The organism is Sphingopyxis sp. NFH-91 (genome assembly GCF_021401285.1).
In the GTDB taxonomy this organism is placed as follows: Bacteria; Pseudomonadota; Alphaproteobacteria; order Sphingomonadales; family Sphingomonadaceae; genus Sphingopyxis; species Sphingopyxis terrae_A.
Genome location: NZ_JACBGA010000006.1, coordinates 226,644 through 283,884 on the forward strand (window position 1 = coordinate 226,644; position 57,241 = coordinate 283,884).

Consider the following 57,241-nt stretch of genomic DNA (forward strand, 5'->3'; position numbering starts at 1 on the left):
ATGTTGGCGAAGGTCGGATTGCGCTGATGCTTGTCGGCGATGATGAAGCCGCGCGGATTGGTCAGTCCTTCGATGCCGAAGACGGCATCGACGCCGCGAAAGGCGGGCAGCAGCATCGAATAGCCGAAGGGCAGGTCGTGCTTGGCCTTGACGCTGCCGTCCTCGGCGACTTCCTCGACATGCGCCATGCCGGCCTCGAAGCTGGTGACGCGCGCATTGGTGATCCATTTGATGTGACGGTTGCGCAGCTCGCTTTCGAGCAGGCTCTTGGTATCGCCGACGCCATCGAGGCCGAGATGGCCGATATAGGGTTCGGCGGTGACGAAGGTCATCGGCACCCGGTCGCGCAGCTTGCGGCGCTTGAGTTCGGTGTCGAGGATCAGCGCGAATTCATAGGCCGGCCCATAACAGGAGGCGCCCTGTGCGGCGCCGACGACGATCGGCCCCGGATTTTCGCAGAAGCGGTCGAAGGCATCGGCCGCGGCGGCGGCATGATCGGTGGCGCATACCGATACGGTGTTCGCCTCCGGCCCGAAGCCCTCGATCTCGTCGAAGGCGAGTTTCGGCCCGGTTGCGATGACCAGATAATCATAATCGATGAAGGCGCCGTCGTTCAGTTCGACCCGATTTTCCTTGGGGTGGACGCGCTTCGCGCCGACCGCGGTGAAATCGATGCCCTTGCGCTTCATGACGGGGGGCAGGTGAACGCAGATCGCTTCGGGTTCGCGCCAGCGGACCGCGACCCAGGGGTTGGAGGGGACGAACCAGTAATTTTCCTGGTCGGAAATCACCATCACCTCGGCCTTGCCCTTGGAAGCCTCCCGTATTTCGTAAGCGGCAATGGTGCCCCCGAGTCCGGCGCCCAGAACGACGATCCGCGGTAACGACATGCTTTCTCTCCTTGTTCCGGCGCTGGCTGGCTCCGGCTTTTTCAAATGGTTCGGTGTGCGGCCAGTTCGGTGAGTCGGACCCGATTGCTGTCGTCATAATATTAGATATTGCGAATATTACAACTAAGTAATATTATCAGTGTCGAAATCTGGCCGCGCCGGTTAGCGTGCCGGTCAACCGAGGAGTTTCGTCATGCTGAGCCTATTCCGCAAACCGCGCCATAAGGAGATTCCCGCACAGCAGCTTGCGGCTTTGCTTGACCAAAAGCGTGCGATTCTGGTCGATGTCCGCGAATCGGACGAATTCGCGAGCGGCCATGTCGCAGGCGCGCTGTCGATGCCGCTGTCGCGCTTTCAGGCAAGCGCGCTTCCGGCGGGCGACAAGCCGGTCATCCTGACCTGCGCCGCGGGTCGCCGTTCGGCGATGGCGCTCGACAAGGCGGCGGCGGGGCGGCCCGACATCGACACCCATCTTGCGGGCGGCATGGGCGCCTGGCGCGCGGCCGGACTGCCGGTCGTGACGGGGAGTTGACGATGCGCCCATCATCCCTGCTCACCTCTGCGCTGCTCAGCGCCGCCCTGTTTGCGGCATCGCTGTCGCTCGCCGGCTGTGGCGGCGAGACGACTGCGCCCGCCGAAAAGAGCGCGGCCGTGACGGGCGAAAGGCTGGCGTTGCAGCCGGTGACGATCACCGACTGGAAGGATGTTGGCGCGCTGGTAACGAGCGTCGACATGGCCGACGCCCGCGCGCGCATTCCCGGCATCCTCGACAGCCTGAGTGTTCGCGAAGGCGACATGGTGCGCAAGGGACAGGTGATCGGCCGCGTCGTCGACAGCCGCCTCGGCTATGAAGGCGCGGCCTATGGCGCGCAGGCGGCGGCGGCACAGGCGCAGGCTGCACAGGCCGATGCCGAGTTGGAGCGCGTGCGCTACCTCCATGCCAATGGCGTCTATGCGCAGGCGCGGCTCGATCAGGCCGAGGCGCAGGCGCGTGCGGCGCGGGCACAGGTTTCGGCGGCGCGGGCGCAGCAATCGGCGGTCGGTGCGGTCGCCGGGCAGGGCGCGGTGGTCGCCCCCTCGGCAGGGCGCGTGCTGATCGCGCAGGTTCCGGCGGGTTCGGCGGTCGCGCCCGGCACGTCGATCGCGACGATCACCTCGGGACCGATGGTCCTGCGCCTCGAACTGCCCGAAACCTTGGCCGACAAGGTTCATGTCGGAAGCGCGGTGCTGGCGACGGGGCTTTCGGACGACAAGGGCGCGGCGCCGCCGCGCGCCAGCGTCGGCCGCGTCTATCCCGCGGTCAGCGGCGGGCAGATGTCGGCCGACGTTCCGATCCCCGGACTTGCCAGCACGATGGTCGGTCGCCGCGTCACGGCGCGCGTTGCGGTCGGCGAGCGGCAGGCGCTCGTCGTTCCGCGCCGCTTCGTCGAAACCAGCTATGGCATCGACTATGTGACGATCATCGTCGGCAAGGATGCGACGTCGCGGTTGCCGGTCCAGATCGCGCCGACCGACGATCCGGCGCGGGTCGAGATATTGTCGGGCGCGGGAAAGGGCGACACGCTGATCGCGGTGGCGCGCGGGGCGGCAGGCAAATGAGCCTGGGCCTGTCGGGGCGGCTGACGCGCGCGACGATCCGCAGTCCGCTGACGCCGCTGATGCTGCTCGCCGCCATAATGGTCGGGCTGCTCGCGATCATGACGATCCCGCGCGAGGAGGAGCCACAGATCAGCGTGCCGATGGTCGACCTGATGGTCGCCGCGCCCGGCCTGTCCGCGAGCGATGCCGTGGAACTGATCGGCAAGCCGCTGGAGACGATCGTCAAGAGCGTCGACGGCGTCGAACATGTCTATACCCAGGCCGAAGACGACGGGGTGATGGTCACCGCGCGCTTTCTGGTCGGGTCCGATCCCGACGACGCCGCCATCCGCATCAACGAGCGGCTGTCGGCGAATATGGACAAGCTGCCGCAGGGCATCCTGCCGCCGCAGGTGACGGTGCGCGGGATCAGCGACGTGCCGATCGTGGTGCTGACGCTGTCGCCGAAGGCCGGCGCGCGCGGCGACTGGAACGAGCAGGCGCTGCGGTCGCTCGCCGCCCGGTTGCGGACCGAGGTTGCGAAGGTCGACAATGTCGGCCTGACCTTCATCACCGGCGGGCAGGAGGAACAACTTCGCGTCGTTCCCGATCCGGCGAGACTCGCCGCGCATGGCGTCTCGCTCGGCGCGCTGATGGACGCGGTGGGACAGGCAAACCGCAGCTTCCCGCTCGGAACGGTCCGCGAAGGCGGCGCGGCGACCGCCGTCGTTGCCGGACAGACGGTCCGCAGCGCCGAGCAATTGGCGACGATCACGGTGCGCGCCGCCAACGGCAATCCCGTCTATCTGCGCGATGTCGCGACGGTCACGCAGGGGCCGGGTGAGGATCAGGCGCGCGCATGGCGCTGGGCCAGGGGCGCGGGCGATCGCTGGTCGATGGCGCCCGCGGTCAGCCTAGCGATCGCGAAGCGTTCGGGCGCCAATGCCGTCAATGTTTCGGACGCTGTGGTCGCGCGGGTCGAGGCGCTGCGCGGCAGCCTGATTCCGCCGGGCGTCGAGGTCGCGGTGACGCGCAATTATGGCGAAAGCGCCAATGAAAAGGCGAACGAGCTGATCTTCCACCTCGGACTCGCGACGGTGTCGATCGTCATTCTGATCGGCTTCGCGATCGGCTGGCGCGAGGCGGGGGTGACGGCGGTGGTCATCCCGACCACGATCCTGCTCACCATGTTCGCATCGAACATCATGGGCTTCACGATCAACCGCGTCAGCCTGTTCGCGCTGATCTTTTCGATCGGCATCCTGGTGGATGACGCGATCGTGATGATCGAGAATATCGCGCGCCACTGGGCGATGGCCGACGGGCGCAGCCGGATCGACGCGACGGTCGATGCGGTCGCCGAGGTCGGCAATCCGACGATCATCGCGACGCTGACCGTCGTCGCGGCGCTGCTTCCCATGCTGTTCGTATCGGGACTGATGGGCCCCTATATGGCGCCGATCCCGATCAACGCTTCGGCGGCGATGCTCTTCTCCTTCTTCGTCGCGGTGATCATCGCGCCGTGGCTGATGGTGCGCTTTGCGCGCGATACGCTCGCGCAGGGCGCGCACGACCATGCGGGCGGGGGCAAGCTCGGCGCGCTCTATGGCCGCGTCGCTATCCGCGTGATCCGCGATCGCAAGAGCGCGCGCAATTTCCTGATTGCCGTCGGCGCCGCGACGCTCGTCGCCTGCTCGATGTTCTATTTCAAGGCGGTGACGGTGAAGCTGCTGCCCTTCGACAACAAGTCGGAGGTGCAGCTTGTCCTCGACATGCCCGAGGGCACGTCGCTCGAGACGACGGGGCGCACCCTCGATGCCGCCGCGGCGGTGGTGCGGCAGATTCCCGAGGCGCGATCGATGGAGGCCTATGCCGGCACCTCGGCGCCGTTCAATTTCAACGGCCTCGTGCGGCACTATTTCCTGCGCAATCGGCCCGAGATGGGCGATTTGATGGTGACGCTGGCGCCCAAGGGCGAGCGCGACCGGTCGAGCCACGCCATTGCGCTCGATCTGCGCCAGCGGCTGAAGAAAGCGCTGCCGCTGCCCGCCGGTGGGTCGATCAAGGTCGTCGAAACCCCGCCGGGACCGCCGGTGCTCGCGACGCTGCTCGCCGAAATATATGGTCCCGACGAAGCGACGCGGCGCAAGACCGCCGCGCAGGTCGAGGCGCTGTTCCGCACCGTCCCCTATGTCGTGGATGTCGACAACAGCTTCGGCGTCCCGCGCCCGCGGCTGCGGCTGATACCCGATCGGGCGCGGATGGACGCCTATGGCATTTCGGAGCGCCAGCTTTTCGACAGTATCGGCGCGCTGCTGGGCGGGCAGACCGTCGGCTATGCGCCGCGCGGCGACGGGCGCGATCCACTGCCGATCCGCATCGCGCTCGATCAGTCGCAGCGCAGCTGGAGCGCCGACCTTGCCGCGACGCCGGTTGCGACGATGGGACCGGGCGGGCGGCTCGTCCAGCTCGGCGAGATCGTCGATGCGCGCGAGGAGGCGGGATCACCCGCGCTGTTCCGCCGTAACGGCCGCGCCGCCGATATGGTCACCGCCGAACTGGCGGGGGAATATGAAGCGCCCATCTATGGCATCTTCGCGGTCGACGATGCGATCGAGGCGTTCGACTGGAAGGCGCACGGGATGGAAAAGCCGGTGGTCCGCTTCAACGGGCAGCCCGACGATGAACAGGTGCCGACCCTGTTGTGGGACGGCGAGTGGGAGATCACCTGGGTGACCTTCCGCGACATGGGCGCGGCCTTCATGGTTGCGCTGCTGGGCATCTATGTCCTGGTCGTCGGGCAGTTCCGCAATTTCAAGATTCCGCTCGTGATCCTGACGCCGATCCCGCTGACGCTCGTCGGTATCGTGCTGGGGCATATGCTGTTCGGCGCGCCCTTTACTGCGACGTCGATGATCGGCTTCATCGCGCTGGCCGGGATTATCGTGCGCAATTCGATCCTGCTGGTCGACTTCATCAACCATGCGAAGGGCGAGGACAAACCGCTGCGCGATACGCTGCTCGAAGCGGGGATGATCCGCTTCAAGCCGATCGTGCTGACGGCGGCGGCGGCGATGATCGGGGCGGCGACGATCCTGACCGACCCTATCTTTCAGGGACTTGCGATTTCGCTGCTCTTCGGACTCGCCTCCTCGACACTGCTCACCGTGCTCGTTATTCCCGCGATTTACATCGTCCTGCGCGACGATGGCCGTGAAGGAACCCTCTCCCCATGACCAAGCCGACCGACCTTTCGATCCTGAAACGCGATGCGCGCGAGATGGCCGACTATTTGAAGCTGCTCGCGCATCCCGAGCGGCTGCTGATGCTGTGCCAGATGGACGAGCGCGAAGTGTCGGTCGGCGAACTCACCGAACTCAGCGGGCTGTCGCAATCGGCGGTGTCGCAGCATCTGGCGCGCTTTCGTGACCAGGGCATCGTGTCGGCGCGCGGCGAGGCACAGACGCGCTATTACAGCCTGTCCGACGCCAAGATGCAGCGCATCATCGCGGCGCTGTGCGAGGCATGTCACGGGCACGAAGCGGCTTAACACTTGACCCGGAGCCGCCGCCGCGCTTGGAGCGCCGACGTGTTCCGGATACGCAAAACCCGTCTGCTGATCGCCGCCGCGCGGCAACGCCGGCGGCTGCGCGAGAGCGAAGCCGCGTTCATCCTGCTCGCCGCGCTGGCGGGGCTGGCGGCGGGGGTGCTGACCAACATCCAGCAATTTCTGGCGCATGGCATCCAGCAGCTTCTTTACGGCGTCACGATCAACCGGCTGAGCGCGCTCGGCGAGATCCATCATCCATGGAAGCTGGTCGCGCTGCCCATCGGCGGCCTTCTGCTCGTCCTGCTCGCGCGCGGCCTGCGCAACCGCAAGCGCATGCCCGTCGACGTGGTCGAGGCGAACGCACTGCACGGCGGACGCATTCCCTTTGCCGACAATCTGGTGATCGCGTCGCAGACGATTATCTCGAACGGCGCGGGCGCGTCGGTGGGGCTTGAGGCCGCCTATGCGCAGATGGGCGGCGGCTTCGCCTCGCAGCTCGGCCAGTGGTTCGCACTGCGCCGCAACGATCTGCGCACGCTGGTCGGCGCCGGGGCGGGCGGGGCGATCGGCGCGGCCTTCGGCGCCCCGCTGACCGGCGCCTTCTATGCGTTCGAGATCGTCATCGGCAACTATACCCCCGCCGCGATCGCCCCGGTGATGGTCGCGGCGCTGTCGGCCGTGTTCGTCAGCCGCGCGCTCGGCGTCGATCCCTATCTGATCGCGACGACCGTCGACCGCGCTTTTTCGACCGCCGACTATCTTGCCTATGCGTTGCTCGGGCTGGTTGCCGCGCTGTTCGGCATCCTCATCATGCGGCTCGTCACCTTCGCCGAAATTCGCGTTCAGGGATGGCAACGGATCGCAGGCTGGCGGCCACTCATCGGCGGCTTACTGCTGATCCCCTTGGCGCTGGTGTCGCCGCAGACGCTGTCGGCGGGGCATGGCGCGCTGCACCTCGATCTGGTGTTGCGCCCGGCGCTGTCCTTCCTCGCCATCGTGCTGCTGCTCAAGATCGCGGCGTCGGTCGTGTCGCTCAGCTTCGGTTTTCGCGGCGGACTGTTCTTTGCCTCGCTGTTCCTGGGGTCGCTGATCGGACAGATCTTCGCGGGGCTCGTCAACATGAGCCCGCTCGGCATCGCACTCGATCCCAACGACGCGGCGCTGGTCGGCATGGCGGCGCTCAGCGTCTCGGTCGTCGGCGGGCCGATGACGCTCGCGGTGCTGATGCTCGAGACGACGCATGATTTCGCGCTGATGGGCGTGGTGCTGACCGCGACGCTGGTGTCGAGCGCGCTGACGCGCGAATGGTTCGGCTACAGCTTCTCGACCTGGCGCCTGCATTTGCGCGGCTCGAAGATCCGCAGTCCGCGCGACATCGGCCGGTTGCTGACGCTCACCGCCGGACGGATCATGCGCACCGACTGGACCGCCGTCCCCGCCGCCATGACCGTCGCCGATTTCCGCCTGCGCGTGCCGCTCGGTTCGACGGCCAAGGCGGTGCTGACCGATGGCGAGGGCCGCTATGGCGGGATCGTCGTCACAGCGGCGGCCTATCATCCCGACATTGCGGGCGATGCACCGATCGCCAGCCTTGCGACGCTCACCGACGACACGCTGCACCCCGCAATCGGGGTCGAGGCGATGATCGCAGCCTTCGATGCCGCCTCGGCCGATGAACTGGCGGTGGTCGACGATGGCGGAAAGGTGATCGGCGTCGTTACCGAAAAACATGCACGGCGCCGCTATTTCGAAGCGCTCGAAGAGGCGCAGCGCGATCTGTTCGGCGAAAGCTGAAAAATTTGCGCCGGCGGATGGGGCCGCCGGCGCACCTCCCTAAGGGGGGAGGGAGAGGATAACGGAGTATCGTGCTTCGCCTTGCCGCTGTGGGCGTAATTGGCCGGCGGCGCGCCTGCGCTGCGCCGAAACGCGATTATCGCGCGACAAAGGTTGCGGGAGATAGCGCGGCAGGCCGGGGCGCCGCGCCTGTGTTAGCGGGTGGCGCTCGCCGCCATCACCTGCCGCCCGTCGCTCGCGAAGGCACCAAGAACGATATCGTCGCCGTCGCCGCGCAGCGCCAGATGCAAACCCTCGCCGCAGATCGCCGGGGACGTGCCGCGGAAATCGAAGCGGGTGAGGGCGTTGTCGCCAAAGTGCCGCGCCGCGAGGTCGAGGAGCAGCGTTGCGGTGAGCGGGCCGTGGACGACGAGGCCGCGATAGCCCTCTTCTTCGGTCGCATAAGGTAGGTCGTAGTGGATGCGGTGGCTGTTGAAGGTCAGCGCCGAGTAGCGGAACAGCAGCGCCTCCGACGGAACGAGCACGCGGTTTGCGTCCCAGCCCGTCGGATCGAAGCGGCCCTCGCCCGGCGGCGGCGGGGCTGGTGGGGCGCCGGCGGGCGCGGGTTCGCGGAAAACGATGGTCTGCGTCTCGCGCATCGCGAGTTCGCCGTCGCCATGCGTTTCGTGCGCGACTTGGGCAAAGACGAGCGCGCCGCTGCCGCCCTGCTTTTCGGTGATCGCGGCGACGCGCGAGCTGCGCATTACCGTCTGGCCGGGGCGCAGGGGATTGAGGAATTCGATCTTGCTTGAGGCCCACATGCGGCGCGGGAGGGGGATGGGGGGCAGGAAGCTGTCGTCGCTATCCTCGCGCACGGGGTGGCCGTCGGCGCCGAGGATCGCGGTCGGTGCATCGGGGAGGCAGAGGCACCAGTGATAGGCTTGCGGGACGCTATCGTCGGCGGGCGCGGAGCGGTCGAGCGTCGCGAGCCAGCGCTTCACCGCGCCGGCATCGACATGATCGTGGCGGATATCCTCGCGGCCGATCCAGGCGCTCCAATCCTTCATCAATTGCGTCCTCCGGTCAGCCCGCGCGCGATCACCTGGGCCTGTATTTCCGCCGCGCCCTCGAAGATGTTGAGGATGCGGGCATCGCAGAGCACCCGGCTGATCTCATATTCGAGGGCATAGCCGTTGCCGCCGTGGATTTGCAGCGCGGCGTCGGCGTTCGCCCAGGCGGCGCGCGCGCCGAGCAGCTTTGCCATACCGGCTTCGATGTCACAGCGTTTGCCGCTATCCTTCGCGCGCGCAGCGGCGTAGCTGAGTTCGCGCGCCATGACGAAATCGACGAGGCTCATTGCGAGCTTGTCCGACACGCGCGGGAAATGGAGGATCGCCTTGCCGAACTGCTTGCGGGTGCGCGCATAGTCGAGCCCGAGTTCGAGCGCGCGGCGCGCGACGCCGACCGCGCGCGCGGCGGTCTGGATGCGCGCGCCTTCGAAGGTGCGCATGAGCTGCTTGAAGCCTTGTCCCTCCTCGCCGCCGAGCAGCGCATCGGCGGGCGCGGTCATGGCGTCGAATTGCAGCGCATATTCGCGCATCCCGCGATAGCCGAGCACTTCGATCTCGCTGCCGGTCATGCCGGGGGCGGGGAAGGGATCGGCCTCGGTCCCGCGCGGCTTGGGGACGAGCAGCATCGACAGGCCGGCATAGCCCTTTGCGTCGGGCAGGGTGCGCGCGAGCAGCGTCATCAGGTCCGATCGCGCGGCGTGGGTGATCCAGTTCTTGGCGCCGTCGATGACCCAATGGTCGCCCTCGCGCCGCGCCCTGGTCTGCAACGAGCCGAGGTCCGAGCCGACGTCGGGTTCGGTGAACACCGCGGTGGGCAGGATTTCGCCGCTGGCGATCCGCGGCAGCCATTCGGCCTTCTGCGCATCGGTGCCGCCATGAACGATCAACTCGCCCGCGATCTCGGACCGGGTGCCGAGCGAACCGGTACCGATCCAGCCGCGCGATAGTTCCTCGGTAACGATGCACATGACGAGCTTGCCGAGGCCGAGGCCGCCAAATTCCTCGGGAATACAGACGCCAAAGGTGCCTAGCTCAGCCATCGCCTGAACCGTCGCATCGGGGATCAGCTCATTGGCGAGGTGCCAACCATGCGCGTGCGGGATGATCGCGGTGTCGGTGAAGCGGCGATACTGGTCGCGGATCGCGTCGAGGTCGGCGTCGTGGAGCGTCTCGCTTGGCCATTGATTTTCGGCTAGCGCGGCGGCGACCTCGGCGCGGGTGGCGGCATGGTCAGCGTCGAGCAGGTTCGCGCAGGCGTCGGCGAGTGCGCGCGCCGCAGCGCCGAGGCCGAGATCGGCGGGGCGGAAAATCTCGTTCTGGCCCATCGGCAGGCCGCCGGTGAGCTGGCCGATGCTTTCGGCGAAGGCGAGGGTAGCGATCTGCGCGTCGAGCGGGTTCGCGTCATTGCCCGCGCCAAGCCAATCGAGCGTCGCTTCGAGCGCTGCGACCGTGGTCGCGACCCATGCGAAGCCGTGCGCCGCGCGCTGCTCGCTGTCGATGGGGTTGGCGGCCAGCCGATCTGCGAGCGCGGCTTGCGCCGCACCGCGATACGCCTGCGCGGCAATCAGCGCGGCGTTCAGATTGGCAAGCATCACCAAAAATCCGTTCGCCCTGAGCCTGTCGAAGGGTTGTTCTTCTCTTCAACGCGGCGATGGAAGGACGGTGCTTCGACAAGCTCAGCACGAACGGCTTTTTGCGGAGAGGCCGCTCCAAAGTTCATTGGTCGGATATCCTTCAAGCCGCGCGCTCGAAGATCGCGGCGATACCTTGGCCGCCGCCGATGCACATGGTTTCAAGGCCGTAGCGGCCATTCCTGCGAACGAGTTCGCGCGTCAGATTGGCGAGGATGCGGCCGCCGGTCGCGCCGATCGGATGGCCGAGCGAGATGCCCGAGCCGTTGACGTTGAGGATTTCGTTCCGGCTGTCGTCGTCGGACCAGCCCCAGCCCTTGAGCACCGCGAGCACCTGCGGCGCGAAGGCTTCGTTGAGTTCGACAAGGTCGATGTCGCCCCAGCCAAGGCCATTGCGCGCGAAGAGGCGTTCGACCGCGGGGACGGGGCCGATGCCCATGCGGCTGGGGTCGCAGCCCGCCGCAGCCGAGCTGTGATACCAGGCGATGGGGGTCAGCCCGAGTTCGTCGAGCTTGTCCTCGGCGACCACGAGGCACGCGGCGGCGGCGTCATTCTGTTGGCTCGCATTGCCCGCGGTGACGACGCCGCCTTCGAGTGCGCGCAATTTGCCCAATGTTTCCATCGTCGCGTCGGCGCGGTACCCTTCGTCGTGCGCGAAGACGACCGGGTCGCCCTTTTTCTGCGGGACCGAGACGGGGACGAGTTCGTCATCGAACAGACTGTTCGCCCAGGCGGCGGCGGCGCGCTGGTGGCTGCGCACGGCATAGGCGTCGCAGGCCTCGCGGCTGATGTCATAATCCTTGGCGAGATTTTCGGCGGTTTCGATCATCCCGGTGATGACGCCGAAGCGTTCGACGGGCTGCGACATCAGCCGCCCGCGCGTCAGCCGGTCGTGGAGCGTGAGGTTCCCCGCGCGCACGCCCTTGCGGATATCGGTCGAATAATGCTCGACGTTCGACATCGATTCGACGCCGCCCGCGACGACGACGTCGGACATGCCGGTCTGGACCATCATTGCGGCGTTGACGACCGCCTGCAGTCCCGAGCCGCAGCGGCGGTCGAGCTGGTAGCCCGGCACGTCGAGCGGCAGCCCTGCTGCGAGCCACGACCAGTGGCCGATCGCCGGCGCTTCGCCATTGCCATAGCCCTGCGAAAAGACGACGTCATCGACCCGCGCGGGGTCGATCCCGGTGCGCTCCATGAGCGCCTTCAGGATGACCGCGCCGAGGGCGCCGGCGGTCATGGAGGAGAGCGATCCGCCGAACTTGCCGACAGCGGTGCGGATCGGGGCGACGATGGCGGCGCGGCGAAGGGTCATTTTCTAATCTCCAAACATAAATTGCGTGTGCCCCCGCGAAGGCGGGGGTCCATCACCTGCCCTCTCAGCCCTCAGCAACCGCTGGCCGGCATCGCAAGGATCGGATGATGGGCCCCCGCCTTCGCGGGGGCACAGGAAGGGGAAGTGGGGCAATTCAGCCGACACCGACAATCCCCGTATCGATCAGGCGGGCGATTTCGCCCGAGGATAGGGACAAGCAGGCGGCGAGCACTTCCTCGCTATGTTGGCCGTTGAGCGGCGCAGGGCGCGGGGGTTCGCGCTCCGCCTGCGGTATGGTGGCGAAGGCGCCGGCGGCGGGGTAGGCGAAGCCGCTGGGGTTCTGCGCCGCGCCAAAGATCGGGTTGTTCGCGACGAGCGCCGGGTCCTGAACCGCGTCGAGCATCGTGCGATAGGGCGAATGGACGATCCCGCCCGCGTCAAAGGCGACGGCGAGATCGGCATGGTCGCGGCTCGCGATCGCCTGTTCGAACAGCGGGTAGAGCGCATCGCGGTGGTCGAAGCGGAGGCCATCGTCCTTGGCGAAGGACACGCCGCGCGATGCTTCGATGCTCGCGATGGCGTCGCCGAGATTGAGCGCCGCAATCAGGTTCGCCCATTGGCGCGGGGTGACGACGACGATCATCGTCCGCTGGCCGTCGCGCGTCACGAAGTCGCGTCCGAAGAGGCCGTAGACCGCGTTGCCGAGCCGCGGGCGGTTCTCGCCCGAATAGAGGACTTCGGCGACACCGCCGAGGTTAGCGACGGTGCCGATCGCGACGTCCGACAGGGGGATGCGGACCTCGCCGCCTTCGCCGCTGACGCTGCGCCGCTGGATCGCGGCGAGCAGCGCGAAGGCAGCATAGGCACCGGTGAGCAGGTCCCAGGCGGGCAGCACATGGTTGACCGGCTCGGGGCCCGCGCCGGTCAGCATCGGATAGCCGACGCTGTTGTTTACCGTATAATCGAGCGCGGGCGAGCCGTCGGCCCAGCCCATCACGCGCACGGTGATGAGGTCCGGGCGGCCTTCGGCGAGCGTGTCGTGCGACAGGAAGCCGCCCGCCGGAAAGTTGGTGATGAACTGGCCGGTCGCGCGGACCAGTTGCTGCAGCAACTCGCGCCCCTCTGGCCGGGACAGATCGAGCGCCACCGACTTTTTCGCCCGGTTGAGGTTTTCCCAATAGAGCGAATTATTCTCTGCGGTCACCGGCCAGCGGCGGAAATCGGGGCCGCCACCGATCTGGTCGACACGGATCACCTCGGCGCCGAACTGCGCGCAATAAAGCCCGGCAGTGGGCGAGGCGACGAAGGAGGAGGCTTCGATCACCGAGAGGCCGGAGAGGAGGTTATACATGGCCAACCCCGTTGCCGTGCCCCTGCGAAGGCAGGGGCCCATCATCTGTCCTCGCGATGTTCAACGACCGGTGGCGAGAGCGCGAACGCATCGGTGATGGGCCCCTGCCTTCGCAGGGGCACGGTGCAGGATAGGGGACGCGGCGCTCCACCCTCAATTCGCCGCCGCAAACTCGCGCAGCATATGCTTGGCGATCTGGAGCTGCAGGATCTGCGTCGTGCCTTCGTAGATGCGATAGATGCGCGCATCGCGGAAGAAACGCTCGGCGTCATATTCGGCGAGATAGCCGGCGCCGCCATAGACCTGGACGCAGGCGTCGACGACGCGGCCGCACATTTCGGAGGCGAAGACCTTGAATGCCGCCGCCTTGCGCAGGACATTCTCGCCCGCGTCGGCGCGGCGGTTGACATCCTCCATCATGCATTCGGCGGCATAGATATCGATCTCGCTCTGCGCGAGCATCTGCTGGATCAGCTGGAAATTGGCGATCGGTTCGCCGAACGCCTTGCGTTCGGTCGCATAGCGTACCGCGCTGTCGAGCGCGCGGCGGGCATAGGCGGTCGCCGCGGCGCCGACCGACATGCGGCCGTTGTCGAGGCTCATCATCGCATAGGCAAAGCCTTTGCCGAGCTCGCCGCCGAGCAGCGCTTCGCCCCCGACGCGGACATCGTCCATCACGATATCGGCGATGTGGCTGCCCGCCTGGCCCATCTTCTTGTCCGACTTGCCGATCGATACACCGGGGGCGTCCATCGGCACGACGAAGGCCGAGACATGGGCATTCTTCGGCAGATTTTCCTTGCTCGTCCGCGCCATGATCAGGCCGACCTTGGCGAAGGGCGAGTTGGTGATGTAGCGTTTGGTGCCGTTCAAGACCCAGCCATTGTCGGTCTGCGTCGCGGTGGTCTGGAGCCCCGCCGAGTCCGAGCCCGATCCGGGTTCGGTGAGGCCGAAGCAGGCGATCTCGCCCGATGCGACGCGCGGCAGCCATTCGGCCTTCTGCGCCTCGGTCCCGCCATTCTTCAGCGCCGAGGCGAACATGCCGATGTTGATCGAGATGATCGATCGGAAGGCCGGCATCGCATAGCTGATCGTGTGGATCGTGCGGATATACTGGCTGACGTTCATCCCCGCGCCGCCAAATTCCTCCGGGATCGTCAGTCCGAAGAGGCCCATGTCGCGCATCTCGGACAGGATATCGTCGGGGATCGCGTCGCTCTCGATGATCTCCTTCTCGGCGGGGAGAAGGCGATCGCGGACATAGCGTTCTAGCTGTTCGATGAACTGTTCGAAGACGTCCGCGTCCATGCCGGGGTTGCTCATCTTGAAGTCCTCAGATCGGGTCGTAAGGGAAAACATGCGCCGACACCTCGTCGGCGCGCGCGAAGGCGGGGCGGAAGGCGGGGATCAGCTCGTCGGCGATTGCCTCGGCGGTCCAGCCTTCGAGCTTGGCCATCGAGCGCACGGGGCGCGGCTTCGAGAAGAGCAATATCTCGTTCTTGCGCACGCTGAAGATCTGGTTCGTCACATCCTTCGACAGGTCGGAGGCGAGATAGGCGACGAGCGGTGCGATCTTGTCGGGCGACATTTCCTGCAACCGCTTGACGCGCTCTTGCTCCGCCGGGGTCGTCGCCGGGATCGAACTGGTCATGCGGCTCCACGCGAAGGGCGCGATGCAGTTCGAGCGCACCCCGACGCGCGCCATGTCGAGCGCGATCGACTGCGACAGCGCGACGACGCCGAGCTTGGCGGCGGAATAATTGGCTTGGCCGATGTTACCGATCAGCCCGCTGGTCGAGGTGAAGTGGATGAAGCTGCCCGACTGCTGCTCGCGAAACCAGGGCGTCGCGGCTTTCGAGACGTTGAAGACGCCGGTCAGATTGACCTCGATGACGCTCTTCCAATCCTCGTAGCTCATCTTGTGCCAGATGGTATCGCGCAGGATGCCGGCGTTGTTCACGACGGCATCGATGCGGCCGAACTTTGCGACCGCATCCTCGATGATGCCGGCGGCTTCCTTGGGATCGGCGACATTGCCGAAATTGGCGGCAGCCTTGCCGCCCGCGGCGACAATGTCGTTCGCGGTGGTCTCCGCCGGGGCAGCGTCGCCGCCATCGCCCGCCTGCGCGACGCCGGGGTCGTTGACGATCACCGCTGCGCCTTGCGCGGCGCAGTGGAGCGCCAGTTCGCGCCCGATGCCGCGTCCCGCGCCGGTAATCGCGACCACTTTGCCGTCCAGACAACCGCTCATGCCACTCTCCCGTCGAATCAATCGATAGCGCGATAGAGCGGGCAATGCATTATTTCAACATTGGGAATTGTTCTTTCATATATATGAAAATATAGAAGAGCCATGACCGGCCCCGTGCGTTCCGTTTCTCTGGCTTTCGCGATTCTGCGCCTGCTCGCCGACGCGGGACCGCTGACGCTGTCGGACATCGGCCGTAGCCTCGGCCTCAGTCCGTCGAGCTGCCTCAACCTTCTCAAGACGCTGGCGGGTGAAGGCGCTATCGAGCGCGCCGAGCCGGGCAAGCGGTACCGGCTGACGGCGGCCTGGCAGGCGGCTGCGCTGCTGCGCGAGAATGGCGGCGCCGCTGCGCTTGCCGAACGCGCCCGCCCGCTGATGCTTCGCTTTGCGCAGCGCAGCGAGGCGGCGGTCGGCCTGTGGGCGGCGGTGTCGCGCGACCGGATGCAATTGCTCGCGCATGCCGAAAGCGATGCCGGAATGCGGCTGCGCCTTGCCGACGAACAGCGCCAGCCGCTCGGCGGGGGCGCGGCCGGCCGAGCGCTCGCGGCGGCGCAGGGCGTCGATGCCCGTGAACTTGCGCGTCGTTTTGCGCCGGTGCGCTGGCAGGCGGCGCTCGATTTCGAGACCTATGCCGCGCAGGTGCGTGAGGCGGCGGCGAAGGGCTTTGCGGTCGACGAGGGCTTCGCGCATCGCGGCGTCGTGACCGTCGCGGCGGGGCTGGCCGAGCCACGCCCCGGCTTTTGCCTGTCGGCGTCGATCGTCGCGGGATCGCGCAGCGCGGCAGAGATCGAAGCGCTTGGGGATGCGCTGCGGCAATTGCGCGATGCGCTCGGCGCGGGCGGGGTCGCCGACGCAGGGCGATAAGCTCTGGAATTCATGCAATGGCGGGACCATAGTGCGCGTCCAATCGCTCGGGATACGACCATGGCCGAAGGCAAGCCCCGCTACACCCCCTACAAGCAGCCCGCGGGCGGATGGGGCGCCGCCGCGGCCACCGCAAAAGTGCTGCTGGAACAAAGCGTCGTTACCAAGGGATCGCGCGCGCTGCTGTCGATGAACCAACCGGGCGGTTTCAAATGTCCGAGCTGCGCCTTTCCCGATGCCAGTTGTACCAAGAAGCTGGAATTCTGCGAGAATGGCGCCAAGGCGCTCGCGCATGAGGCGACGAAATTCCGGGTCACGCGCGACTTCTTCGCGGCGCACAGCGTCACCGAGCTGATGGCGCAGTCGGACTATTGGCTCGAGATGCAGGGGCGGCTCACCGAGCCGATGCGCTATGACGCCGCGACCGACCATTATGTGCCGGTGAGCTGGGAGGACGCCTTTGCGCTGATCGGCCGACACCTGCGCGCGCTCGACGATCCCGACCAAGCCGAATTCTATACCTCCGGCCGCACTCCGAACGAGGCGGCGTTCCTTTATTCGATCTTCGTGCGCGAGTTCGGCACCAACAATTTTCCCGATTGTTCGAACATGTGCCATGAACCGACGAGCCGCGGCCTGCCGCCCGCGATCGGGGTGGGCAAAGGGACGGTGATCCTCGACGATTTCGAGCATGCCGAGGCCATCTTCGTGATCGGGCAGAACCCCGGCACCAACGCGCCGCGCATGATGACCTGCCTCGTCGAAGCGCGGCGGCGCGGGGTTCCGATTGTCGCGGTCAATCCGATGCCCGAACGCGCGCTGATCCGCTTCACCGAGCCGCAGGACATCGCGCAGATGGCAACCTTCGGCTCGACGCCGATCGCCAGCGAATTCGTGCATGTGAAGATCGGCGGCGATCTTGCGCTGATCAAGGGCATGATGCGCGCGATGTTCGAGCGCGAAGCCGCGGGCGAAACGATCTTCGACCATGATTTCATCGCCGAGCATACCGAAGGCTTCGAGGAACTGCGCGACGATATCATGGCGCAGGACTGGGGCGAGATGGTCGCGGTGTCGGGCATTTCGGAAGAGCAGATTCGCCGATGCGCCGAAGTCTATATCCGCTCCAACGCCACGATCATCTGTTACGGCATGGGGCTGACCCAGCATCAACTGGGATCGCGGCTGCTCCAGCAAGTTGCGGCGCTGCTGCTGCTCAAGGGCAATTACGGCAAGCCCGGCGCCGGCATCTCCCCGATCCGCGGCCATTCGAACGTGCAGGGCGATCGCACCGTCGGCATCGACGAAAAGCCGACCGAGGCTTATCTCGATCGCGTGCGCGATGTCTTCGGCTTCGAGCCGCCGCGCGCACACGGCCATCACACCGTCGAATCGGTCGAGGCGATGATGGCGGGCACCGCGAAGGTCTTCATCGGGCTGGGCGGCAATTTCGTGCGCGCGGTGCCCGATACCGACCGCGCCTATGACGCGATGCGCAAGCTGGACCTGACCGTCGGCATCGCGACCAAGCTCAACCGCGGGCATCTGGTGCATGGCAAGGATGCGCTCATCCTGCCGGTCATCGCGCGATCCGAACGCATCGAAACCGCGGCGGGCGAGCAATTCGTCACGATCGAGGATTCGATGTCGAACGTCACCGCCTCGGGCGGGGTGCTCGATCCGGCGAGCGAACATCTGTTGCCGGAGGTCGAGATCGTCTGCCGCATGGCAATGGCGGCCTTGCCCGACAGCAAGGTCGATTGGGCGAGCTATATCGACGATTATGCCCGCATCCGCGACCGGATCGCCGATGTCTATCCTGCCGTCTACGCCGATTTCGGCGAGCGCATCAAAGCGCCCAAAGGCTTTCATCTCGACATCGCGCCGCGGCGGCGCGCGTGGCTGACCCCGAACGGGAAAGCCAACTTCCTGCCGCTGCCCGGACTGCACGTCGATGCGCCGGTCGAGGATCCCGGCATGCTGCGGCTGGCGACGGTGCGATCGCACGATCAGTTCAACACGACAATCTACAGCTATAATGATCGCTATCGCGGCGTGTACAACGACCGGATGGTGGTGTTCATGAATGCCGAGGACATGGCGGCGCGCGGCTTGGCCGAAGGCGCGAAGATCACGCTGGAAACGATCAGCACCGACGGCATCGTGCGGCGGGTCGAGGGGCTGACCGCGATCGACTATCCGATGCCGGCAGGTTCGATCGCGGGCTATTATCCCGAACTCAACCCGCTGCTGCCGCTCGCCTATTATGACCCGATCAGCGGCTGTCCGGCGGCAAAGTCGATCCCGGTGCGGGTCGTCGGCGCCTAAGCGAAACGATCGAGATCGGACGGTCGGTTGATGTTCGGCAGTTCGACATCGCTCTCGACCGCACGCGCACCGATGCGGCGGGCGAAGCTGCGCACCGACCGGTCGTCCTCTTCGCTGAGAAGCGCGTCGAGCAGCGTCAGCGCCTGCACCGGCCACAGACCGATAACCGGCTGCGCGGCGACAAACGCCGGCGGCGGGGCAAGCAGGTCGCGCAGATTCGCGGGTAGCCGCAAGCAGTCGACCGGCACCGTCAGCACCGCATCGAAGCCTTCGTTTGCGGCATAAGAAAGCGCCCCGGCGATGCCGCCGAGCGGGCCGAGGCCGGGCTGCGGCCGGTCGGGTATCGCGGCGACGCGCCCGTTTTCGCGCCCGACGATGACGATCCGGTCGCATTGCGGCTTCAGCGCCGCGACGGCATGATCGAGGAGCGTCGTGCCGCCCGAGAGCGCCTGCGCCTTGTCCGAGCCGAAGCGGCGCGACTGCCCGCCGGCGAGCACCGCGCCGAGCAGCCTCATGCGCTCATGCCCTGGGCGTCGGAGATGATAAGGGCATTGTCGGCGCGCGCCAGCGAGACGAGCGTCAGCCCGGCCGATGCGGCGCGCTCGGCGGCCAGGCTGGTGGGCGCCGAGATGGTGACGAGCATCGGGCAACCCGCGCGCACCGTCTTTTCGACCAGTTCATAGCTGCAGCGCGCCGACAGCAGGATGAAGCCGCCCGCCGGATCGGTAGCGCCGCGCGCGAGCGCACCGACAAGCTTGTCGAGCGCATTGTGCCGGCCGACATCTTCGCGAACGAGCAGAATGTCGCCATCGGGGTCGCAGAAAGCGGCGGCGTGAGCGGCGCCGGTCGCACGCCCGAGCGGTTGCCGCTCGGGGAGCGCCGCAAGCGCGCGCGCGATCGCCGCGCGCGGCACGGTGACGCGCGCGGTCACGGGGGGCAGCGGGCGCAGCACCGCGTCGATATTTTCGAGGCCGCACAGGCCGCAACTGCTCTCGCTCACGCGCGTCCGGGCGCGGTCGAGCGCGCGCGCGGCGCAAGCGGGGGAAAGCCAGAGTCGCAGCGCTTGGCCGCCGGGAACCGGCTGCGCGTCGATCCGGTCGATCTGCGCTGCCGTATCGACGAACCCCTCGGCCAGTGCGAATCCGACGCCGAAATCTTCGAGATCGGCGGGCGTCGCCATCATCACGGCATAGGCGAGCCCCTGAATCTCGATCGAGACCGGCATTTCGACCGCGATCATGCGCTCGATGTCGGCATCGCCCGCCACCCCCAGACCCATCCGGCGCACCGGGCGCGGAAGGAAAGGCGGGGTATCGGCCATCAATAGGACCGCGGCATGCCGAGGACATGCTCGGCGAGGAAGGAGAGGATGAGGTTCGTCGAGATCGGCGCGACCTGATAGAGGCGCGTCTCGCGGAACTTGCGCTCGACGTCATATTCCTCGGCAAAGCCGAAGCCGCCGTGGGTCTGGATGCAGACATTGCCGGCTTCGACCGACGCGTCGGCGGCGAGCATCTTTGCCATATTGGCCTCCGCGCCGTTGGGCTGTGCGGCTTCATAGAGCCGGGCGGCTTCGTGAACCATCAATTCGGCGGCGCGCATATTGGCATAGGCACGGGCGATCGGGAAGGAGATGCCCTGGTTCTGGCCGATCGCGCGGCCGAAAACATGGCGTTCGTTCGCATAGTCGGCGGACTTCCGGATGAACCATTTGGCGTCGCCGACACATTCGGCGGCGATCAACGTCCGTTCGGCGTTCATGCCCGAGAGGATGTAACGGAAGCCTTTTCCTTCCTCGCCCAACAGGTTGGCGACCGGAATGCGCATATTGTCGAAGAAGACCTCGGTCGTCGCATGATTCATCATCGTGCGGATCGGGCGGATGGTGAGCGACCCGTCGGCCAGCGCCTTTTTCATGTCGACGATGAAGGTCGAGAGGCCTTCGGTCTTTTTCGCCGCCTGATCCTTGGGGGTCGTGCGCGCGAGGAGCAGCATCAGGTCGCTATGCTCGGCGCGGCTGGTCCAGATTTTCTGGCCGTTCACGACATAATCGTCGCCATCGCGCACCGCGACGGTGCGCAGCGCGGTCGTGTCGGTGCCGCTCGTCGGCTCGGTGACGCCGAAGGCTTGCAGGCGCAACTCGCCGGTTGCAATTCTGGGCAGATAGGCTTGCTTCTGTTCTTCCGACCCGTGGCGCAGGATCGACCCCATGATGTACATCTGCGCATGGCAGGCGCCGCCATTGCAGCCTTCGGCTTGGATCGTCTCGAGGATCGCCGCCGCCGACGACAGGCCGAGCCCCGATCCGCCATATTCTTCGGGGATCAGCACCGAGAGATAGCCCGCGTCGGTCAGAGCCTTGACGAAGGCGGTGGGATATTCGCGCCTTACGTCGAGTTCGCGCCAATATTCGGCCGGAAACTCGGCGCACAGCCGCCGCACGCCCTCACGAATCTCGGGAAAATGCTCGCTGTCATAGGGGCTGAGCTGCATCGTCGCTGGTCCAATCCTCTCTTTGCTTCGCGCCGCTTATGCCGAAGCGCCGCGCCGCCGCAACCATCAAGCGTGAGAGGGAGGGCGGCCGATCACTCGGCCTCGGTGCTCAACCCCAGCGCCGGGATGCCTATCGACCGGCGTCCGCCGAAATCCGACCGCACCACCACCGCGCCCTGCCGCTCCATATATTCGACGAGGCGGCGGACCCGGCCCGGCGAGCGCGTGCCATAAGCCGCGCCGAGCGCATCGTCGTCGGGGCAGGGCGATCCCTCCATCGCGGCGCGCCCGATCAGCAGGAAGGGCGCGAGCATGTCGTCGGGCAGGCGCGCCGCCGCGTCGAGCAGGTCGTGCCATTGCGGCTCGGCGGGATCGAAGATGCCCGCCTTCGCGAGCGCGAAGCGGCGCCGGAACTGCGCAAGGTCGAGCGGCACCTGCCGCAGCTTCTGCATCCGGCAGCGCACCGAAAAATCCTGATAGAGAAAGGATTCGGCATGAAAGCCGCACGCCGGGTCGGCGAGCATGTCGCGCAGCGCCGCGATGACCACGGGTTCGGGATCGATCGCCGGTGGCGGCTCCGACGGCGGGCCGTCGTCGATGGGCGATGTGGCGTCTTCGGCGGGGACGACGAAGCGCTCCATCAACTCCTGGGCCGCGACCGGGCGTGGGGCCGGGGCGGGGTGCGGCACGGGTTGGGCGTCGAGATTGGCGAAGAGCATCGTCTGCATATCGGCCGGCTCGGCACTTGGCAGCGGCAACAGGCTGTGCGTGCCTGCGCGCGTCGCGGTGCGGGTCGAGCCGATACGGATCGATACCGGCCGCCGCGTGATCGCGGGACCAAGGCCGAGAAAGCAGCCGCGGTCGAGGTCGCGTATCTGCTCGGCCTGGCGGCGCTCCATGCCGAGCAGGTCGGCGGCGCGCGCCATGTCGATGTCGAGGAAGGTGCGCCCCATCAGGAAATTGCTCGCCTCCGCGGCAACATTCTTGGCGAGCTTTGCGAGCCGCTGCGTCGCGATGGCGCCGGCGAGGCCGCGCTTGCGGCCGCGGCACATCAAATTGGTCATCGCCGACAGCGAGGCGCGCCGGACCGCGTCGGATACTTCGCCCGCCGCGCTCGGCGCGAACATCTGGGCTTCGTCGACGACGACGAGCGCCGGGAACCAGTGTGCGCGCGGCGCATCGAACAAGGCGTTCAGGAAGACCGCGACGCAGCTCATCTGCGCCTCGATCTCCAGCGTGTCGAGGCTGAGGACGACCGAGGCGCGGTGTTCGCGGATGCGCGCGCCCATCGCCGCGATTTCGGCCTCGCTATAATCGCCTGCGTTGACGACGATGTGCGAATATTGGTCGGCGAGGGTGACGAAATCGCCCTCGGGATCGATCACGATCTGCTGGACGAGTCCGGCGCTTTCTTCGAGGAGGCGGCGGAGCAGGTGCGATTTGCCCGATCCCGAATTGCCCTGGACCAACAGGCGCGTCGCCAGCAATTCCTGGACATTGACATGAACGGGCCGCTGCGCGCCGTCGATTCCGATTTCGATGCTGTTGTCCACTGCGCAGCCCCTAACGAGGCGCCCGCGCCGTGACAACCGGGCTCGGCGTCCGGCGACGGCGCGCGCCGCGTCAGCGGATGATCGTCCCGCCTTTCATCACATGATCGACCCGTTCGAGGGCGCGAATATCGGTCAGCGGATCGGCCTTCACCGCGATCAGGTCGCCATAGCGGCCCGGTGCCACCGCGCCGACATCGCTACGGCCCATTTCTTCCGAAGCGCGGCCGGTCGCAGCCTGGATCGCCTGCATCGGCGTCATGCCATAACGGACCATATAGGCGAATTGACGCGCGTTGAGCCCGTGCGGATAGACCCCCGCGTCGGTCGCGAAGCCGATCTTGATTCCCAATTCGACGGCCCGCCTGAACGCCGCGCGCTGCGTGTCGGTGGTTTCGCGATTCTTGCGCAAATATTCCTCGGGCCAACCCTCTTTCGTCCCGATGTCGTTGATGTAATCGCCGTTGTAGATGTCCATCGCGAGCCAGGTGCCGTGCGCCTTCGCCATCTGCAGCGCCTCTTCATCGGCGAGGCTTGCATGCTCGATGCTGTCGACCCCGGCACGGATCGCATTCTTGATCCCTTCGGCGCCATGCGCGTGAGCCGTGACGCGCTTGCCGCGTGCGTGGGCGACCGTCACGACGGCGCGAAGCTGATCCTCGGTGAGTTCGGGCGCACCGGGTTCGGTGCCGATCGCCAGCACCGCGCCGGTCGCAATGGTCTTGATGAAATCGGCGCCATGATCGAGCAGAAAGGCGGTCTTGTCCGCCGCCTCTTCGGGCGTCGCGGCGACTCCCAGCCGCATATCGGGCGGGAGCTGGTCATTGGGGACGACGCCGTTGAGTTCGCCGCCGCCGCCGGGGATGGTGATATAGGCGCCCGCGACCCACATGCGCGGCCCCGGTACATCGCCGCGGTCGATCGCATTGCGGAGCGCGACGTCGGTCAGCCCGCGATAGGTGCCGACGTCGCGCACGCTGGTGAAGCCGGCGTCGAGCGTCACGCGTGCGTTGCGCGCGCCGACGAGCGCGGTTTCGGCGGGCGAGGCCTTCATCGGTGCGGCAAGATCGGCGCTTTGCCCCAGATCGGCGAGGTGCGTGTGCAGGTCGATCAGCCCCGGCAGCACCGTATAGGCCGACCAGTCGACGACCTGCGCGCCGTCGGGCGCCTTGCCGCACGGCGCGACCGCGACGATATGCTCGTCGGCGATGGTGATGCACTGGCCGGTGCGAACGGTGTCGGTAAGTCCGTCGATCAGGCGCCCGGCCTTTACATAGACGCTTGCCGCCGAAGCGGGCGCGGATGCCGCCGCCAGCGCGGCGATCAGCGCGAAGCGTTGAAGGTGTCGCACTGTCGCGGATCTCCGGTTTCCAGGCCGCGGCGCAGCCAGCTCATGCGCTGTTCGCTCGTGCCGTGGGTGAAACTTTCGGGAACGGGACGCTGCCCGGCCGAGCGCATCAGCGTATCGTCGCCGATCGCGTTGGCGGCGCGCATCGCTTCTTCCATATCGCCGGGTTCCATCACCGGCTGACCGTCCTTCGTCCGCGCGCGATTGGCCCAGACGCCGGCGTAGCAGTCGGCCTGCAGCTCCATGCGAACCTGCAGTGCATTGCCCTCGGCCTGCGACGATCGCGCCTGCATCTGGCGAACCTTGTCCGAAATGCCGGTCAGCGTCTGGATGTGGTGGCCGACTTCGTGCGCGACGACATAGGCCTGCGCTGCATCGCCGGCGGCGCCGAAGCGGCTCGCCAGTTCGTTGAAGAAAGCGGTGTCGAGGTAGACCCCTTGATCGGCGGGGCAGTAGAACGGGCCCATCGCGGCCTGTGCAGCGCCGCAGCCCGACCGGTTTTCGTCGGTGAAGAAATTGAGCGTCGGCTTGCGATAGCCGTCGACAAGCTGCCCCCAGACCTGATGCGTCGAGCCGAAGACGTTGCAGGCGAATTTCTCCGCCGCCGTGTCGCAGGCAACCCCCTGCGGTGCGCCGCGGCTTTGTGCCATCGGGTCGGCGCTTCCACCGCCGGTGCTGAGCAGGCTGGCGCCGGGACCGAGAAAGACGAAGGCGAGCACGCCGAGCAGCAGGATGGTCCCGCAGCCCATCTTGCGCCCGAGCAGCATCGGCAGCAGGCCGACGAGCAATCCGCCCATGCCGCCGCCCCCGCCGCCGAATCCGCCCCCGCCGCGACCGAGATCGCGAATGTCGTCGCCGGGATCATAATCGTCGAGGCGCATGCCTGTCTCCGCCGTCAAAGCCTTGTCGTAAAACGGTTGTGGCAGCAGCACCCCGCAATTGGAAGGGGATTCGCGCTGCACAGCACCCTTGCATTGTTCGCTGTTGCGGCGCACAAAAGACGCGGGTGCCGACCCAAAAGAGGATCGTTTCCGAGTCCATGCCTCGCCGCGCTGCCCGAGCCGCCCTGCCACTTCCCGACCTTGTGGTGCTTGTCCTGCAGGGGGGCGGTGCGCTTGGCGCCTTTCAGGCCGGCGTTTACGAAGCGCTGATCGATCTGGGGATCGAACTCGATTGGGTCGCGGGCATTTCGATCGGCGCGATCAACGCCGCCATCATCGCGGGCAATCCGCGCGACGAGGCGGTCGGAAAGATGCGCGCCTTTTGGGAGGGCGTGTCGTCGGCGCTGCCCTTGCTGCCGGTGGTCGACAATGATGCGGTGCGGGAGTGGGTGCATCTGGGCGCGGCCGCGCAGGTGGCGAGCTTCGGGGTGCCGGGATTTTTCGTTCCGCGCATCCCGCCGCCGCTTTTCGCCGAACGGCAAACGCCTGCCGCGGTCAGCTATTATGACACGACGCCGCTGATCGCGACGCTCGACCGGCTGATCGACTGGGATCGGCTCAACACGGGCAATGTCCGGCTTTCGGTCGGCGCGGTCGCGATCGAGACGGGCAATTTCCGCTATTTCGATACCCGCACCGACCGGATCGACGCGCGGCACATCATGGCGTCGGGCGCCTTGCCGCCGGGACTGCCGCCGATCGAGATCGACGGGCATTGGTATTGGGATGGCGGGCTGGTGTCGAACACGCCGCTCGAGCATGTGGTCGAGGCGGCGCACGAGGATATGCTCGTCTTTCAGGTCGATCTTTTCCCGGCGCGCGGCGATCGTCCGCACGATCTGGAAGAGGCATGGTCGCGCGAAAAGGATATCCGCTATTCGAGCCGTACCCGGCGCATTTCCGACGGGCTGGTACGGCGGCGCAAGGAGCATGCGTTGATCGACCGGATGCTGGCGAAGCTGCCGCCCGAGGCGCGCGATCTGCCCGAGGTCAAGGCAGTGCAGAAGATGGTCGATTGCAAGGCGCTGAACGTCGTGCAGCTCATTCATCAACCGCCCGCCTGGCAGACCGGTGCGCGCGATTTCGAATTCTCGCGCTCGACGATGGAGGCCAATTGGGCGCTCGGCCGCGCCGCGGTCGAAGCGGCGATGAAGGACGGGCATCTTCTTGCCGAAAGCATCGCCGAAGGGCGATCGGACAGTTTCGCGGTGCAGGCCGACCTGCTGCGGCCCAAGGCCGGCTGACCGCCATCATTATCTCCCCCCGAAGAAAGGACTATTTATGCGACTGCAAGGCAAGACGGCTCTCGTCACCGGATCGACGTCGGGCATCGGCCTCGGCATTGCCAAGGCGCTCGCCGCCGAGGGCGCGAACATCATTATCAACGGCTTCGGCGAAGAGGCGGCGATCGAAGCCGAACGCACGGCGCTGCAGGTGCTGAACGGCGGCAAGGCCGCCTATGATGGTGCCGACCTGACCAAGCCCGACGAGATCGAAGCGATGTTCAAGCGCGCCGACAAGGACATGGGCGGCGTCGACATCCTCGTGAACAATGCGGGCATGCAATATGTCGCGCCGGTCGAGGATTTCCCGGTCGAAAAATGGGACATGATCATCGCGCTCAACCTGACCGCGGCCTTTCACACCATTCGCCACGCGGTTCCGGGGATGCGCAAGAAGGGATGGGGTCGGATCATCGGTACCGCATCGGCGCACTCGCTCGTCGCCTCGCCGTTCAAATCGGCCTATGTCACCGCAAAGCACGGCCTTGCGGGCCTGACCAAGACGGTTGCGCTGGAAGTTGCCGAAGCCGGCATCACCGTCAATTGCATCAGCCCGGGCTATGTCTGGACGCCGCTCGTCGAGAACCAGATCCCCGATACGATGAAGGCGCGGCATATGACACGCGAGCAGGTCATCAACGACGTGCTGCTCGCCGGTCAGCCGACCAAGCAGTTCGTTACGGTCGAACAGGTGGCCGCGATCGCCGCCTTCCTGACCCGCGACGAGGCCGCGAACATCACCGGCGCCAATCTGAGCGTCGATGGCGGCTGGACCGCCGCCTGAGGGCGCTTGCGCGCGTCCCGCCCTTGAGCATTCGTCCGTCGCCTCCTAAGGGTTAACCAAAGCCGATCAGGAGAGACGGAGAATGCGGGGTCGCACTACGCTTGTTTCCACCCTGGCGCTGGGGTTGACCCTTGGCGCCTGCCAGACCGTGCCCGCCGTGCCGCCTTCGGCGGCCGACGCCCCTGCGTCCGCAGGAACGTGGCGCGCGACGGCGACCGATCAGGACAAGGAACGCATACGCAGCTGGTACAAGAGCTGGCAGGCGGCGCTGACCGATGCGCGCGCGAAAGGCTATGGCGCCGATATCGAGCGCGAGGGCGTTTTGCTCGAGCCGATGGCGGCGCTGCCCAATCCGCACATTCCTGCTGGCGATTACCGGTGCCGGACGATCAAGCTCGGTACGCAGGGGCGCAGCACGCTCGCCTATATCGCTTATGACTGGTTCCGGTGCCGCATCGCCGACGAGCAGGGCATCGCGAGCTTCGTCAAGCTGACCGGATCGCAGCGTCCCGTGGGCCTGATCTTTCCCGACAGCCTGAACCGGCAGGTCCTTCTGGGCACGCTGCAGCTTGGCGACGAACGGCTGGCCATCGATTATGGTACCGACCGCATGCGCGATATGGCGGGGCTGGTCGAACGGATTGGCGACAATCGCTGGCGGCTGGTGCTGCCGGCGCCGGCCTATGAATCCTTGCTCGACGTGATCGAGTTGGTTCCCGCAAACTGACGGAACAATTTGACGCGCGAGATTGACGGATAAAGGGGGATTTATGCGGATTTTGTGGACGGGCGTTGCAGCACTGGCGCTGACGATGCCGGCGGCGGCGCAATCGCTGGGCGATCAGGTGCAGCAGCAGATGCCCTCGCTGATGACGATCTACAAGGATCTGCACGCCAACCCCGAACTCAGCTTCATGGAGGTGCGCTCGGCCGGCATTCTGGCCGCCGAAGCGCGCAGGCTCGGCTTCGATGTCACCGAAAAAGTTGGCGGAACCGGCGTCGTCGCCGTGATGAAGAACGGCCCCGGTCCGGTGGTGCTGGTGCGCGCGGACATGGACGGATTGCCGGTGACCGAACAGACGGGCCTGCCCGGTGCGTCAAAGGTTCGCGTGACCACCAAGGAAGGCGTCGAAACCGGCGTGATGCATGCGTGCGGCCACGATACGCACATGACGTCGTGGATCGGCACCGCGCGGCTGATGGCGGCGAACAAGGATAAATGGTCGGGAACGCTGGTGATGATCGGCCAGCCCGCCGAGGAACGCGGCGCGGGCGCGCGGATGATGCTCGAAGATGGGCTCTATACCCGCTTTCCCAAGCCGCAATATGCGCTCGCCTTCCACGACGCGGCGCAGTTTCCGGCCGGAGCGATCGGCTATACGCCGGGCTATGCGCTCGCCAATGTCGATAGCGTCGACATATTGGTGAAGGGGGTCGGCGGTCATGGCGCCTATCCGCAGGCAACCAAGGATCCGATCGTGCTGGCGAGCCGGATCGTCACCGCGCTGCAAACGCTCGTGTCGCGTGAAATCAGCCCGCTCGACAGCGCCGTCGTCACCGTGGGCAGTTTCCATGCCGGCGCGAAGCATAATATCATCCCCGACGAGGCGCGGCTGCAGTTGACGGTTCGCAGCTATACCGATGAGGTGCGCAACCATCTGCTCGACGGCATTGCGCGCGTGGCCAAGGGCGAAGCGATCGCCGCAGGCCTCCCCGACGACAAATTGCCGGTGGTCAGCGTCGAAAAGGACGAATTCACGCCCTCGACCTTCAACACCCCCGATTTTACCGAGGATATGGCAGCGTTCCTGACGACGCGCTTTGGCGACAAGCGCGTCATCAAGATGCCGCCGGTCATGGGCGGCGAGGATTTCGGCCGCTTCTCGCGCGACGACAAGGACATCAAGAGCCTGATCATCTGGGTCGGCGGCGTGCCGCAGGCCGAACTCGATGCGGCGAAGAAGGAAGGGCGGACCCTGCCCAGCCTTCACTCGCCCTTCTGGGCGCCCGACGCGCCCGCCGTCATCTCGACCGCGACCGAGGCGCTGACGTCGATGGCGATGAAGCTGATGCCGAAGGGGTAATCGGCGGATTGGGGCCGACGCGCTGACCTGATACTGGCGCTCGGCCCTGCGCGCGCTCGCTCTGGCCCCGGCGCCATTTCCCAAATAAATTGGGATGGACCTGTTGGTGGCCCTGTGGTGAGCAAAAGCCATGTCTGCGCATGACCCATTTTCCGGCTTGTCCGCACGCCTGACCGACCGGGAAATGGAAGTTTTGCGCCTGCTGGTCGCGGGACATACCGTCAAGACCATCGCGGCGCGTCTGGGGCATTCGGAGACCTCGATCAACGAGCGCCTGCGCTCCGCCCGCCGCAAGACGGGGGTCGGCAGCAGCCGCGAATTGGCGCGCCTTCTCGACCTCCAAAAAACTTGTGACGAAAATATCGATCTTCCGAAACGGCGCCCCGATGTGGAGCCGTTGGCACACACCGCAACCATCGGGGTTCGCGGTTCGAAAGGATTGATCGCCATGCTCTTTGCAATATCCCTGGCCGCCGCCGGATTGATGTTTGCGGCCGCCCCGTCCGATGACCAGCCGGGGTCCTCGAACGCCACCTATGATGCGGCATCGCGTTCCTTGCCGCTGGTCGGAAGCTGGTCGCTGGACGCATCGCAGTTGCCCGAAAAAGAACGGCCCCGGCGGGTGACGATCAGCTTCCGGCCAGCGCAGGACGGCAAGTGGACGACGCGCGTCGAAATCGTCGCGCCCGACGGCTCGGTCAAATATTCGGAATCGACCGCCGCGCTCGATGGCGTCGCCGTGCCGATCACCGGCAACATGGATTTTATCGACACCGTCGCCCTGCGTCAGCCGGCACCGGACACATTGGTGATGACTTTGGGAAAGACAGGCACCCGGGTGTCGACGCGGGTCTATACCGTCGCCAAGGATCTGAGATCGATGACCGAAACGATTATTTGGTCCAGCGACAATAGTCAGAAGCTGGAGACCACGCATTTCAATCGCGTCGAGTGATCGACGCGTAGCGTCCCGCCGCCGGCGGGGGTCCTCTCAAATGTCCCCGGGAGGACTTGCAAGCGGCGGGGCGCTATCCTACATTTGAAAAGTGCGGGCCGGGCCCCTCTGGCGTCGGCGGGATATTTCCCGCCACGTGATGTCGGACCGCATCGGGTGACACCGATGCCTTGGCGGCCCATCCTCCCCCCTACCAAAGGGCCCGGCATCGGCGTCACCTGCTTTTGAGCAATCTCAATCAGGAGGCGCCTTATGTCCATGAATACCCACATTTATCGATTGACCGTGCTGCACCGCAAGCTCGACGACGCCGTGCGTCGCGAGCGCGGACGGCGTGGCGGCGATCCGTTTCGCCTGTTGCGGCTGAAGAAGCTGAAGCTGGCGGTCAAGGATCGCCTTGCCATGCTCGCGCGGCGCCCGGCCTTCGGGCGCTAATCATCGATAATCCATGATATGGGCGCGTCGCTTGCGAGCGGCGCGTCCCTTCTTTTGGGACGGACGCATATGGAATTTCTGTTTTCCGACTGGCTCGGCACGCCGGTCTGGTTCTGGGCCGCCTTCATCGGCCTTGTCGTCGCGCTGACCGCATTCGACCTTGGCATCCTGCACAAGGAGAACAAGGAGATGGGGATCGGCGAGAGCCTGAAGCTCTCGGCGCTCTATATCGGCATCGCGCTGGCCTTCGGCGCCTGGATCTGGGCGGAGAAGGGCGGCGAGGCCGGCCTGCAATATTATACGGGCTTCTTCATCGAGAAGGCGCTGTCGATCGACAATATCTTCGTTATCTCGCTGATCTTCGCGACTTTTGCCATCCCCGCGCGCTATCAGTATCGCGCGCTGCTGTGGGGCATCGTCGCGGTGATCGTGCTGCGCGGGATCATGATCGCGGGCGGCGCGGCGCTGGTTACCGAATATGAATGGCTGCTCTATGTCTTCGCCGCCTTTCTGGTCTTCACCGGCGTCAAGATGCTGTTCGCGAGCGACAAGCCGATGGACGTTGCGGGCAATCCGGTCGTCAAATGGCTGTCACGGCACATTCCGATCACGCCGGACCTGCACGGCGAAAAATTCTTCGTCCGCACGATCGACAAGAAGAGCGGCAAGCTTGCGCTCGCCGCGACGCCGCTGTTCCTGGCGCTGGTGGTCATCAATCTGGCCGACCTCGTGTTCGCGGTCGATAGTGTGCCGGCGATCTTTGCGATCACGACCGACACCTTCATCGTCTATACGTCGAACATCATGGCGATCCTCGGTCTGCGCGCGCTCTATTTCGCGCTCGCCGCGATGGTGCATCGTTTCCACTATCTGAAATATGCGCTGGCGCTGGTGCTCGTCTTCATCGGGTCGAAGATCTTCGTCGCCGACTTCCTGCTCGGCGGGGCCAAATTCCCGCCGCTGATCAGCCTGGGCGTCACGGTCGCGTTGATCGCGGGCGGCGTGCTCTGGTCGCTCGTCAAGACGAAGGACGGCGACGCATCGGCATCCACATAGGAAGCGTGCGGGCCGTCTTTATCTCCCGACAGGGGTGGAGGCGGCCCGAACTGCAGCCTGCATGGGAACTCCGGCAGAATATGCCGGAGCAGCCAGCGGACCGGATCAGATCGACAGGACGAGCGTGTCTTCATCCTTCGGCGCCACGGGCTCAAAGGCCGGGAGCGGGTCGAAGCCCTCGTCGACCAGCTCGGTCTGCGCCAGTCCATCGAGCTTGAAATGGCCGAGCCGGCGTTCGTCGTCGGAACGCCAATTCTTGTCGAGGTTGAGCGCGCTGACGAACAGCGCGCCGTGGCGTTCGAACATCAGATGCGGCGCGAGGCGCATCACATTGCCATTGTAGCGCGCGGTCACGGTTCGCTTGCGCGCGATGGCTTCCATCAGTTTCAGTCGGGTATCGTTCATGGGGAGATGCCGTTTGTGGGGAGAGGGGTTTTTGTATTTCCCCCATAATGCACGCAAATCGGCGGGATACAAGGCCAATGGGGTAAGTCACCGTATCCAGACAAAAATGCCCGCCGGACATCGATCGACGTCCGGCGGGCAGGCTTTCCTCCCCAGGAAAGCTCGGAAGGCGCGGGGGGCAACGAAAACCCCCGCGCCAAACTGGGTCAGGCGGCGAACTGGTTCATCGTATTGTCCTTGCCCGCGGCCTTCAGAGCCGCTTCGCCGGCGAAATATTCCTTGTGGTCATCGCCGATGTCGCTGCCCGACATGTTCTGATGCTTCACGCAGGCGATGCCCTGGCGGATTTCCTTGCGCTGGACGCCCTTGACGTAGCCGAGCATCGCCTCGTCGCCGAAATATTCCTTGGCGAGATTGTCGGTGCTGAGCGCCGCGGTGTGATAGGTCGGCAGCGTGATGAGGTGGTGGAAGATGCCCGCCCGCTTCGCCGCGTCGCGCTGGAAGGTGCGGATGCGGTTGTCAGCTTCGATCGACAGCTCCGTCTCGTCATAATCGGCGCTCATCAGCTTGGCGCGATCATAGGCGCTGACGTCCTTGCCCTCGGCCTGCCAGCTGTCGAACACCTGCTGGCGGAAGTTGAGCGTCCAGTTGAAGCTCGGCGAATTATTATAGGCGAGCTTCGCATTGGGCACGACTTCGCGGATGCGATCGACCATGCCGGCGATCTGTTCGATGTGCGGCTTTTCGGTTTCGATCCACAGCAGGTCGGCGCCGTTCTGGAGGCTGGCGATGCAGTCCATAACGCAGCGATCCTCGCCGGTTCCGGGGCGGAACTGATAAAGGTTCGAGGGCAGGCGCTTCGGGCGCATCAGCTTGCCGTCGCGGTTGATCAGGACGTCGCCGGGGTTGCCCGCGCCTTCGACCTCTTCGCAGTCGAGGAAGCTGTTATACCGGTCGCCAAGGTCGCCAGGTTCCTTCGAGAAGGCGATCTGCTTGGTCAGGCCCGCGCCGAGGCTGTCGGTGCGCGTCACGATGATCCCGTCCTCGACGCCAAGTTCCAGGAAGGCATAGCGGCAGGCGCGGATCTTCGCGATAAAGTCTTCGTGCGGCACGGTGACCTTGCCGTCCTGGTGACCGCACTGCTTTTCGTCCGAAACCTGATTTTCGATCTGCAGCGCGCAGGCGCCGGCTTCGATCATCTTCTTGGCGAGCAGGTAGGTCGCCTCGGCATTGCCGAAGCCCGCGTCGATGTCGGCAATGATCGGCACGACATGCGTTTCATAATTGTCGATTGCGGCCTGAACCTGCTTGGCCTTGAGTTCGTCGCCCTCGGCGCGCGCGGCGTCGAGATCGCGGAACAGCATGCCGAGTTCGCGGGCGTCGGCCTGACGCAGGAAGGTGTAGATTTCCTCGATCAGCGCCGGGACGCTGGTCTTTTCGTGCATCGACTGGTCGGGCAGCGGACCGAATTCGCTGCGCAGCGCCGCGATCATCCAGCCCGACAGATAGATGTAGCGGCCCTTGGTGGTGCCGAAATGCTTCTTGACCGAGATCATCTTCTGCTGCGCGATGAAGCCGTGCCAGCAGCCGAGCGACTGGGTGTAGTTGGCGGGATCGGCGTCATAGGCGGCCATATCGGCGCGCATGATCCGCGCGGTGTAGCGGGCGATGTCGAGGCCGGTGCGGAACTTGTTCTGGGCGCGCATGCGCGCGACGCTCTCGCCGCTGATGCCGTCCCAGGTGCCATCATAGTCGCGGATGAGGCGGCCAGCCTGTACCATGTCTTCCTGATAACCCATCGTCATATCCTTGTGAGAGGTGATGGGTGGATGGTGGCGAAAGTGCCGCCGAAAGTGAAAAGCTTTGTCAATAATATTTGTGAAATATAGCCCTCAGGTGTAAATCAGCATGTAAATCAGTAAAGAAAGTTACAATTATGGCGGAGCGGCGGGTGTTTGCAGGGCCGGCGGTGCGCAAGGTCCGGCGCGAAGCGGCGATGACGCAGGCGGCGATGGCCGAGGCGCTCGATATTTCGCCGAGCTATCTCAACCTGATCGAGCATGGCCAGCGGCCGTTGTCGGCGACGGTGATCGTGCGCCTGGCCGAGCGTTTCGGCTTCGACGCCGCGAAATTGGGCGCCGAGGACTTGCCCGGCGGGCTTGCAGGCCTGCGGCGGCGGCTTGCCGATCCGCGTTTCGCCGATCTCGGCATCGGCGCGCAGGAGGTCGATGAATGGCTGCAGACTGCGCCCGCGACCGCCGCGGCCTTTGCACGGCTGTTCGACGCGGCGCCAGAGGGGCGCGCGGACGTGGAGGGCGATGCCCCCGAAGTGGCCGCGGTGCGCCGCGCCATCGAGAAATGGCGCAACCATTTCCCCGACCTCGACGCCCGCGCCGAGGAACTGGCCGATGAATTGCGCCTTGCGGGTGGCGACCTTTACGGCACGATTTCGGAGCGGCTGCGTACGCGCCACCAGCTCGGCATCCGCATCCTGCCCGCCGATGTCATGCCCGACCGGCTCCGCTGGCTCGACTGGCATGCGCGGCAATTGATGCTGAACGAACTGCTGCGCCCGGCAAGCCGGACCTTTCAGGCGGCGGCGACGCTGGCGCAGATCGAGGCGAAGGACGAGATCGATGCGCTGATTGCCGGCGCGGAATTTGCCGAAGCGGCAGCGGCGCGGCTGTTCGAGCGGCACCTGATCCAATATTTCGCGAGCGCGCTGATGATGCCCTATGGCCGCTTCCTGCGCGCCTGTGATGCGACGGGTTACGATCTGCTGTTGCTGCAGCGCCGCTTCGGGGCGAGCTTCGAGCAGGTGGCGCATCGGTTGACGACGCTGCAGCGCGTGGGTGCGCGCGGGCTGCCCTTCTTCATGCTGCGCATCGACCGCGCGGGGCAGGGGAGCAAGCGCTATGCCGGCGCGAGCCAGTCGCCGCTCGTCGACGGCGATGCGCGCTGCCCCTTGTGGGGCGTCCACGAAGCGTTCGCGCGCCCCGGCGAGGTGGTCGCCGATCTGGTCGAACTGGAAGACGGATCGCGCTGGTTCACGCAGAGCCGCAACGTGGCGGCACCCGGCGCAACGGGGGGCGGGACGCCGGCACGGTTCGCGGTGTGCGTGGGCGTAGATGCCAAGGTTGCGGCGCCGCTGATCGCCGCGCGCGGCCTGGACCTGATGCGCAGCGCCGCGACGCCGATCGGCCTTGGTTGTCGTCGCTGCACGCGGACCGGCTGCGTCCAGCGATCGGCGCCGCCGATCGGCCGCCCGCTGCGCTTTCGCGATGGTGAACGCGGCGTGAGCGCCTTCGATTTTGCGGGCGATTGAGTTTTCGTCCCAAAACGGGGCAGCGCATATACCCGCTTTTAAGAAAGTCTATGTAGCGCCGGAGGCTGGCATCGGGGGGATGCCAAGGACCTGTTGGGACCGCGCGTTATGTTGGTTCGGATAAAGCCCGAAGAGGCTCAGATCGGGATGTTCGTCCACGGCTTTGAAGGCTCGTGGTTCGATCACCCGTTTTGGCGCCGGCACTTTCGCGTCGAAACGATGGAACAATTGCTGCGCATCCGCGCCTCCGCGATCGACGCGCTGATCATCGACAAGAGCCGCAGCGACATCGATGAAGCGACAGATGCGCCGTGGCCCGAGTCGGTCGCGGCGAAGCTTCCTGCGCGTCCCCAGCCGTCGCGTGCCGCGGCACGGCCGATCGCCTGGCCCGAGCCCATGGTGCCCCCGCCTCCGCCGCCGCGCGACGAACCGCGCCAGCGCAAGGGCTATGCCGCCGAATGTCGCCGCGCGCGCCGCGCCATCGAACGGTCGCGCGAAGCGGTCAGCGAAATGTTCGAGACGGCTCGGCTGGGCCGCGCGGTCGAGGCCCGGCGGATGGTGCCGCTCGCCAAATCGATCGGCGCGTCGATCGAACGCGATCCCAAGGCGCTGATCAATCTCGTCCGCCTGAAGGAAAAGGACCAATATACCTATCTCCATTCGGTGGCGGTGTGCGCGCTGATGATGAATTTCGCGCGGCATCTGGAACTCGATGAGCGCGTCGTGCAGGATCTGGGCGTCGCCGGACTGCTTCACGATGTCGGCAAGATTGCGATTTCGGACGACATTTTGACCAAGTCGGGGGCGCTGTCGGATCTTGAGCGCGATTCGGTGCGCGGGCATCCGGCGGCTGGCCACCAATTGCTCGCCAATTCGAAGGATGTTCCCGAGGCGGCGCTCGAAGTCTGCCTGCGGCACCATGAGAAGGTCGATGGCGCCGGCTATCCCGATGGCCTGTCGGGCGAGGCATTGTCGCTGTTCGCGCGGATGGGTGCCATCTGCGACGTCTATGACGCGGTGACGTCGGAGCGTCCCTACAAGGATCCGTGGACGCCGTGCGAGGCGCTGACCGAAATGCAGCAATGGCACGGGCATTTCGATAGCCGTCTGCTCGAACAATTCGCCGACAGCCTGGGCATTTATCCGGTCGGGACGCTGGTGCGGCTGTCGTGCGGCGAACTGGGCGTCGTGACGGGCAGCGCGGGCGACTATGCTGAGGATGTCATGGTGCGCATCTTCTTCGACTGCGAGACGCTGACCGAGATCGCGTTCCACGACCGCGCCATCGGGCCATCGGCAGATAATCCGCGTATTGTCGGACGCGACAGCCCGACCTTCTGGCGCTTCGCCGACTGGGACGCGATGCGCCAGCGGATATTGGCAGCGCAGGTCGATTTCCTGCCCGCGGAGGAGAATGGCGCGCGCCTCGCGCCCTAACCGCGTGCCTTGGCCGCGGCACGGACGTCCTGCGAGCGGTCGAGCGGCATGACGAGAATGTCGTCGCCGTCGACGATGACCGCGACGCCTTCCATCCCGACGAGCGACACGCGCTTGCCGCCGGCACGGACAAGATTGCCGTGACTGTCGTGCAGGAACGCGTCGCCGCTGACCGCATTGCCGTCGGCATCCTTGCCGCCAGCCAGAGCGTGGACGGCCTGCCAACTTCCGAGATCCGACCAGCCCATCGCCACGGGAACGACGGCGACGCGGTCGTCCTTTTCCATCACCGCATAGTCGATCGAATCGGAGGTCGCGGCGGCAAAGGCGTCGGCGTCGGCATAGAGCGCGTCGCCGTCATATCGGCCCGCGGCGACGGCGCGGTCGGCGGCTTCGAAGATCGCGCGGCAATGGGTGAGCATCGCATCGCGCATGCGGCCAGCGCGAAACAGGAAAATGCCCGCGTTCCAGCTATAACCGCCTGCAGCCAGCATATGTTCGGCCTCGGCCAGGGGCGGCTTTTCCACGAAGCGGGCGACCGCGAAACCATCGTCGCCGAGCGCGGCGCCGCTGGCGATATAGCCGAAGCCGGTTTCGGGGCGGTCGGGGGCGATGCCGAAGGTGACGAGCCAGTCCTGCTGCGCCAGATGCGCGCCCTTGGCGATGGCGGCGTGGAAGGCGGAAACGTCGGCGATGATATGGTCGCTGGGCATGACGAGCAGCAAGCTGTCGGCGTCGGCGCGCGCCACCGCAAGCGCGATGGCGGCGGCGGTGTTGCGCGGCATCGGTTCGACGAGCAGCGCGGCCTCATGATCGCCCATCTGGTCGCGCACGGTCGCGACATGGCCTGTCCCGCACAGGATCACGGGCGGCGTGAAATGCGCCCCGGCTGGGGTGCGGGCGACGGTCTGCCGGAACAGGCTTTCGGAGCCGGTCAGCGGCAGGAATTGCTTGGCGCGATCACCGCGCGATTCGGGCCAGAGACGGGTACCCGCGCCGCCGCACAGGATGATCGGTTGAATTTCGGTACTCATCCCCTGGCTCTATCCTCTGTCAGTCGCGCGGTCATCCCCGAATAGGGTCCGGCGCGAGTGTAAAATTAACCGACACTTCACGCCTCGACCTTAGGATGTCAGCCCGAAAGGGCCAGGCGCAACATGTTCCGTTTGTTCAAACATTATGTCCCGCACGCGGTCGTCTGGCTCGCGCTGCTGGAATTTGCGGCGCTGTTTGCGTCTGCCAATGCGGCGTGGGCGCTTTATGCGCATATCGCCGGCTTCGATGCCGGTGACTTCAGCGATCGCTGGTTGCCGCTCACCACCTTTGCCGTCGCCAATTCGCTCGCGATGATGGCGACCGGCATGTATGGCGCCGAAGCGCTGCGATCGATGAAATTCGCGACGGCGCGCCTGCTCGCCGCGGTGTCGCTGGGCGTCATTTTCCTTTCGGTGGTCGGCTTTCTTCTGCCGACCGCGACGCTGTGGCGCGTCAACAGCTTTTACGCGATGGGATTGGCGATCGCGGCGCTGTTTCTCATCCGGCTGGCACTGACGCAAAGTGCGGGCGCCGATGCGTTCAAGCGGCGCATCCTCGTGCTGGGCGCCGGCGCGCGCGCGGCGCGGCTGCGCGCGCTGGCCGAGGCGCCGGGAAGCGGCATCGACGTCGTCGGCTTCGTTGCGATGACCGGGAACGAGCGCACGATTGCCGAGGCGGTCCCACGCGAAGCGATCGCCAACCTGTCCGACCATGTCGTTGCGCTGCGCGCGGGCGAGGTCGTGCTCGCGATGGAGGAGCGGCGCAATGCGCTGCCGCTCGCCGATCTGCTGCGCGTCAAGACCACCGGCGTGCATGTCAACGACATCGCCAGCTTCATCGAACGCGAAACGGGCCGCGTCGATCTGGCGACGACAAACCCCAGCGTTCTGATCTTTTCCGACGGTTTTTCGGCGGGGCAACGCATCTCCAAGGTCGGCAAACGGCTGTTCGATATCGTTGCCAGCCTGATCGTGCTGGTGATCGGCCTGCCGCTCGCGCTGATCGCGGCGCTTGCCGTGAAACTCGATAGCAAGGGGCCGGTCCTCTATCGCCAGCCGCGCGTCGGTTTGTTCGGCGAACCTTATAATATCTTGAAGATCCGTTCGATGCGCACCGATGCCGAAGCGGCGGGCAAGGCGGTGTGGGCGGCGGAAAACGACCCCCGCATCACGCGCGTCGGCCACATCATCCGCAAGCTGCGCATCGACGAACTGCCGCAGCTCTGGTGCGTGCTGAAAGGCGAGATGAGCTTCGTTGGCCCGCGCCCCGAACGGCCGAGCTTCGTCGACGAACTCGAACGCCAGCTGCCCTATTATGCCGAACGCCATATGGTGAAGCCCGGCCTGACCGGCTGGGCGCAGATCAACTATCCCTATGGCGCGTCGGTCGAGGATGCGCGGGTGAAGCTGGAATATGATCTTTATTATGCAAAGAATTATTCGCCCTTCCTCGATCTTCTGATCCTGCTCCAGACGGTGCGCGTCGTGCTGTGGCCGGAGGGCGCGCGCTGACGATGACGCTTCTCGCCGGCCTTACGCATTTGCTCGCCGGGCTTGGAACCTTGGGCTTTTCGGGCGCCGCGATCTGGCTGCTCGTGCGGCCGCGCGCGCGCATGGCGGCCTTGCTCACCGCACCGCGCGCCACGATTGCGGCGGCGGCGGCGATGGCCGTGTGGTGCGGCGCCTTGTGGCTCGCGGGGCCGGACAGTGCGGCCGCGCTCGTCGTGCAACCGCTGCGCGATGCGGCGATCCTGCTATGGCTCGGCGCCAGTTTCTGGAGTGCGGCGGCGCCGATGGGGCGGCCGTTGCGGCTGGTTCAGCGACTGCTGCTGACCATCTGTTTCCTGATGTTCGGTATCGGCGCGCTGTCGATCTGGCAGGGCGGCGATGCGGCTGAATCCTGGGCGGCGCCGACACTTGCGATTTCGGCGATGATCGTCGCGACGGGCGGGTTGATCGTCGTCGATGGCGGCGTGCGCCGCGCGAGCGCCGCGATCCGCACCCCGGTGCTGGCAATCGCCGGCGGCTTCGCGATGCTGTGGACCTATGAGCTCAATATCCAATTCATCGGGGCGCTGACCGGCACCCGCGCGACGACGCTGATCGCGCTGCTTCCCGCGGTCGCGCTGTTGATCCTGCCGCTGTTCGTGCTCGCCGCGATGGACGTCGGGCGCGAGCGTATCCGCCTGTCGCGCAGCGTCGCGGCACGGGGGATGCTGCTGCTTGCGGCGGCCGCCTATCTGGTGCTGATCGGCGTCGTCGGGGCGGTCACGCGGCTGATCGGCGGCGATTATGGAGAGGCGGCGCAGGGGATCTTCCTGATCGCGGCGCTGGGTATCGGCGGGCTGCTGCTGCTGTCGGCGCCGACGCGTGCCTGGCTGTCGGTGATGATCTCCAAGCATTTCTTCGAGCACCGCTATGATTACCGCGCCGAATGGCTGCGCTTCACCGCGACGCTGGGCCAGTTCGGTGAACGCGCGGGCGATGGCGTGGAGGGGGGCGAGGATGGGGGCGATCTCCACCGCCGTGTCGCCAAGGCGCTCGCCGAACTGACCGGCAGTCCTGGCGCGCTGCTGCTGGTACCCGATGGGCAGGGCGGCTTTCGGGCCGCCGACCGGTGGCGCTGGACCGACGCGGGCGAGGGCGAGGGGCAGGGCGATGCGTCGCTGTCGCCGCGATCGGCCTATATGCTTCAGGAAACGCGGCACATCGTCGATCTCGACGCCGAACGCGCGGGCAAGCGGCAGGGGGCTGAGGATCTGGCGATTCCCGACTGGCTGCTCTCCGACCCGCGGGCGTGGGTGGTGGTGCCCGTGCTGCATTTCCAGCGAATGATTGCGGTCGTGGTGCTCCACCGCCCGCCGGTGTCGCGCGCGCTCGACTGGGAGGATCTCGACGTGCTGCGCATCGCGGGCCAGCAGGCGGCGAGCTATCTGGCCGAAGCGCAGGGGCAGCAGGCGCTGTCGGAAGCCAAGCGCTTCGACGAATTCAACCGCCGCTTCGCCTTCATCATGCACGACATCAAGAATCTGGCGAGCCAATTGTCGCTGCTCGCGCGCAATGCCGAGCGCCATGCCGACAAGCCGGAGTTTCGTGCCGACATGATCGAGACGCTGCGCATTTCGGCGGGGCGCCTGTCCGATCTGCTCGAACGACTGTCGCCGCGCGGCCGCGGACCCGCGGGCGAGCGCGGACGCGTCCTGATCGAGCCGGTGCTAAACGACGTCGCAGCCGAAGTGCGCGCGCGCCGCGCGCTGTTCGTCGGGTGTCAGGCGGGGCTGACGGCGTGGGGCGATGCGGCGTCGATCCGGCAGATCGTCCAGCATCTCGTCACCAATGCCATCGACGCCTCGCCGTCCGATACGCCAGTGCAACTGATCGCAGTCGCCGAACAGGGCCGGGTGCGGATCGATGTCATCGACCAGGGCAGCGGCATGACGCGCGCCTTCATCCGCGACGAACTGTTCAAACCCTTTGTGTCGACCAAGGATGGCGGCTTCGGGCTGGGGGCGTTCGAGGCGATGGGGCTGGCGCAGGCGATGGGCGGGCGGATCGAGGTGACGAGCGAGCCGGGCAAGGGCAGCGATTTTTCGCTGTGGCTGCCGCTCGCCGACGGGCGCGACGCGGTGAATGACGATCAGGACGACAGGAAAGCAGTAAATCAATGAGCGACACCGGCGCGCCCCGCCCGAAACTGCTGGTCGTCGAGGACGATCCGGGGCTGCAGACGCAGCTCAAATGGGCCTATGAAGATTATGAGGTGCTGGTCGCGGGCGACCACGACAGCGCGATCGACCTGCTGCGCGCGGAAGAACCTTCGGTGGTCACGCTCGACCTCGGCCTGCCGCCCGATCCCGACGGAACGCGCGAGGGCTTCCGCATCCTGCAGGCGATCCTCGAGCTGAAGCCCGATACCAAGGTGATCGTCGTTTCGGGGCATGGCGAGCGCTCCAGCGCCCTTGCCGCTATCGCAAGCGGGGCTTGGGATTTTTATCAGAAACCGATCGACATCGACGAACTGGGCCTGATCGTCCGCCGCGCCTTTCACGTCCGCGCGCTCGAGGTCGAAAATGCGCGGCTTGCCGAGGCAGGGACGGGCGACAACCGCGTCCTCGGCGGCATGATTACCGGCGCCCCCGAAATGCAGAAGGTTGCGCGCACGATCGAGCGCGTGGCCAACCTCGACGTGTCGGTGATGCTACTCGGCGCCAGCGGCACGGGCAAGGAATTGCTCGCGCGCGGGCTGCACGAGGCGAGCGGGCGGCGGGACGGCGCTTTCGTCGCGATCAACTGCGCCGCCATCCCCGAAAATCTGCTCGAAAGCGAATTGTTCGGGCATGAAAAGGGCGCGTTCACCGGCGCGGTCAAGACCACCGAGGGCAAGATCGAGCTGGCGCACGGCGGCACGCTGTTCCTCGACGAAGTCGGCGACATTCCGCTCCCGCTGCAGGTGAAGCTGCTGCGTTTCCTGCAGGAACGCACGATCGAGCGCATCGGCGGCCGCAGGCCGATCGCGGTTGATACGCGCATCGTCTGTGCAACGCACCGCGACCTCGACGCGATGATCGCCCAAGGTGCCTTCCGCGATGACCTTTATTACCGGCTCGCCGAAATGGTGGTGAAGATCCCCGCGCTCGCCGAACGGCCGGGCGACGCGGTGCTGCTCGCACGGCATTTCCTGCATAAATATGCGCCCGAAATGAACCCGGCGGTGCGCGGCTTTGCACCCGATGCGTTGCAGGCGATCGATGCGGCCCGCTGGCCGGGCAATGTGCGCGAGCTGGAAAACCGGATCAAGCGCGCGGTCATCATGGCCGACGGCAAGCTGGTGACGAAGGACGATCTCGACATTGCGGGGCGCGGCGACGAGCCCGGGGAAAGCCACCTCAATCTGCGCAGCGCGCGCGAAGCCGCCGACCGCGTGGCGATCCGCCGCGCGATGACGCAAAGCGAGGGGAATATCTCGCTTGCCTCCAAATTGCTCGGGATCAGTCGCCCCACGCTTTACGACCTGCTCAAGCAATATCGGATTCAGGCCTGAATGGCATGGCGCGGGCCTTGGCTGGCCGTGCTGGTCGCGGCGTCGGCGCTCGCCGGCTGCGCCGCGCCGCAGCCGCCGGGTTCGCGCGCCGACCTGCAGGAGCGCCGCGCCGAACTGCAACGGGCGGTCGCTGACGATCCGCAATCGTTCGAACCGCGCATCCGGCTGATCCGCATATTGTTCCGGCTCGGCGACGGAGTGGCGGCCGAGGCCGCGGTCAAGGCGACGATCGATGCGGGCGGCAATCGCGCCGTGCTGCGCCCGCTGCTCGCGCGCGCCTATGCGATGCAGGGCGACGGCCGCCGCGCCTTCGAGGAACTCGACGGCGGTCCGATCGCACCCGAAATGATGGGCGAGGCGGCGTGGGTCGCGGGCAACGTCCATCTGGACAATGGCGACCTTGCGTCGGCGCGCGACGCCTATGACCGCGCGGTGCGCGAACTGCCCCGCGATTCAATGCTGTGGGTCGATGTCGCGCGCTTCCGCAATGCCAATGCCGATATCAAGGGCGCCCGCGATGCGGCCGACTATGCGATCGAACTCGATGGAACGAACAGCGCAGCGCTGGCACTCAAGGCCAATCTCGTCCGCACCGAGGAGGGGCTGCGCGCATCGCTGCGCTGGTACGACGCGGCGCTCGCCGCCGATCCCGACAATGCCGGGGCGCTGATCGATCAGGCCGCGACGCTCGGCGATATCGGCCGCTATCGCGACATGCTGGTCGCGTTGCGCCACGCCGCGACGCTGATCCCCGGCGATCCGCGGATCTATTATCTGCAGGCAGTGCTCGCGGCGCGCGCCGACGATTATCAGCTCGCGCGCAGCCTGCTCCAGCGCACACGCGGGCAGATGGACGACGAACCGGGCTTCATGCTGCTAAGCGCCATCGTTGAGCTGCAACTGGGCGGCGAGGCAGTCGGCGCGAGCTGGGCCGAGCGGCTGCTTGCCGAACAGCCCGACAATTTCACCGCGCGGCGCGTGCTGGCCGCGGCGAACTGGGCCGATGGCGACGACGACGGCGCGATGGCGGCGCTGCAACCGATCGTCGATCGCGGCGATGCCGATAGCTGGTCGCTGCTGCTTGCTGCACGCGTCGCTGCCGAAGAAGGCCGAGGCGGCGTATCTGCGGATTATCAGGCGCGCGCCGCCAGCCTGGCGCGCGGCGAGGCTGGACCCTTTGCGGTCGATAACGACTATGGCCTGGTCGCGATGGCGGCCGATGCCGCCCCGCTCGATCCGGCAAAGGCGATCCCGGCGATCGCGGCCGACATGGCAAGCGGCCAATATGCCCGGGCCATCGCGCGCGCGACGCGGCTGCGCGACGCCAATCGCGGCGTCGCCGACGCGCATATCCTGCTCGGCGACGCGGCGCTGGCGGGCGAGCGCTATGATCTTGCCATCGCTGCCTATCGTGCCGCGCGCGACCTCGACGCGGGGGAGCGCACGACGCTGCGGCTCGCCAACGCGCTCTATCGCTCAGGCGATCCGGCGGGATCGGGCGCGGGGATCCTCGCGCTGCGCAATCGCCAGCCATCGAGCCTCGCCGCCGAACGGCTGGCGGGGCATCTGGCGATGGACTTGCGGCATTGGGATCAGGCGATCGCCCATTTTGACCGGGTGCGGCAACGGATCGGCAACCGCGACGTGGTCATCCTGCGCGAACTGGCGCGCGCCTGGGCCGCAAAGGGCGACGACGCCCGCGCACTGCCGATGATCGCGCTCGCCTATCGCCTGCAGCCGCTGAACGCCGACATCATGCGGCTCTATGCCGATCTTCTCGAACGGCGGGGGAAGGATCAGGCGGCAGCCGACCTGCGCGACAAGGCCGATCAGATCGGGCGGTGATGCAGGGGAAGTTGGAGCGGTAGCGGGAACCGCAATGTTTCGATTACCCGTGAAAAGGCGATATGTAACTGATCGCCAATAATAAATGGCCCCCAAAGTGGCCCCTTTGCTTCGTTGGCTACCACATAGGTGCCGCTTTCCATTTTTTACGTCGATGCCATAGTTCGGCATTCAAATTGGCGGCACGCTGGATGGAGAGATCGGATACAAGATGGCTTGCGGCGTTTGCGGCTCCCCCAATACGGTTCGCAGCCACATTATTCCGCGCGCGCTGGTCCACGATTCCAAAGAAGGGGCTCAAGCGGCCGTGTACGGCGAGCGAGGCACCCCCGGTTACCGGCTTCGACAGTCGGGAAAATTTGACGACGATATTCTGTGCCAAGCGCACGAGAATTTGACTGGAGATCTCGACCGGTATGGAGTGGACTTCGTTCGCGCGCTCAACGCGGCGGGGAACCAGGCTGGCGACAGACAGGCGGTTAGCATCCCAAACCCACGACCCGACATGCTGCAGCGCTTTGTGCTCAGCGTGATTTGGCGCGAGGTGCAATCGAAGCGCGGCCAAGCCAGTGGCCTATCCTTGGGCTCCTGGGCAGAAAGCGTGACCGATGCTGTTTTCTGGCAGCGCCCCATTGTTACGCCGCTCGTGGCGTCATATCAGCGATTTACCGCAGAGCGTAGCGAGCGTGTTCCGATCGGTATTCATCCTTTCAGGGTAAGGATGCTCGGGCGCAATTTTTGGCAATTCACGGTGTCGGGCTGCGCATTTTGGCTTTGCCTCGACAGGCGAGGGTTGCCGCCTAAGTTCGATGGAGTTCGCGCTGATCTGAACGATCCTGTACGCGCTGTCATTGGCGACGCGAAGCCTCTGGAAGAGGTCGGCATCTTGAGGGCCATTTTTGCTGACATGCGGCGCAGATGAACCCCTCGGCCACATTCACTTTGCGCCACGAATCGCTTTTCGCTATAATGGTAGCAACATAAAACCGCCTGTCCCCCGGGTGGCAAAAAGATAATCCGATCTGAATGCCGCCCCGACATTGGGGACGCCAAAATGGCCCAGGCAAGCGCATTTCCGGCCTTCGTATCGGTCGATTTCGACAACAGCAGAAACGGCTTTCGAGAGTTCCGCACGGCAGCAGCCGAGGCGGGCCGCGATGTTCGCCGGCAGTTCGAATACGACATGGGCGAGATCCAAAAGGTCATTGCCCGCGCGCTGACCGGTCCGGCCAATGCGGGCGGCGGCCTCAACTTCGATACGGCCGGAATGCGGCAGGCGGCGCAGCAAGCCGAGATCACCGCCCAGGCGACGCGCGAGGTTGCCCGAGCCCTCGAAGCCTCGGCGCGCGCCAATGACGACAACACCGCGTCCACACGCCGGCAGATACAGGCGGCTCAGGCGGCGGCCAACGAGGCCGAGCAGGAAGCGCGGGCGCTGAACGCCAAGGCGGCGACCTATGAGCGGGTGCAGGCCGAGATCAGCAGGGCAGGGACCCAGCTGCAGACATTCTCGGGCGCGAGCCGCACCGCGGCGGCATCACAGGGCGCATTGCGGCAGGCATCGATCGGTGCGGGCCAACAACTGCAGGATATCGCGATCAGCCTTTACAGCGGCCAGCGCGCCGGCGTCGTGTTCGCACAGCAGTTGCCGCAGCTTGCCTTCGCACTTAGCGCCCTGGAAGGCTCGACGAGCAAGACGCTCGGCACCGTCGGGCGGTTCGGCGCCTTCCTCTCGGGTCCATGGGGCCTGGCGGTCGGCCTGGGCGTCGGGGCCATCGCCACGCTCACCGCGGGTCTGTTCGACAATGCCGACGCTGCGGACACGGCCGAGGATGCCCACAAGGCCCTTGAGAGCCGCCTTTCCGAGATGTCGTCTTTCTTCGATCTCGCCACGGGCGCCGTGCTCCGGCAGAACCAGGCTCTCATCGCCAACGCCCGCCTGAAGCGCCTCGACGAGATCGACAGCCTCGCGCAGTCGCAGAAGGACCGGCAAGCCGAGATCAAGCGTCTTGTCACCTCAAGCGCGGAGGTTCGGTTCGAGAATGCCGGATCGATCGCCGACCCGCTCATTCGGTCGATCGGCCGCGACACGACGATCATCGACGCCATCTATAAGAACCGCACCGACCAGAAGGCGATCAGCGACGCGCTGCTCGAGATCGTGCGAGGCGGCGGCGAGAATGCCAAAGCCGCCCGCCGCATCCTCGACCTGCGTGGCGAGGGGATTTCCGCCAATCTCGATATTCGGAAGCTGTCCCTCGAAGACGAATCGCTGCGCACCGGCAAGCTGGCCGACGAGCTGCAAAAGCCCAAGAAGGCACCGCGGGCCCGGACGCCAAAGGGACGGAGCGCGGAGCAGGACTTGCGCGCCGCCCAGGCAATCGAGGATGCTTCCGACCGCGCCGCCGATGCTGTTGCCAACTTGCGCAGCCAGTTCGATGCCGCGCCCCGCGATATCGACCGGGCGGCGAAAGCCACGCGCCAGCTCGACGAGGAATTGAAGAAGCTCGATCGCCGCGCCGCGAGCGGCAAGCTCACCGACGCTGAAAAGGCGACGGACGCCGAGACGCGCCGACAGATCGAGGAAATCAAGGGCAAGCTCATCCCCGAGTTCCTGCAGCGCGGTTTCAATGAGCGCATCAAGGCCGGGAACGAAGAGCTCCAAATCCAGCGGAAATTGCTGCTCGGCCGCGACGAGGAAGCCGAAAAGCTCGCGCTCACCCACGACCTGATGCGGCAGTTCGGTGTCGATACGGAAGAGCAGTTGGCAACCGAGCTCAAGAGCCTCGGCATCACGAAGGAAAAGCTCGACCTTCTCTACCAGCAAGCCGAGCAGAACCGCGAGAATGAGCGCATCTTGGCGCGCATGGATCGGGCTGTTCGCACCGCGCCCGCGCAGATCAGGGAACTCGAACGGGCATATTCGGCTATCGAGCAATCGATCGCCCAATTGCCCAACGATGCCCGCGGCGCCCTCAAGGACTTCGCGGCGAGCATCCGGCAGCAGGTCAACGAAATCATCGCGCGCCGAATCGCCGACAATCTCTTCGGCGACTTGTTTGCCCGCCTCGAAGATCAGATCCGGGGGAAGAAGCCGATCGACGCGGCGACCGAAAGCTATGTCGCGTCGACGGTGAAGGCCACGACGGCCTTGCTCGACCTCACTGAAGCGATCAGTTCAACGGCTTCCGCCTTCCGCGGCGCCGCGAATGACAACTTCTCGCCGCTCGCCAAGCTGGCCGGCGGATCGAAGTTCGGCGCCGACGGCATGCCCTCGGGCGCCACCTTGTTCGGCAAGAACGCCGGCGCGAACTCCTATCTCGATGAGATAGTGGTGTATGCGAACAACCCGAAACAGACGAACGTCATCGACCAGCTCAAGCTACTCAACAAGACGACGCGCGATGGGCTGGGCATCGACTCCCCGATCAGCAAGGGCATTGGCGGCCTGCTCAAGAATGCGGCCGAGGGCGCCTTCATCGGGCAGACGGCATCGAGCCTCATCTTCGGCAACAAGGGGTCCGCAACCGGCTCGGCCATCGGTGGGGCATTGGGCAAGATCGCCGGCGAAGAGTTGGGCAAGGTGATCGGCGGAACGCTCGGCAAGTTCGCTGGCCCTGTCGGCGCCATTGCGGGCGGGCTGCTTGGCAGCGTCGTGGGCGGCCTCTTCAAAAAGACCCCCAAGGGATATTCTGTCATTACCGGCGGCGGTGAAGGCGGTTTCAACGTCACCGGCAACAAGGCTGGCGTGCGCAACGACCTCACCACGGCGAGCGGATCGGTGCAGCAGGGCTTGGCGCGCCTCGCCGAGATGCTTGGCGGCAATGTGGGCAACTTCCGCGTCTCGATCGGCGAGTATAAGGGCTGGTATCGGGTGTCCAGCTCGGGCAGCAGCGATGTTGGCTCGAAGAAATACCCCAAGCGGGCGGGGTCGGACCTGCTCTATGACGGCCAGGACGCCGAAGCGGCGGTTCGCGCGGCGATTGCCGACGCCATCCGCGACGGGGCGATCCTCGGCATCTCGCAGGCCCAGCAGCGCCTCATTGCGGCGAACAAGGATCTCGAAGTCGGCGTGCAGAAGGCGCTCGACTTCCAATCGGTGTTCGACCGCCTGAAGGAATATAAGGATCCGGTCGGCGCCGCGCTCGATACGCTCGACAAGGAGTTCAACCGGCTCAAGAAGATTTTTGCCGAAGCCGGGGCGAGCGCCGCGGACTATGCCAGCCTCGAAGAGCTTTACGGCATCGAGCGCGCGAAGGCGATAAAGGAGGCGTCGGATAAGGTCACGGCCAGCCTGCGCTCGCTCTATGACAACCTCACCATTGGCGACAGCGGCCGCAGCCTTCGCGACCGCCTCGCCGCCGCACAGACCGCCTATGACCCGCTCAAGGCCCGCGTGCTGGCCGGGGACAAGACGGCCTATGACGACTTCGCCAAGGCCGCTCAGGACCTGCTCGACATCCAGCGCCAGTTCAGCGGCTCGCAGACGCCCTATTTCAACCTGCTCGACGAGATCACGCGCATCACGAAGGAGCGCATCGACGCGGAGGCCAACATCGCATCGATCGCTCAGAACCGGGATTCGCCATTCTCGTCGACGGGGCAGGCGACGGGGGCCGGCGATAATGTCGCGGTCGTGGGGGCGATCCAGCAGCAGACGAATGACCTGCTCAATGGGTTCGCCTCGATCCTGGCGGCCGGCGGCGACCGCTATAACTTCGGCAATTTCCGGACCAGCGACTTCCGATGACCTTCAAAGTCCAGATCCGCATGCCGCCCCAATCGGCGTTCGACAATTTCGAGCGGCAATCGCGCGCGCGGCTTGAGGCGGCCGCGCTCAACGCGACGCAAATAGCTGCAGCGCGCGCGAAGGCGACGATCCGGCGCGAGATGGCATCGGCGGGCCTGGGGCGCATGGGCAATGCGGTGGGCAGCGGGAGCGACCTTGAGAAGCGGGGACAAGTCCGATCGTCCGGGGTCGGCTTCTCGGCCTCGGGCTGGGTGCATCTGCGCACGAAGAGCGAACGGACCGTGGGCGCGATCGAAAGCTACACCGCCGGCGCCACGATCACCCCGCGCAAAGGTCGCTGGCTCTGGATCGCAACAGATGACATCCCGAGCAAGGCGGGACGCAAGCGCATCACGCCGGAATCCTATAACCGGCTCGGGCTCGACAAGAAGATCGGGCCGCTCGTCATGGTTCGCAGCGTGAACGGCTGGCCGCTGCTCGTCGTGAAGAATGCGAGCGTCAGCGGCTCGGGCAAGGCTCGGTCGGCCAAATCGCGCAAGATCGGCGGCGGGCTTCGGAAAGGCCAGGTCGCCAAGGATTTTATCGTCGCCTTTGTCGGTATCCCGCGCACCTCTCGGCAGGCGCGAGTGGACGTGCCGGCGATCATGCGCGAGGTTCAGGCGATGTTGCCGGCCTTGGTCGCTGAGCAACTGCGGCGGAGCAAAGTTCAGCTATTGCGGGGGGAGCGGTTTGCCGGCGTGTAGCTGGTCGAATCTGTCGGCATTCGCCTCGTCCCTGCAAACCATGGACAGGAAGCAGTTTATCGGCAGGCCCGACCCAAACCCAATAACAGGGTCGATGCCCTAGGGGCGACTGCGGGTTTCCGGGCCTGCCGCTTCCGCGAGGAAGCCATCGTCGCCGGGCGGAGTAGGCGACGGCGATAGTTTGGGGTCGAACCTCTCATCCTTCTTCCAAAGGGCGAGCATCACGACTGCCAATTTGCGAGCAACTGCCGTTCGCGCTCTCATTCCTCCCCGCCGCTCTCGCACTCTTTCACCCCATAGTTTGATGCTTGAGACTGCGCTGTTGGATCGAAGATGGACTGCCGCAGCGTTGTTAAGATGCTGCCGAGTAAGGGTATTGCCCATCTTGCTTATCCGCAGCCGGGCAACGGTTGCGCCCGACTGACGAACACGTGGGACAAGGCCGAAATACGCGCCGACGTCGGCCGTGCGCTTAAAGCGAAACGGGTCTTCGATTGCGCTGAAGAAGGAGAGAGCTGTGATCGGCCCGACGCCCGGTATGGCCATAAACTTGCGGCATAGATCGCTTTCCTTCGCCAACGCCGTCAACCTTTTGTCAATCGCTTCCACATGATCCCTTATCTGGCCGCAGATTGCGAGCATGGGGTCTATCTCGGCGGATAGGTCGATCTTTTGCTCCCTGCGGAGTCGGACAACTTCCGCGCGGGCCGTGCGGCGCAATCCATCGCCGGAATAGCGCCGCTTCAGCTTTCCGCCATTTAAACGGAACAGCGATCCGATGGCCAACTCGCCCGCGACCCTCATCCTAACGAACCTTTGCCGCATCACGAGCATCGACCGGATATGTTGGCACTCGGCGCTCTTGACGTATACGTCTGAGAGCGCTCCCGGCCCGCTCCGCGCAACTTCGGCGATGCAGCGCGCGTCATTTTTATCCGTTTTGTTCCTCTTGATCCCGAGGAACGCGCTCACCTGCCGACATTCAAACACCGACACTGAGTATTTCATCTTCCGCAGCGCCCGGGTCAGTATGATGCTTGTCGATCCCGCCTCCATCCCGATGTTGGCGATATTGCTGCGTCGGTAGGGTCTTAGCACCTCATCCAATGCCTTGGCGGTTGAAGCGATGGTATCTTCGCGGACGGCCTCTCCTAGAGCGTTCAGAACGCAGATCGTCATTGTGTCGACCCCAACATCGAGGCCAACCCAAAGTTTCTTGCTCACAGATGCCTCCCTGCGGCTCCGCGCCACACTCCAAACAAGGTCATGGACTTATTCAAACTCTCGGCGTCGGAGCCACGCCGATCGATGGCGAAATGCAATTAAGCTTTGGTTGCCTTATCTGGTTGGGAGCGGGTCAGCCACGTTTGCTGTGACGTCGGTGACCGACGGTCAGTCGAATTCGGTGGCGCGGTTAGGTATGCCATTTGCTCTAATACCGGTGCGCGTATGCCGAAACCGAAGCGACAGGCTCGGCCGTTGAATTGGCAGGGCGCCGGATAGGTAATCGACCGGGTCAGCGTATGACAGACATCATTCCGGCTCGCACCCTTCCGGCCAAGGCTCATCGACCCCGAATTTCATCGGCGCATATCTCGGCGTGCATCGCGGGTCGGTCGGCGCATAGCCGGCGCGGCAGACGAAGCTGCTTTCATTGTCGATCTGCCGCAAGATGAGCGCGCTCAGTTCGCTGACGTTCCTGTCTTCGCGCATTTCCTCGATCGGATGCTTGCCCTTGCCATTCTTGCCCGAGCGCATCGTCTTGATCGCGACCGAAATGCAGATGTCGAGATAATCGCGGTCGACGCGGTGCATGTCAGTCCTCGACCAGGCCGGCGCGGATATTGCCTGCCTCAACCTGCAGCGCGCTGGCGCGGGTGCGCGCGTCGCCGTTGCCCGTCTTGCGGGCATAGGCCAGAAAGCGGTCGGCGCGGCGATCAAGATAATCAGCGATGCGCTTCGCCTCTGACGGGCCATTATGGCCGATTGTCGCTTCCCTTATCATGTCGCCGCCAGTTCAATTTATGATTCGTCTCTTGCCTCAATGTTCCACTGATGTTCTCATTTGGCAAGATGAGTCGAGAGCTAGTGAACCCCATCCGCGACCTGTTCGACGCGGCCGTGCGTCATAGGACGATCAAGGTGTCGTGCCGGTGCGGCAATGTCGGCATCTTTGACCCGCACGCGCTGTGGTGGCTGTTCGAGCGCCGCGGGTGGAACGACCGGCTCGGCGACGTCCAGCGCCGCATGCGGTGCCTGCAATGCTATGTCGCCAAGCGAAAGCGGACGCCCGCAGCGATCGAGCTGAGCAACGAGAACCACACGCGGCAACTGCCGATGCCCGATATCAGCGAGTGGAAGCGGCAGCTTCGACGGCGGCGGTAGCGATAGGGTTACATGTTGAGGCGAGCTTCGACATCTTGAAGGCGCAGCTCAAGTTCGTCGACCTTGTCCTTTAACTCCTGCACCGATTCATCCTCAGAAACGGCAGCGCTTGCTGCATCACCGGCGATATCCCCAATCTCGTCCCGCTCAGCATCAGAGAAGGAGCCCCCACTGCACCCAGCTAATGCCAGCGCCAGAAGCATTGTGATGTTCTTCATGGTTTCCCCCAGTTGACACCCCATCATTCCAACGCATCATGCATTTAATGTGCAACCTGTACACGAACAAAAGCACCGTTGCGGAGATGGCCGATCTCTTCCGCGCCAAGGCCCCGCACGGCTTCAACGTGCCCGCCGACGTCTATCCGGGCTACCCCGGCCTGGTCGTTCGCGAGGATGCGGGCGAACTCGTCATCGAACAGATGAATTGGGGTTTCCCGGTGCGCCTGAAGGGCATGAAGCCGACGAGCAAGCCGAAGCCCGTCAACAACGCCCGCGACGACAAGCTGCTCACCGGCTTCTGGAAGCACTGGTTCGTTACGCCGGCGCAGCGCTGCCTCATTCCCTTCACCGCCTTTGCTGAGGCTGAGGGCGAAAAGGGCAAGATGACGCGCACATGGATCAGCGTCGCCGATCAGCCGCTCGCCGCGTGGGCGGGCCTATGGCGCCCGACCGACGAGTGGGGCAACGCCTACACCGGCGTCATGGTCGATGCGACCGAAGAGCTGTGGGACATCCACGATCGCATGCCGGTGATCCTGCACCCCGACGATCACGACGCATGGCTCAACGCGTCGGGAGAAGAGGCCATGGCACTGGTGCGCAAATACCCCGCCGACCGCCTGACGGTCGAGCGCACCGCGGATCCGTGGTTCAAGAAAAAGGGCGCATAAAAGCAGATCAACGGCGGCGGGCTTGCGCCGCCCCCTCTCTTTCTTCGGAGGACGATAAGGGAAACAAATGAATGCCGCAGAGAGAGCAGTAATCTAAAGACTCGCCGATATCCCGCGATTTGATTAATTCCGATCGGATGAGCGGACTTACAATCTTTATTGACGAAGGCGGTGACTCGGGGGTTCGAGACGGTCTCAGATTCCACCATACGCGGCACGAATGGTTTTCAGTGGGCGCCTACGTTGTACGTTCTGACACCGCAGACCTGACCGTTCAGGTACGCGACGACCTGATGGCCGCGGCGAACGTCACTCAGACACCGGACCTTCACTATTATAAATTGAAGCCTGATCGCCGCCAGCAGGTGTGCGCCCTTCTCGGTAAGAAATCTGCGAGGGCCTTTTGTCTGCTCTCTCACAAGACCAATGTGAGAAACTATTACAATGCGAAGCTCGGAAAATTTGACGCACAGAGATTCTTTAACTGGTGCAGCCGCCTTCTCATTGAGAGGATCATGGAGTTCGCCGAGCATGACGCAAAACAGCGAGGCGTGCCCATCGCGCCGGCGACCTTCATATTCTCAGAGAACAAGGGCCACGACTATGACCACATGCGCGCCTATTTTGAGAATCTGAATTTTCAGAACCGGCACTCTAAAATGCACCTCAAGCCCAAGCGATGGATATCAGATTTCCTGGATGTCGACCGGGTCGCGTCACAACCCCATCATTCTCTTGCCGGCTTGCAACTCGCTGATGTGATCGCCAGCGCCTTTTTGCAGGGCGCAAATTCTAACGCCAAAAATCACGACATCGGTCCTGCGACGAGCCTGCGAGGTATTATGGGCAAAGACGCAGCGGGAAGAATAGCCAATTGCGGTTTGACGCTGTGGCCATTGCCGAGCCAAGGACCGATCCCAGAAGACGCACGTTCCATGTTTGAAGCGTTCGGCTATGGGTTTTGACGGCAGGCCCCGGACTCCTTTTCGATCAAGGGCGATTAGGTTGCCACAACAAGGGCAGCCGTCCCCTAAGCGTGAGCGGGCCATTAAGAGCAAACTCTGGAGCTAGGCCCGGCGCATCCTGCCGCGAGCCACAATACAAAAATTGTTAAGTGGATTCAAAGGATTATTTGAATCCCATTTCAATGGCTTAGCGTTGGAAGATCTAGGCAGGCACGTCGGAAGTTTCTTCCGGACCTTCTTCGGCGCTCTTCATTTGCTCGTCGAGCAAGCGCGACAGCATCGCGTGAAGGATGCTGAGGTCCAATTCGCCTGTCGACAACGAGGCGTCGGCGGCCTGCAACGCCGCCACATATTCTGGACGGTTCTCTACTAGTCGTTCTGGCAGAACCTTCTTGCCGGGCAGCCACCCGCCAGATTTCAGACATAGCACAAAATACGCAGCCACCCGCGCCGTTCGCCCATTTCCGTTTACGAACGGATGTATATGATTCAACCGCCAAAGAACGTACGTCGCGAGGGTGACCCCATCATGCAGTTCCCACGAGCGATTCACGAGGTTGGTGAACATCTGCATCATCGCCGGCACCTGGAAATGCGGCGGAGGATGGAATGCACCATCGCCCGTTCCAACCTGAACGGGGCACGGTCGAAACTCTCCTGGGCTTACATGCAAGCACGATATGGCGTGGTAGTTCAGCGCCTTGATGACCTCGATCGATAACATCGGCTGCTCAATTTGCAGCGACGCCTCAACGACGGACTGGAGAAAGCTATACTGTCGATCGAGATTTTCGACCGCTAGTTTCTGGTAAACAGGATGTTGCTCGCTGTGAACCAGCTCAAAGAGGAACATGCAGGCTTAGGACCTGCCCTCCAAGGCATCTAGGTTCTTGAGCGCGTCCGCGACCTCATGCCGCGTAAGGGCGCTGCCTTTCGGCAAATTGCCATATACGAATGACAGACGCTGCTCGCGACGCTCTTCAACCGAAACACCGCGCCGAGCGGCCGCCTGTAGTCTACCGAGAAGGCCGGCATCAGTTTTCAAATCCGTGGGCATCGTCGCACGCCTTTCCGTCCACTGAGCAACGCGCAATGGCTTACGAAGTTTCCGTTAATGAATCGGAGCCCGCCGTCGCCATTTTTCGTGAGTCATTTAAATGCTCTCGTTACGGAACATATAGGTCGCGATTTCCGATAATCGCAAGTGACATTACGCTACGCGTGCAAAATATGGGGGTTACAGCGCTCCATTTTTCGGTCGGCAAAAAGCCATTCGCTTCGCCGCGCATATCCAAGCCTCTCTGGGAGAGTGGCGCCATCTCGAGCGCCGGCGGAATTAATGGCGCACCGTTCTTTGCCTCGCCGCCCCTGAGAAGCTCGCAGCGGATCTCGCCAGTTTGTTTTATGCGACATCGAGACGGAATGGCAGCCCGGGGGATTGTAGGAAATGCCGCGCAGATCCTATTGCGTTTAATCAGTTTGCTTGGACGCAGCGATATTCACGTTCGCTGTTCGCCTGTTTGAGGCCCGCAATGGCCTTTTGGCATTCATCGAAGTCACCATTGTAGCCAAAGATCAGGCCGGTCCGCTCCCATTCTCCGAGCATGTTCCGCATTTCGATCCACTGGTCCGGGTCGCTTCCGACACGCGCATCCTTGATATAATTCGCCAGCCCCTCCGATGCGGGCGCGTCGTCCTTGGTCGCGCATCCACAAGCGAGTAAGGCGAGAGCTAGCACTGAGATATTACGCAACATCATTGCAGACCACCTCCCGTCACCTGAAAGGTGCAGCACAATCGACGCCACCGCAACCGCTGGGCATTAGGAATTGGTCAATCCGGACACGATAGTTCGAGGTCGCGTCGTGGCCTGCTCATGTAAAGCGCCCCTGATCGCTTCGGCATGAGGGATGCTCCCCAACCGTAAGGCGGGAGAGGGGCGGGCCACGCGCACCCACAAGCAACAGCCAAATCTAAAATCGAACCAGCCAATCAATCGGGCAAGACTGATCGATAGTTCCTATCAGTCTGCTAGTCGGCGCCGGGCTGCTTCAGCTTCAGCCAATCGGTCGACCTTGCGCGGACATAGGGCGCATCAGCGCGCTTCGCCATCACGCCCTCGTGCCCGGCCGCCCATGCCGCACGAGCGGCCGCCTCGACCTCAGCAGCATCGCGCGCCCATGTGTGGCCGACCAGCTCGACCGGATCGACGCCATGCGCCGCCCCGCGGCTGCCTTCGCGCCACTCCCAGGCCGAGCCGTCCGGGGCAGTGGCCTCGATCGCCCGGGCTAGGGCGGCCTTCCGCTCGACCAGCGGCATGTCACACTGTCCTTGCTGCCAGTCCGAGAGGGGCACGGCATCGAAAGCATGGAACACCCCGGCGTCACCTGAGCGCCAGCCGCGGTCGTAGTGCGCCTTGGTGGCAGCGAGGGTGCCGTCGACGACGATTTCGCCGTCGATCATCCAGCGACCGCCCATGGCCGCTTCGACCTCGAGCAGCCGCGCGAGAATATGGCCGGTGCCGGGCATCGGCATGCCGTTACGGGTCCACAAACCGGGATGACGATCGAGGCCGGGGAAAAAGCAGCAGCGAAATCCATCATGCTTGCGCTCGACCAGTGCGCCGGCAGGGCCCGGCATGACACCGGCCCAGCGACCGGCCAGCATACAAAGCTCGCTCGGCCGATGCCGGCGTATGGCCGCGGGCATGTTCATGGCGTCGCGCGCAGCCCGAAACGGCGCTCGGCTTCTTCACGGGCAGCGACGGCTGCGGGGAACTCAACGAACTCGCCAAGCTCGAAACGCTCGCCGGCGACCTGGACACGCGCGCGCCATCTCTTCGCCCGTCGGTGCCAATGCACGCCGACCCGCCCACTGCGGTTGTTCGCC

50 protein-coding genes (2 of these 50 only partly in view) are annotated in these 57,241 nt (G+C 65.1%); 26 read left to right on the top strand and 24 right to left on the bottom strand.

Annotation, left to right across the window (positions count from 1 at the left end; genetic code table 11):
- Positions 1-890: the 5' portion of an NAD(P)/FAD-dependent oxidoreductase gene (locus L0963_RS14540; protein WP_234180241.1), read on the bottom strand. Its footprint begins 388 nt before the window's first position; the window shows 890 of its 1,278 coding nt (coding positions 1-890); it begins with the start codon at positions 888-890; its stop codon lies beyond the left edge, outside the window.
- 193 nt (positions 891-1,083) lie between these two features.
- Here L0963_RS14540 and L0963_RS14545 point away from each other — a divergent pair, with 193 nt between their 5' ends.
- Genes L0963_RS14545 through L0963_RS14565 form a run of 5 tightly spaced genes read left to right on the top strand, consistent with a single transcriptional unit; the run spans position 1,084 to position 7,812 of the window.
- Positions 1,084-1,422, top strand: a complete 339-nt coding sequence (locus tag L0963_RS14545) for a rhodanese-like domain-containing protein (protein ID WP_234180242.1) — start codon at positions 1,084-1,086, stop codon at positions 1,420-1,422.
- A 2-nt stretch (positions 1,423-1,424) separates the two neighbouring features.
- Positions 1,425-2,489, top strand: coding sequence for an efflux RND transporter periplasmic adaptor subunit (locus L0963_RS14550; RefSeq protein ID WP_234180243.1), 1,065 nt, complete (start codon positions 1,425-1,427; stop codon positions 2,487-2,489).
- Entirely contained in the window at positions 2,486-5,704 is a 3,219-nt protein-coding gene (locus tag L0963_RS14555; RefSeq protein ID WP_234180244.1) for an efflux RND transporter permease subunit, read from the top strand. Before L0963_RS14550 ends, L0963_RS14555 begins: the two co-directional genes overlap by 4 nt.
- Positions 5,701-6,018 carry an ArsR/SmtB family transcription factor gene (locus L0963_RS14560; RefSeq protein ID WP_062766819.1) on the top strand — a complete coding sequence of 106 codons (318 nt, stop codon included), beginning with the start codon at positions 5,701-5,703 and terminating at the stop codon, positions 6,016-6,018. Before L0963_RS14555 ends, L0963_RS14560 begins: the two co-directional genes overlap by 4 nt.
- Before the next feature lie 39 nt (positions 6,019-6,057).
- On the top strand, positions 6,058-7,812 hold the full coding sequence (locus tag L0963_RS14565; protein WP_234180245.1) for a chloride channel protein: 1,755 nt from the start codon (positions 6,058-6,060) through the stop codon (positions 7,810-7,812).
- Between the two features lie 194 nt (positions 7,813-8,006).
- Here the strand turns inward: L0963_RS14565 and L0963_RS14570 are convergent, their stop codons facing one another.
- The 6 genes from L0963_RS14570 to L0963_RS14595 all read right to left on the bottom strand — a co-directional run bounded on the left by L0963_RS14570 (position 8,007) and on the right by L0963_RS14595 (position 15,412).
- Complete coding sequence (locus L0963_RS14570) at positions 8,007-8,858, bottom strand: FAS1-like dehydratase domain-containing protein (RefSeq protein WP_234180246.1); 852 nt, start codon at positions 8,856-8,858, stop codon at positions 8,007-8,009.
- Positions 8,858-10,453, bottom strand: a complete 1,596-nt coding sequence (locus L0963_RS14575) for an acyl-CoA dehydrogenase family protein (RefSeq protein ID WP_234180247.1) — start codon at positions 10,451-10,453, stop codon at positions 8,858-8,860. Before L0963_RS14575 ends, L0963_RS14570 begins: the two co-directional genes overlap by 1 nt.
- Before the next feature lie 142 nt (positions 10,454-10,595).
- Positions 10,596-11,810 (bottom strand): acetyl-CoA C-acetyltransferase, encoded by a 1,215-nt coding sequence (locus L0963_RS14580; protein WP_234180249.1) that lies wholly within the window; start codon positions 11,808-11,810, stop codon positions 10,596-10,598.
- A 154-nt stretch (positions 11,811-11,964) separates the two neighbouring features.
- Complete coding sequence (locus L0963_RS14585) at positions 11,965-13,161, bottom strand: CoA transferase (RefSeq protein WP_234180251.1); 1,197 nt, start codon at positions 13,159-13,161, stop codon at positions 11,965-11,967.
- A gap of 153 nt (positions 13,162-13,314) precedes the next feature.
- A complete protein-coding gene (locus L0963_RS14590; RefSeq protein ID WP_234180253.1) occupies positions 13,315-14,484 on the bottom strand; it encodes an acyl-CoA dehydrogenase family protein in 1,170 nt (389 codons plus the stop codon).
- A gap of 10 nt (positions 14,485-14,494) precedes the next feature.
- Positions 14,495-15,412 (bottom strand): SDR family NAD(P)-dependent oxidoreductase, encoded by a 918-nt coding sequence (locus L0963_RS14595; protein WP_186403014.1) that lies wholly within the window; start codon positions 15,410-15,412, stop codon positions 14,495-14,497.
- A gap of 102 nt (positions 15,413-15,514) precedes the next feature.
- Here L0963_RS14595 and L0963_RS14600 point away from each other — a divergent pair, with 102 nt between their 5' ends.
- The gene (locus L0963_RS14600; protein WP_234180255.1) at positions 15,515-16,273 is read left to right on the top strand and encodes a helix-turn-helix domain-containing protein; all 759 of its coding nucleotides are present in this window, start codon (positions 15,515-15,517) and stop codon (positions 16,271-16,273) included.
- A gap of 60 nt (positions 16,274-16,333) precedes the next feature.
- Positions 16,334-18,601: an FdhF/YdeP family oxidoreductase gene (locus L0963_RS14605; RefSeq protein WP_234180257.1), complete on the top strand. Its 2,268-nt coding sequence runs from the start codon at positions 16,334-16,336 to the stop codon at positions 18,599-18,601.
- Here L0963_RS14605 and mobA read toward each other — a convergent pair.
- From mobA to ypfJ, 6 genes are all read right to left on the bottom strand, one after another.
- Positions 18,598-19,116, bottom strand: a complete 519-nt coding sequence (mobA, locus tag L0963_RS14610; protein ID WP_234180259.1) for a molybdenum cofactor guanylyltransferase — start codon at positions 19,114-19,116, stop codon at positions 18,598-18,600. The two genes, L0963_RS14605 and mobA, sit on opposite strands and share 4 nt — an antisense overlap.
- Positions 19,113-19,922 (bottom strand): formate dehydrogenase accessory sulfurtransferase FdhD, encoded by an 810-nt coding sequence (fdhD, locus tag L0963_RS14615; RefSeq protein ID WP_234180260.1) that lies wholly within the window; start codon positions 19,920-19,922, stop codon positions 19,113-19,115. The genes mobA and fdhD overlap by 4 nt, the downstream gene beginning before the upstream one ends.
- Positions 19,922-21,094 (bottom strand): acyl-CoA dehydrogenase family protein, encoded by a 1,173-nt coding sequence (locus tag L0963_RS14620; protein WP_234180262.1) that lies wholly within the window; start codon positions 21,092-21,094, stop codon positions 19,922-19,924. Before L0963_RS14620 ends, fdhD begins: the two co-directional genes overlap by 1 nt.
- A gap of 92 nt (positions 21,095-21,186) precedes the next feature.
- The gene (locus tag L0963_RS14625) at positions 21,187-22,647 is read right to left on the bottom strand and encodes a helicase HerA domain-containing protein (RefSeq protein ID WP_234180264.1); all 1,461 of its coding nucleotides are present in this window, start codon (positions 22,645-22,647) and stop codon (positions 21,187-21,189) included.
- Between the two features lie 70 nt (positions 22,648-22,717).
- Positions 22,718-23,995, bottom strand: coding sequence for a Xaa-Pro dipeptidase (locus tag L0963_RS14630; protein WP_234180266.1), 1,278 nt, complete (start codon positions 23,993-23,995; stop codon positions 22,718-22,720).
- Positions 23,968-24,873, bottom strand: a complete 906-nt coding sequence (gene ypfJ, locus L0963_RS14635; protein WP_186403007.1) for a KPN_02809 family neutral zinc metallopeptidase — start codon at positions 24,871-24,873, stop codon at positions 23,968-23,970. Before ypfJ ends, L0963_RS14630 begins: the two co-directional genes overlap by 28 nt.
- A gap of 158 nt (positions 24,874-25,031) precedes the next feature.
- Between ypfJ and L0963_RS14640 the strand changes: the two genes are divergently transcribed.
- The 7 genes from L0963_RS14640 to L0963_RS14670 all read left to right on the top strand — a co-directional run bounded on the left by L0963_RS14640 (position 25,032) and on the right by L0963_RS14670 (position 31,530).
- Positions 25,032-26,177 carry a patatin-like phospholipase family protein gene (locus L0963_RS14640; RefSeq protein ID WP_234180268.1) on the top strand — a complete coding sequence of 382 codons (1,146 nt, stop codon included), beginning with the start codon at positions 25,032-25,034 and terminating at the stop codon, positions 26,175-26,177.
- 37 nt (positions 26,178-26,214) lie between these two features.
- On the top strand, positions 26,215-27,000 hold the full coding sequence (locus tag L0963_RS14645; RefSeq protein WP_234180270.1) for a 3-hydroxybutyrate dehydrogenase: 786 nt from the start codon (positions 26,215-26,217) through the stop codon (positions 26,998-27,000).
- Positions 27,001-27,082: 82 nt separating this feature from the next.
- Entirely contained in the window at positions 27,083-27,727 is a 645-nt protein-coding gene (locus L0963_RS14650) for a DUF4893 domain-containing protein (protein ID WP_234180272.1), read from the top strand.
- A gap of 43 nt (positions 27,728-27,770) precedes the next feature.
- Positions 27,771-29,084: an amidohydrolase gene (locus L0963_RS14655; protein ID WP_234180274.1), complete on the top strand. Its 1,314-nt coding sequence runs from the start codon at positions 27,771-27,773 to the stop codon at positions 29,082-29,084.
- Between the two features lie 130 nt (positions 29,085-29,214).
- Positions 29,215-30,039 carry a helix-turn-helix domain-containing protein gene (locus L0963_RS14660; RefSeq protein WP_234180276.1) on the top strand — a complete coding sequence of 275 codons (825 nt, stop codon included), beginning with the start codon at positions 29,215-29,217 and terminating at the stop codon, positions 30,037-30,039.
- Between the two features lie 252 nt (positions 30,040-30,291).
- Entirely contained in the window at positions 30,292-30,474 is a 183-nt protein-coding gene (locus L0963_RS14665) for a DUF465 domain-containing protein (RefSeq protein ID WP_234180278.1), read from the top strand.
- A 69-nt stretch (positions 30,475-30,543) separates the two neighbouring features.
- A complete protein-coding gene (locus L0963_RS14670; protein ID WP_058811362.1) occupies positions 30,544-31,530 on the top strand; it encodes a TerC family protein in 987 nt (328 codons plus the stop codon).
- A gap of 105 nt (positions 31,531-31,635) precedes the next feature.
- Here the strand turns inward: L0963_RS14670 and L0963_RS14675 are convergent, their stop codons facing one another.
- Positions 31,636-31,935 (bottom strand): hypothetical protein, encoded by a 300-nt coding sequence (locus L0963_RS14675; RefSeq protein ID WP_003044268.1) that lies wholly within the window; start codon positions 31,933-31,935, stop codon positions 31,636-31,638.
- Between the two features lie 206 nt (positions 31,936-32,141).
- Positions 32,142-33,734, bottom strand: coding sequence for an isocitrate lyase (locus L0963_RS14680; protein ID WP_234180361.1), 1,593 nt, complete (start codon positions 33,732-33,734; stop codon positions 32,142-32,144).
- Positions 33,735-33,871: 137 nt separating this feature from the next.
- On the opposite strand from L0963_RS14680, the gene L0963_RS14685 reads away from it, so the two are divergent.
- Positions 33,872-35,260 carry a helix-turn-helix domain-containing protein gene (locus tag L0963_RS14685; RefSeq protein WP_234180280.1) on the top strand — a complete coding sequence of 463 codons (1,389 nt, stop codon included), beginning with the start codon at positions 33,872-33,874 and terminating at the stop codon, positions 35,258-35,260.
- Positions 35,261-35,368: 108 nt separating this feature from the next.
- Positions 35,369-36,697 carry an HD-GYP domain-containing protein gene (locus tag L0963_RS14690; protein ID WP_217373352.1) on the top strand — a complete coding sequence of 443 codons (1,329 nt, stop codon included), beginning with the start codon at positions 35,369-35,371 and terminating at the stop codon, positions 36,695-36,697.
- Here the strand turns inward: L0963_RS14690 and L0963_RS14695 are convergent.
- Positions 36,694-37,731 (bottom strand): mannose-1-phosphate guanylyltransferase, encoded by a 1,038-nt coding sequence (locus L0963_RS14695; protein ID WP_234180282.1) that lies wholly within the window; start codon positions 37,729-37,731, stop codon positions 36,694-36,696. The two genes, L0963_RS14690 and L0963_RS14695, sit on opposite strands and share 4 nt — an antisense overlap.
- 123 nt (positions 37,732-37,854) lie before the next feature.
- Between L0963_RS14695 and L0963_RS14700 the strand changes: the two genes are divergently transcribed.
- From L0963_RS14700 to L0963_RS14730, 7 genes are all read left to right on the top strand, one after another.
- Entirely contained in the window at positions 37,855-39,243 is a 1,389-nt protein-coding gene (locus L0963_RS14700; RefSeq protein ID WP_062902310.1) for a TIGR03013 family XrtA/PEP-CTERM system glycosyltransferase, read from the top strand.
- 2 nt (positions 39,244-39,245) lie between these two features.
- Positions 39,246-41,399 carry an XrtA/PEP-CTERM system histidine kinase PrsK gene (prsK, locus tag L0963_RS14705; RefSeq protein WP_234180284.1) on the top strand — a complete coding sequence of 718 codons (2,154 nt, stop codon included), beginning with the start codon at positions 39,246-39,248 and terminating at the stop codon, positions 41,397-41,399.
- Positions 41,396-42,772 carry a PEP-CTERM-box response regulator transcription factor gene (gene prsR, locus L0963_RS14710; RefSeq protein WP_234180286.1) on the top strand — a complete coding sequence of 459 codons (1,377 nt, stop codon included), beginning with the start codon at positions 41,396-41,398 and terminating at the stop codon, positions 42,770-42,772. The genes prsK and prsR overlap by 4 nt, the downstream gene beginning before the upstream one ends.
- Positions 42,773-44,617, top strand: a complete 1,845-nt coding sequence (locus tag L0963_RS14715; RefSeq protein ID WP_234180288.1) for a tetratricopeptide repeat protein — start codon at positions 42,773-42,775, stop codon at positions 44,615-44,617.
- Positions 44,618-44,828: 211 nt separating this feature from the next.
- Positions 44,829-45,539 carry a hypothetical protein gene (locus tag L0963_RS14720; RefSeq protein WP_234180289.1) on the top strand — a complete coding sequence of 237 codons (711 nt, stop codon included), beginning with the start codon at positions 44,829-44,831 and terminating at the stop codon, positions 45,537-45,539.
- Positions 45,540-45,671: 132 nt separating this feature from the next.
- Entirely contained in the window at positions 45,672-49,367 is a 3,696-nt protein-coding gene (locus L0963_RS14725) for a hypothetical protein (RefSeq protein ID WP_234180291.1), read from the top strand.
- The gene (locus L0963_RS14730) at positions 49,364-50,110 is read left to right on the top strand and encodes a hypothetical protein (protein ID WP_234180293.1); all 747 of its coding nucleotides are present in this window, start codon (positions 49,364-49,366) and stop codon (positions 50,108-50,110) included. The genes L0963_RS14725 and L0963_RS14730 overlap by 4 nt, the downstream gene beginning before the upstream one ends.
- 99 nt (positions 50,111-50,209) lie before the next feature.
- Here the strand turns inward: L0963_RS14730 and L0963_RS14735 are convergent, their stop codons facing one another.
- From L0963_RS14735 to L0963_RS14745, 3 genes are all read right to left on the bottom strand, one after another.
- Complete coding sequence (locus L0963_RS14735; protein ID WP_234180295.1) at positions 50,210-51,334, bottom strand: IS110 family transposase; 1,125 nt, start codon at positions 51,332-51,334, stop codon at positions 50,210-50,212.
- Between the two features lie 309 nt (positions 51,335-51,643).
- A complete protein-coding gene (locus L0963_RS14740) occupies positions 51,644-51,925 on the bottom strand; it encodes a hypothetical protein (protein WP_234180297.1) in 282 nt (93 codons plus the stop codon).
- Position 51,926: 1 nt separating this feature from the next.
- A complete protein-coding gene (locus L0963_RS14745; RefSeq protein ID WP_234180300.1) occupies positions 51,927-52,115 on the bottom strand; it encodes a hypothetical protein in 189 nt (62 codons plus the stop codon).
- A 68-nt stretch (positions 52,116-52,183) separates the two neighbouring features.
- On the opposite strand from L0963_RS14745, the gene L0963_RS14750 reads away from it, so the two are divergent.
- Entirely contained in the window at positions 52,184-52,495 is a 312-nt protein-coding gene (locus L0963_RS14750) for a hypothetical protein (RefSeq protein WP_156416813.1), read from the top strand.
- 8 nt (positions 52,496-52,503) lie between these two features.
- On the opposite strand, the gene L0963_RS14755 is transcribed toward L0963_RS14750, so the two are convergent.
- A complete protein-coding gene (locus tag L0963_RS14755; RefSeq protein ID WP_234180301.1) occupies positions 52,504-52,713 on the bottom strand; it encodes a hypothetical protein in 210 nt (69 codons plus the stop codon).
- A gap of 47 nt (positions 52,714-52,760) precedes the next feature.
- On the opposite strand from L0963_RS14755, the gene L0963_RS14760 reads away from it, so the two are divergent.
- Positions 52,761-53,387 (top strand): SOS response-associated peptidase, encoded by a 627-nt coding sequence (locus tag L0963_RS14760; protein WP_234180304.1) that lies wholly within the window; start codon positions 52,761-52,763, stop codon positions 53,385-53,387.
- 137 nt (positions 53,388-53,524) lie between these two features.
- Positions 53,525-54,352 carry a DUF3800 domain-containing protein gene (locus tag L0963_RS14765; RefSeq protein WP_234180306.1) on the top strand — a complete coding sequence of 276 codons (828 nt, stop codon included), beginning with the start codon at positions 53,525-53,527 and terminating at the stop codon, positions 54,350-54,352.
- 202 nt (positions 54,353-54,554) lie between these two features.
- On the opposite strand, the gene L0963_RS14770 is transcribed toward L0963_RS14765, so the two are convergent.
- The 4 genes from L0963_RS14770 to L0963_RS14785 all read right to left on the bottom strand — a co-directional run.
- Positions 54,555-55,205: a Fic family protein gene (locus L0963_RS14770; RefSeq protein WP_234180308.1), complete on the bottom strand. Its 651-nt coding sequence runs from the start codon at positions 55,203-55,205 to the stop codon at positions 54,555-54,557.
- 621 nt (positions 55,206-55,826) lie between these two features.
- Positions 55,827-56,108: a hypothetical protein gene (locus tag L0963_RS14775; RefSeq protein ID WP_234180309.1), complete on the bottom strand. Its 282-nt coding sequence runs from the start codon at positions 56,106-56,108 to the stop codon at positions 55,827-55,829.
- A 275-nt stretch (positions 56,109-56,383) separates the two neighbouring features.
- Positions 56,384-57,019, bottom strand: coding sequence for an ATP-dependent DNA ligase (locus L0963_RS14780; RefSeq protein WP_234180311.1), 636 nt, complete (start codon positions 57,017-57,019; stop codon positions 56,384-56,386).
- Between the two features lie 44 nt (positions 57,020-57,063).
- Positions 57,064-57,241, bottom strand: partial view of a hypothetical protein gene (locus L0963_RS14785; protein ID WP_234180313.1) — the 3' portion only. It continues 23 nt past the right edge of the window; the window shows 178 of its 201 coding nt (coding positions 24-201); its start codon lies off the right edge, out of view — the gene reads right to left on this strand; the stop codon is at positions 57,064-57,066.

Coding starts and splice junctions, on each gene's coding strand:
- L0963_RS14545 (WP_234180242.1), top strand. CDS start 1,084: ATGCTGAGCCTATTCCGCAAACCGCGCCATAAGGAGATTCCCGCACAG.
- L0963_RS14550 (WP_234180243.1), top strand. CDS start 1,425: ATGCGCCCATCATCCCTGCTCACCTCTGCGCTGCTCAGCGCCGCCCTG.
- L0963_RS14555 (WP_234180244.1), top strand. CDS start 2,486: ATGAGCCTGGGCCTGTCGGGGCGGCTGACGCGCGCGACGATCCGCAGT.
- L0963_RS14560 (WP_062766819.1), top strand. CDS start 5,701: ATGACCAAGCCGACCGACCTTTCGATCCTGAAACGCGATGCGCGCGAG.
- L0963_RS14570 (WP_234180246.1), bottom strand. CDS start 8,858: ATGAAGGATTGGAGCGCCTGGATCGGCCGCGAGGATATCCGCCACGAT.
- L0963_RS14575 (WP_234180247.1), bottom strand. CDS start 10,453: ATGCTTGCCAATCTGAACGCCGCGCTGATTGCCGCGCAGGCGTATCGC.
- L0963_RS14580 (WP_234180249.1), bottom strand. CDS start 11,810: ATGACCCTTCGCCGCGCCGCCATCGTCGCCCCGATCCGCACCGCTGTC.
- L0963_RS14585 (WP_234180251.1), bottom strand. CDS start 13,161: ATGTATAACCTCCTCTCCGGCCTCTCGGTGATCGAAGCCTCCTCCTTC.
- L0963_RS14590 (WP_234180253.1), bottom strand. CDS start 14,484: ATGAGCAACCCCGGCATGGACGCGGACGTCTTCGAACAGTTCATCGAA.
- L0963_RS14595 (WP_186403014.1), bottom strand. CDS start 15,412: ATGAGCGGTTGTCTGGACGGCAAAGTGGTCGCGATTACCGGCGCGGGA.
- L0963_RS14600 (WP_234180255.1), top strand. CDS start 15,515: ATGACCGGCCCCGTGCGTTCCGTTTCTCTGGCTTTCGCGATTCTGCGC.
- L0963_RS14605 (WP_234180257.1), top strand. CDS start 16,334: ATGGCCGAAGGCAAGCCCCGCTACACCCCCTACAAGCAGCCCGCGGGC.
- mobA (WP_234180259.1), bottom strand. CDS start 19,116: ATGAGGCTGCTCGGCGCGGTGCTCGCCGGCGGGCAGTCGCGCCGCTTC.
- fdhD (WP_234180260.1), bottom strand. CDS start 19,922: ATGGCCGATACCCCGCCTTTCCTTCCGCGCCCGGTGCGCCGGATGGGT.
- L0963_RS14620 (WP_234180262.1), bottom strand. CDS start 21,094: ATGCAGCTCAGCCCCTATGACAGCGAGCATTTTCCCGAGATTCGTGAG.
- ypfJ (WP_186403007.1), bottom strand. CDS start 24,873: ATGCGCCTCGACGATTATGATCCCGGCGACGACATTCGCGATCTCGGT.
- L0963_RS14640 (WP_234180268.1), top strand. CDS start 25,032: ATGCCTCGCCGCGCTGCCCGAGCCGCCCTGCCACTTCCCGACCTTGTG.
- L0963_RS14645 (WP_234180270.1), top strand. CDS start 26,215: ATGCGACTGCAAGGCAAGACGGCTCTCGTCACCGGATCGACGTCGGGC.
- L0963_RS14650 (WP_234180272.1), top strand. CDS start 27,083: ATGCGGGGTCGCACTACGCTTGTTTCCACCCTGGCGCTGGGGTTGACC.
- L0963_RS14655 (WP_234180274.1), top strand. CDS start 27,771: ATGCGGATTTTGTGGACGGGCGTTGCAGCACTGGCGCTGACGATGCCG.
- L0963_RS14660 (WP_234180276.1), top strand. CDS start 29,215: ATGTCTGCGCATGACCCATTTTCCGGCTTGTCCGCACGCCTGACCGAC.
- L0963_RS14665 (WP_234180278.1), top strand. CDS start 30,292: ATGTCCATGAATACCCACATTTATCGATTGACCGTGCTGCACCGCAAG.
- L0963_RS14670 (WP_058811362.1), top strand. CDS start 30,544: ATGGAATTTCTGTTTTCCGACTGGCTCGGCACGCCGGTCTGGTTCTGG.
- L0963_RS14675 (WP_003044268.1), bottom strand. CDS start 31,935: ATGAACGATACCCGACTGAAACTGATGGAAGCCATCGCGCGCAAGCGA.
- L0963_RS14680 (WP_234180361.1), bottom strand. CDS start 33,734: ATGGGTTATCAGGAAGACATGGTACAGGCTGGCCGCCTCATCCGCGAC.
- L0963_RS14685 (WP_234180280.1), top strand. CDS start 33,872: ATGGCGGAGCGGCGGGTGTTTGCAGGGCCGGCGGTGCGCAAGGTCCGG.
- L0963_RS14690 (WP_217373352.1), top strand. CDS start 35,369: ATGTTGGTTCGGATAAAGCCCGAAGAGGCTCAGATCGGGATGTTCGTC.
- L0963_RS14695 (WP_234180282.1), bottom strand. CDS start 37,731: ATGAGTACCGAAATTCAACCGATCATCCTGTGCGGCGGCGCGGGTACC.
- L0963_RS14700 (WP_062902310.1), top strand. CDS start 37,855: ATGTTCCGTTTGTTCAAACATTATGTCCCGCACGCGGTCGTCTGGCTC.
- prsK (WP_234180284.1), top strand. CDS start 39,246: ATGACGCTTCTCGCCGGCCTTACGCATTTGCTCGCCGGGCTTGGAACC.
- prsR (WP_234180286.1), top strand. CDS start 41,396: ATGAGCGACACCGGCGCGCCCCGCCCGAAACTGCTGGTCGTCGAGGAC.
- L0963_RS14715 (WP_234180288.1), top strand. CDS start 42,773: ATGGCATGGCGCGGGCCTTGGCTGGCCGTGCTGGTCGCGGCGTCGGCG.
- L0963_RS14720 (WP_234180289.1), top strand. CDS start 44,829: ATGGCTTGCGGCGTTTGCGGCTCCCCCAATACGGTTCGCAGCCACATT.
- L0963_RS14725 (WP_234180291.1), top strand. CDS start 45,672: ATGGCCCAGGCAAGCGCATTTCCGGCCTTCGTATCGGTCGATTTCGAC.
- L0963_RS14730 (WP_234180293.1), top strand. CDS start 49,364: ATGACCTTCAAAGTCCAGATCCGCATGCCGCCCCAATCGGCGTTCGAC.
- L0963_RS14740 (WP_234180297.1), bottom strand. CDS start 51,925: ATGCACCGCGTCGACCGCGATTATCTCGACATCTGCATTTCGGTCGCG.
- L0963_RS14745 (WP_234180300.1), bottom strand. CDS start 52,115: ATGATAAGGGAAGCGACAATCGGCCATAATGGCCCGTCAGAGGCGAAG.
- L0963_RS14750 (WP_156416813.1), top strand. CDS start 52,184: ATGAGTCGAGAGCTAGTGAACCCCATCCGCGACCTGTTCGACGCGGCC.
- L0963_RS14755 (WP_234180301.1), bottom strand. CDS start 52,713: ATGAAGAACATCACAATGCTTCTGGCGCTGGCATTAGCTGGGTGCAGT.
- L0963_RS14760 (WP_234180304.1), top strand. CDS start 52,761: ATGTGCAACCTGTACACGAACAAAAGCACCGTTGCGGAGATGGCCGAT.
- L0963_RS14765 (WP_234180306.1), top strand. CDS start 53,525: ATGAGCGGACTTACAATCTTTATTGACGAAGGCGGTGACTCGGGGGTT.
- L0963_RS14770 (WP_234180308.1), bottom strand. CDS start 55,205: ATGTTCCTCTTTGAGCTGGTTCACAGCGAGCAACATCCTGTTTACCAG.
- L0963_RS14775 (WP_234180309.1), bottom strand. CDS start 56,108: ATGTTGCGTAATATCTCAGTGCTAGCTCTCGCCTTACTCGCTTGTGGA.
- L0963_RS14780 (WP_234180311.1), bottom strand. CDS start 57,019: ATGCTGGCCGGTCGCTGGGCCGGTGTCATGCCGGGCCCTGCCGGCGCA.